This is a genomic window from Halorubrum rarum (genome assembly GCF_048380895.1).
Lineage (GTDB): Archaea > Halobacteriota > Halobacteria > Halobacteriales > Haloferacaceae > Halorubrum.
Genome location: NZ_JBLWMN010000027.1, coordinates 1 through 44,754, shown reverse-complemented (window position 1 = coordinate 44,754; position 44,754 = coordinate 1). Strand labels below are relative to the sequence as shown.

The window sequence follows — 44,754 nt, the reverse complement described above, 5'->3', positions numbered from 1 at the left end:
CAGGGACGGTCGCCGGAACCGCTCGGCGACCGTCCCTGACGAGGCTGGGGAGGCGTGAGGCGCGGGTGCGGTGCTGTGCGGGTGGGACTCAAAGGGGCAGCCGCGAGGACGAAGCCCGCCGCAGTAAGCAGCGTGGCGCTACGCGCCACGGGCAGCCGGCGGCAGAGCCGCCGGCGACACCGCACCGGGCTGTGTGGAGAGGGGCGGCGCGCAGCAAGGCGCGCGAGTCGTCGCGGCTGGGGCTTTGCAGGTGTTCACCGCCGATCCGAGGAAGACCGCTTATAAGCGAGCGGCTGGGGCTTTGCAGGTGTTCACCGCCGATCCGAGGAAGACCGCTTATAAGCGAGCGGCTGGGGCTTTGCAGGCGTTCATCGTCGATACGACCGAGGTTGCTTATAAACACCCGCCAGCAACTCCCCAGTTCCACGTATAAACACCCGCGCCACCGATCTGGTACACCCACTCCCGCTCTCGATCACGAAGTACCCCATTCATCGACGGCTGTTTCATGCCGTGTCGTGTCTGAAGGGTGGGATCTCGACGGAACCCTATCTTAATAGTTCAACGTTGATATTCCGTAATCGGCATGAGCGGAGAACGGACTTACGGCTAGCAACGAGTCCGGGAAGAGAGAGGAGTGCATGCCAGTGAACACGACATCGTATAACAAACCCTAAAACCCGGGTCGTCGACCGATCCGGTATGCACCTGCGGGTGATCGGTCGACTCGGGCTCGCCGATGCGGTGACGGTGGCGAACGCGGCTGTCGGCTTTCTCGCGGTCGTCGCCGCGACCGTCGACGTCGCGCTCGCTGCTCGCCTGATCCTGTTTGCGGCCATCGCGGACGGGCTCGACGGCGTCGTCGCTCGCCATCGGGGCTCGACGCCGGCCGGACCGTACCTCGACTCGCTGGCCGACGTCGCCTCGTTCGGCGTCGCGCCCGCGATGCTCGTCTCCGTCGTCCTGCTCGATGCGCACGCCTTCGAGAGCGATCCCCTGTTCGTTGCCGTCGGTCTCGGCGTGGCGGCGCTGTTCGTTGCGATGGCCGTCGCCCGCCTCGGTCTGTACACGGCCTACGACAGCGACAGCCGCGAGACGGTCGGCGTCCCGACGACGCTCGCGGCGACGATCCTCGCAGCGGCCGTGTTGGCCGGATACACCGCACCCACCCTGTTGGTTGTGGCCGGCGCGGTCTTCGCGGTACTGATGGGGTCCACGATCACGTATCCGGACCTCCACGCGCAGGACGCGCTCGTGATGGGCGTCGTCCAGGCGGCGGTGATCCTCTCGCCCATCGCGACCGCGCTCGCGCCCGTGGTCCCGGAGTGGATCGGCGAGGGGTTCGCGTTCGCACTCCTGTTTCTGTCCTGTGGCTACCTGCTGTTTGGCCCCTGGTTCTACTGGGGAGACGGGATCCCGGCCGGTGCGAACGGCGATGTCGGGGACCATCGATCCGGGGAGTGAGTCCGCCGGTCCGTCACTCGAACTCCGCGAGCGACTGCTGGCCCGCCTCGCCTCGCTCGTCCGGCGGGACCGTCGTCGCGATCACCTCGTTCACCTCGCCGCGGGCGTCGGCGTCGCTGTTGATCGCTCGGGTCGCTCCGACGCGGTCGACGAACAGTCCGGCGTCGTCGTACACGTCGTACATCACGCCGGAGTTCGAGAGCACGACGTGGACGTCGCGTGCCGCGAGATCGGTGACGACCTCGAGCAACGCGATCTGGTCCTCGCGGTCGAAGCCGCCCGCGCTGTACTCCGCGAAATCGGCGGTCGGACTCATCGGCTCGTACGGCGGGTCGACGTACACGAGGTCGCCCGCCTCCGCGGCGTCAACGACGTACTCGTAGCTCCCCTGCCGAAGTCCGTTCTCGGCGAGACGTCCGAGGACGCGACTCGCTTCGCGGACCTGCTCCGCGCGGACCCAGTCGGGATCGGCGTACCGGCCGATCGGGACGTTGAACGATCCGTCGCTGTTCTCGCGGTACAGTCCGTTGAACCCGGTTCGGTTCAAATACAGGAGCCGGGCCGCCTCGTCGAGCGGGTCGAACGACTCGCCGTTCGGCCGCCGGTTGAACAGGGCCCGCTGTTGGTAGTAGTAGGCGTCAATGTCGCGTCCCTTGCGATCCGTCTCGGCGAACGCTTCGTCGGGGTTCGGGTCGCCGTCGGGGTCGTCGAACTCGCGACAGCGCGCGATCAGCTCCTCGGGCCGATCGCGAACCTGCTCGTAGAAGTTGTGGAGCCGGACGTTGCGGTCGTTGACCGTCCCGCGCCGTGGCTCGTGGTCGAAAAAGAGCGCGCCGCTCCCGAGGAAGGGCTCGTGGTACGCGTTCGTATCCGGGTCGTACGCGACCGGGAACCGGGCGTACAGCTCGTCGAGCAGCTGTCGTTTCCCGCCCGCCCACTTGAGGATCGGCGTCGCCATCGGTCGTTCGACACCAGCGGCCGCGGGTTTAAAAGGATCGTCGATCGAAGCGATCGGTGGCGGAGCGTCGGTCCGCGGTCGGGAGCTTACAGGAGCTCGTCGAACTCCTTGTGACGGGAGATGTCGACGCCCTCGTCGGTGACGACGGCGACGTTGATCCCGTTGCCGGACGCCAGGTCGCGCTCGACGGCGGATTTGATCGCCTTCGCGGCGACCGTCTTCGCCTCGTCGACGGAGAGTTCGTCGTCGTACTCCTGTTCGAGGACGCCGAGCGCGTACTGGGAGCCGGAGCCGGTGACGGTGTACTCCTCCTCGATGACGGAGCCGAGCGGGTCGATGGAGTAGATGTGCGGTCCCTCCTCGTCGACGCCGCCGAGGATCGGCTGGACGATGTAGAACGCGCCGGTCCGCAGGAGGTTCCCGGTCAGCGTCGACAGCGCCTGCATGGACATGTCCTTGCCGCGTCGGGCCTCGTACAGGTTCGTCTCCGCGCGGAGCGTGGAGATGAGGTTCTGTGCCGCCGAGACGCCGCCGGCGATGGTGAGTGCACCCGTCGGGTGGACCTGTTCGACCTTCTGGACGTCCTTGGAGGAAACCATCCCGCCGAGCGACGCGCGCATGTCGGTCGCGAGCACGACGCCGTCGGCGGTCTTGATGCCGACCGTCGTCGTCCCCGTCTTCACGCCCTCGTCGTCGTTCGCGGCCGCACCGCGGCGGTCGGCCCCTTCGAACTCGCCGAGCTCCGGTCCGAAGACCGGCTGGTCACGGCCCAAGCTGCCGGACGGCTCGCCCGAGAGATCGCCTGTCGGTGTTCGCATTAGACACTCGTTGGCCCGGCGCGCTGATAAAGGCAACCCTTCGAGTACCGACCGCCGGTGTCGATAGACTCGTCAGTCTTCCGTCGACGGGCTCGTCGCACCGCCGGCGAGACGGTCGTGTTCCGCCGGCGAGAAGGGCCGTGGCTCCGCGGTGATGAACGTCGACGGAACGGGACGTTGAACTACTCGTCGGTGTCCTGGTACGCCTCGGCGGTGGTCTCGACGAGTCGGTGGACGGGGAGGTTGATACCGAGCTGGTTGCGTGCGAACATCGCCACGGGGAAAAGCGATATCCCGATGGCGACGGTCGCTTGATGGAGCCCGAAGAGGGCTGCCGTACGGATGCGGTCGAGCATGGGTCTTCGCTAGTCCCCAGCAGCAGATGGTATATAAGCCTTCTGCTGCGAGCGTCGGTGTGGCCCCGCCGCAGTCTATCGGTTTTCGAAAAAGATTATCGATCATGAAATTACGTAAGCAGAGGTATCGACACGCGTGTATCACAAGCGGATCGGACCCGACTCGTTCCTATAACTTATGAGAATTCAGTCGAACTCGTGCGCTTACAGTAGCGCGTCGATCACGCCCTACAGTAGCGCGTCGATCGCGTGCTCGATCGCGTGCGCAGCGACCTCGACCTCGCGAACGCGGACGTACTCCCGCTGGGCGTGTGCGACTGCGCCCGCGTCGTCCGCGAGGTCGCCCGGACCGAACACGACGGTCGGGGCCGGCGCGAAGTACGACGCCTCCGTCGCCGCCGCGAACGGCCGCACCGTTCCGCCCCGCCCGTCCGGAAGCCCGGCGTCGACGCCGCCCGCCCGGGCGGCCGTCGCCAGCGCGTCGACGAGCTCGTGGGTCGGTTCCGTCGAGAACGCTTCGAGGAACGGAGAGTCGCGATCGGTCAGATCGAACGTCACATCGACGTCCGACGGGGTCTCCGCCCGAACCGACGAGGCGAGCGCCGACCGGAACCCCTCGGCGGTCTCCGGCGGGATCGACCGACGGTCGACGGTGATAGCGCAGTCGGCCGGAACCTGATTGGTCGCGGATCCGCCGTCGATCACCGTCGGTGTGAGCTTCGGCGGCCCGAGTTGCGGGTGGGCTGCCGCGCCGTCGTCGAACGTCCGAATCGCCCGCAACGCCTCCTCCGCCGCGGCGACGGCGTTGACGCCCTCGAACTCCGCGGCGTGAGCCGCGACGCCGGACAGTTCGACGGTGCCCTGAAACCGCCCTTTCGCCGCGGGACAGACGTCCAACCCCGTCGGTTCGCCGACGATGAACAGGTCCCCGTCGAGGCGGTCGTCGCTTCCGGGAAGGAGACCGACCAGCTCCGCCGCACCCAGCGAGAGCGCCTCCTCGTCCGGCGTCACCGCGAGAGTGACCCGACCGCGCTCCGGTTCCGACGCAAGGAACCCGGACAGCAGCGCTGCGAGCGGTCCCTTGGCGTCACAGGACCCCCGGCCGCGGATCACGTCGACGCGGTCGACGGACGCTCTTTCCTCCGCCTTCGTCTCCTCCGATCCTCCCGCGTCCGATCCTCCCGTGTCCGCACCTCCCGCGTCCGATCCCCCAGTTTTTGCACCTCCCGCGTCCGGTCCCGTCGCCTCGCGGTCACGTTCGAAGGACACGTGCGGGGTGACGGTGTCGATGTGAGTGTTCAACACGAGGTGCGGTCCCTCGGCGGGGGCGGGCGACGCCTTCGTCGCGACGACGCAGCCGCCGGCGACGACGTCCGCGTCGACGCCGGACGACGAGAGCGTCTCGACGAGAAGCGTCCGCATCGCCGAGACGTCCTCGTGGGAGGGTGTCGCGACCGCCCTCTCGAGAAAGCCGATCGGGTCGAACGCCGTGTCCGATCCTGAGCGCTCCCGGCGGTTCCCGCTCATCGTGGGTCCGCGGAGAGCGTCCCGGCGACCTCGTGTGCCACCGGGCCCGCTAGCGTCGCGGGGCCGCCGGCCGGGACCGTAATGGAGAGTTCTCCGCCCGGCGGTCGGGTTCGAACCGTCTCACCATCGACGAGGCCGAGGCGACGTGCGACCGCCGCGATCGCGACCGCGCCGGTCCCACACGACTGCGTCTCTCCCTCGACGCCGCGCTCGTACGTCCGCTGGTCGATCACGGGCGATCCCTCGCCGCCCGCACCGTCGTCGACGACCGCCGCGAGGTTCACGTTCGCGCCGACGGGGAACACGTCGGCGTTGCGCACGGGCGGGGCAACCGCCGCGAGGTTCACGTCGTCGACGTCGTCGACGAACGCGACCGCGTGCGGGACTCCCGTGTTGACGGCAGTGACGGTCAGTCCGGCCACCGATTGCTCGATCAGCGGTTCGTCGCGGTCGATCGGCACGTCTCGCGGCACGAACGTCGGCGTGCCCATCTCGATGGTCGCCGCCGTCCCGTCCTCGCTCACGCTCGCACGGCGCGTGCCGGCCTGCGTGTCGATCATGAACTCGCGCTCGCCGGTCCGATCGTGTGCCCATCTGGCGACGACTCGCGCACCGTTACCGCACATCGCCGCGGTCGACCCGTCCGGCTGCACGAGGGTCATCACCACGCGAGTCGGCCGGTAGTGATCCTCGATGCTCAAAAACAGGACGCCGTCCGCACCCCGACGGTCGGGGGTGTCGCCGCCGTCCGATCCGAACGCCGCCCAGTCGACGCCGGTCTCGCGGTCGCAGTGTGTCATCGCGAACGCGCTTCGGTCGGCGACCGCCTCCGATGCGTCGACGACGATGAAGTCGTTCCCGGTGCCGTGATACTTCTCGATCGGAACCGCGTGCGTGCTCATAGCTCCGCCTCGCGTTCGACCGTCGTGAGGTCAGCGAGCGTTTCGCGCCGTCGAGCGAGTCGTGTGCCGTCGTCTGAGAGCGCGACCTCCGCAGGCCGCGGCCGTGAGTTGTACTGGGTTGCCATCTCGTATCCGTACGCGCCCGCGATGCCGACCGCGAGGAGGTCCCCCCGGGCCGGCCGTGCGAGCGGTCGTCCGTTACAGAACGTATCCCCGGTCTCACAGATAGGTCCTGCGACCGTCACAGGGGTTGCCGGCCGGTCGCCCGGTGCCGGCTCCCCGTCCGCACCGCCGAGGTTCCGGATCGGGTGGTACGCGTCGTACATCGCCGGTCGGAGCAGGTCCGTCATGCCGGCGTCGACGCCGACGACCGTCTCGTCGGGCGTCGACTTCACCGTGTTCACGCGGGTCAACAGGACGCCGGCGTCCGCGACGACGTACCGACCCGGCTCGATCGCGAGAGCGACGGAACCGTCGTCACCGCCGCCGTTCCCGGTCGGAACCCCCCCGAGCGCCTCGCGGGTCGCGGACGCGACCGCGGAGAGATCGAGGGCCGGGTCGTCCTCGCGGTACGGGACGCCGAACCCCCCGCCGACGTCGACGTACTCCAGGTCGATCGGTGCCGAGTCGGCGTCCCGGTCAGCGGCCGAGCCGTCCGCCCCGACCAGCGACCGGGCGAGGTCTCCCATCCGGGAGACGAGCTCGCGGTGGCTGTCCAGTTGCTCCGGGTCGATCCCGGAGCCGGCGTGCGCGTGGATACCGACCACGTCGAAGCGCTCCGCGGCCTCGCGAACGACGCGCTCGGCGCGGTCGTACGGAACGCCGAACTTCGCGGCCGCACCCGTCCTGACCTTCTCGTGGTGGCCCGCGCCGACGCCGGGGTTCACGCGGACGCACACGCGCCCGTCGTATCCGCGGTCGGCCAGCCGGTCGAGCGTGTCGACCGCACCCGCCGTAACCGTCAGCTCAGGTTCCGTCCGCGCCACGTCGACGACGTACTCGAGGTCGCGGGCGGGCGGGTTGACTGCGGTGTAGTGGAGCCGGTCACCGCCGAACCCGGCCGCGAGCGCGCGGTCGAGCTCGCCCGCGGAGGCGCACTCCGCGCCGAGTCCCGCCTCGCGAACCGTCTCCAGCACCGCGCGCCCGGTGTGGGCCTTCACCGCGTATCGAACGTCGGCGTCGGGAAACGCGTCGGTGAGCCGCTCGCAGTTCTCCCGGACGCGGTCGCGGTCGACGACGTACAGCGGTGTGTCGAACTCGGCGGCGAGTCCGTGAAGCGAGTCGGCGTCCCAGTCGCTTACGCGGCGGACGAGCGGGTTCGACCCCGACCCTCCGGCGTCCGTGGTCGCCGGTGGACCGTCCGCGTCCGTGTCCGATACTCCGTTGGAGTCGTTCATTCCCGGAGCGCGTCCTCCCGCTGCGTGGCCTCGAGCGTCTCCGCTTCGACGTGCGTCGCGACGACCGCCGGTTTGTACGCACCGCCCTCGAACAGTTCGTGGTCGCCGACCGACGACTCGACCATCCGCGTGAACGCCCGGCGCTCCGCCGGGAGGTGCCCGTAGATTATCTCCTCCTCGACGAGGTCGTAGACGGGGATACGTGGGGTCAAGAGGGTGTTCTCGCCGACGATCGAGTTCTCGCCGATCCGGAATCCGCTCGTGACGCGACAGCCCGCGCCGAGCGAGACGCCGTCCTCAATCACGACGGGCGCGTCCTCGACGGGTTCGAGCACGCCGCCGATCAGCGTGTTCGCGCCGAGTTTCACGTTCTCGCCCAGCTGTGCGCAGGAGCCGACCGTGTCACAGGAGTCGACGAGGGTACCGTCGCCGACGTACGCGCCCATGTTGACGAACGACGGGCTCATCATGATGCAGTCGCTGCCGAGGTACGCGCCGCGCCGGATCGCGGTCCCGTCGGGGGTGTTGCGCGTGCCGCGCGCCCCCAGGTCATCGGTGTTCCGCAGGGGGAGCACGTCGTAGTAGGTGACGCCGCCGTACTCGCGAGCCTCCGTCTCCCGGAGCCCGAAGTTGAGCAGGATGCCCCGCTTGACCCATTCGTTGGCCTCCCACGACGTGACGTCGTCGCCGGTCTTCTCGGCGGCGCGGACCTCGCCGGCTTCGAGCGCCGCCAGGAACGCTTCGAGCACGGCGTCGTCGTCGCTCGTGGTGTCGGACGCGGTCAGTCCCTCGTCCTGATAGCGATGCCAGAGGTCGGATACGTCGGATTCGAGCGTCATTGATGAGTGTAGTGAACCAGCATCGGTATTTACCCGTCGATCCCCGCTATGCGTCGAGCACGTCGTCGAAGTCGTACCAGCCGGGATCGCGACCGGCGAGCCAGTTCGCTGCGTCGAGCGCGCCCTCCGCGAACACCCCCCGGTCGCCCGCGCGGTGAGTGAGTTCGATCGTCTCGCGGTTGCCCGCGAGCAGCACCTCGTGTTCGCCGGTGACGTCGCCCGCACGTCGGGCGTGCACGCCGATCTCGCCGGGGCGGCGAGGTGCCACGCCCTCGCGGCCGTGAACGCGTTCGTCGAGGTCGTCGCGGACGTCCTCGACGTCGCCGAGGATCGTCTTCGCGGTCCCCGAGGGCGCGTCGCGTTTCCCGTTGTGGTGTGTCTCCGTGAGCTCCACGTCGTAGCCCGGGACGGCGGCGACCGCCTCGCGGACGGCCCGCCGGAGCGCGGCGACGCCGCGGGCGAAGTTCGACGCCTTGAGCAGAGCGATCTCGTGGCTCGCCTCGCGGAGCCCGCTCGTGCCCGACGAGTCGAAGCCGGTCGTCCCGGTGACGATCGACACGCCGGCGGCGGCGCACGCCTCGGCGTACGCGACCGCCGACTCCGGCCCCGTGAAGTCGACGAGAACGTCCGGTTCGCGCTCGGCGAGCAGCTCCGGAAGCCGCTCCGCGCTCGCGACGTCGACGCCCGCGACGGGGTCGGTCGCCGTGCGATTGACCGCGACCGCGACCGCGACGCCCTCGCGGCTCGTCGCGGCCTCGATCACCTCGCGGCCCATCCGCCCGCCCGCTCCCGTGACGGCGATTCGGAGGGTGTCGTCGCGTCCGGTGTCACTGGTCGACCCGCCCGATCCGCCGGCTCCGTCCGATCCGCCGCCTCCGTCCGAATCTCCCGATCCGCTCATTCGGCCGCCTCCGCGGGGTCCGGGGCACCCTCCTCGTACTCGGCGAGCAGCGCCCGGAGGGCGTCACGGCGCTCCGCCGAGAGTCGCGTCAGCGGCGATCGAACGTGCGGGCCGCCGCGTCCGCGAACGTACATCGCCTCCTTCACCGGGATAGGGTTGGTCTCGACGAACAGCTCGCGGACGAGCGGTGACAGCTCGTGATGGAGGTCGCGAGCGCGGTCGTAATCGCCCGACAGCGCGGATCCGACCATCGCACAGGAGCGTTCGGGCTCGACGTTCGCGACGACGCTGATCGTTCCCGTGCCACCGACCGAGAGGATCGGAAGCGTGAGTCCGTCGTCACCCGACACGACCGAGAACTCCTCGTCGCGGGTGCGCTCTATCACCTCGCTTATCAGGTTCAGATCGCCGGAGGCCGCCTTGTACCCCCGTACGTTCGGATGGGCCGCGAGTTCGACGGTGACGTCGACGGGGATCGACTGACCCGTCCGCGAGGGGACGTTGTACACGATCTGGGGGAGGTCGACCGCGTCGGCGATCGCCCGGTAGTGATCGAGGAATCCCTGCGGTTCGGGCTTGTTGTAGTACGGCGAAATGAGGAGGAGTCCGTCCGCACCCGCGTCCGCGGCGCGCTCCGACAGCGAGAGCGCCTCCGCGGTGTTGTTCGACCCGGTGCCGGCGATGACGGGGACGTCCTCGACGGCCGCCGTCACCGTCTCGATGACGTCGACGTGCTCGTCGTGGCTCATCGTCGCCGACTCGCCCGTCGAGCCGACGGGGACGAGGCCGTCGACGCCCGCGCGTTCGAGATACCGCGCGTTGTCGGCCAGTTGGTCGTGGTCGACCTCGTTGTCGTCCGTAAAGGGCGTCGTCATCGCGGGATACACTCCCTCGAACGGTTCGTCGGTCGCGTCGTGTTCGGTCGCGTACGGCGTCGTGGTTCGTGTGTTCGTCATTGTCGGTGTGTCGTGAGTGGTCGTGGTTCCTGTCTGGTCGGTCGTCGGAAGCGGTGCGGTTCGTGGTCCGTCGTCGGCCTCGTCGGTCCCGTCGAGATCGATGTGGTCCGACTCGGTCGTCTCCGCCGTGTCGACGGTGTACACGCGGTCGGGGGTCGTCCGGGACGGGGTCGCCACTCCCGCCGGTGGACGTTTCACGCGCGCTTTTTCGAGAAGAGCCGCGCCGCTGGTGGCGCCTGCGGGCCGCGTTCGGGCGCGGTCGTCGTCACGGTCGTGTGTGCGTCCGTGAGGAATATATACGTTTTGCCTCACCTGGCGTCGGCAACGGTTTCGATCGCCTCGCAGCCGAGTTCGACGACGTCGGAGTCGAACTCGCTCGCGTGCAGGTCGTCGGGCGTATACCAGTTCCAGTCGTCAGCGGCGGCCTCGTCGTCGCCTGCGGGATCGATCCGCCGGTGTGGCACGTGTGCGTAGTAGAGGTGATCGATATGTTGGTGACCGACCGATCCGTCCGGATGGACGTCGATGTCGTGTAGCATGAGGTGGGCGGGTTCCGGGAGCGGTCGGCCGTTCGGCGTCTCCACGTCCGCACGGTCGGCGACGAGGTCGGCCTCGAGGCCAGTCTCCTCGCGTATCTCGCGGATGGCCGCCTCGTGTGGGAGTTCGTCGCGGTCGACGTGACCACCCGGTGGGAGATGAATCCCGAGACGATCGTGCTCGTGAAGGGCGGTTGCACCGTCGTTCACGATGTACGTCGTCGCCGTGAAGTGACGAGTCGTCTCCATGCGCCCGGATGGACGTCGACGGGCTTTTCAGTTGCGTCTCCTCCGCTCGTCCGGTACTCTTCGTCACGTCTCCTCCGCCCGTCCGGTGCTCTTCATCACGTCTCCTCCGTGTCCGTTTTCCTCCGTGTCTGCTCTCCCCGTCCACCGTTCTCGCGTTCGTCCCATCGATTCGATCCGTTCCACGAAACCGATTTGGGGCTGGTGGCCGAGCTGTTCGTCGTGACACTGATCAACACAGATGATCTCGACTGGGAGCGCCCGGAGGACGAACGGGCATCGTGGAAGCGCAAGCGACTCGCGGCCGCCGCGGGCGGCGAGCAGATCGGCTGCAGCCTGTATCTGCTCCCGTCCGGCGAACGCTCGTGGCCGTACCACTACCACGCGAACAACGAGGAGGCGATGTACGTGCTTTCGGGGGTGGGGACGCTTCGGCTCGACGGCGAGACGTGCTCGGTGTCGGCCGACGACTACGTCCCCTTTCCCGCCGACGAGTCCGGCGCTCACCGGGTCATCAACGACGGTGACGAGCCGCTGCGCTACCTCCTGATCTCGACGATGTCGGAGCCGGACGTGACGGTGTATCCGGACTCCGAGAAGTTCGGCGTGTACGCGGGTGCCCCGCCCGGAAGCGACGCGGAACGGACGTTGGACGGGTACTATCGGATCGACGACGATGTCGACTACTGGGACGGGGAGTAGCCGGTCAGTCCATCGCGATGCCGTCCTCAGCCTCGAGCAGCTCGTGGTACCGGTTCCGGATGGTGACCTCGCTGATGTTGGCGACGTCGCTCACCTCGCTTTGGGTCACTTTCTCGTTGGACAGCAGTGAGGCCGCGTAGATGGCGGCGGCCGCGAGACCGACCGGCGATTTCCCCGAGTGGATCCCCTGTCGCTTCGCGGTGTCGAGGAGCTCGCGTGCGCGACGTTCAACCTCATCGGAGAGACCGAGATCGCTCGCGAACCGGGGGACGTAGCTCTCCGGGTCGGCGGGCCGGATCTCCAGTTTGAGTTCACGGACGACGTAGCGGTAGGTGCGGGCGATCTCCGCCTTCTCGACCCGTGAAACGGTCGCGATCTCGTCGAGGCTACGCGGGGTGCCCGCCTGTCGGGCCGCGGCGTACAGCGACGACGTCGAGACGCCCTCGATCGAGCGGCCGGGGAGGAGGTCCTCATCGAGCGCCCGGCGATAGATGACGGAGGCCGTCTCGCGGACGTTGTCCGGAAGCCCCAGCGCCGAGGCCATGCGGTCGATCTCGCCGAGCGCCTGCTTGAGGTTGCGCTCCTTGGAGTCGCGCGTGCGGAACCGCTCGTTCCACGTTCGCAGCCGCTGCATCTTCTCGCGCTGGCGACTCGACAGGGACTTGCCGTACGCGTCCTTGTCCTGCCAGCCGATGTTCGTCGAGAGGCCCTTATCGTGCATCATGTTCGTCGTCGGCGCGCCCACGCGGGACTTGCTGTCGCGCTCGGCGGAGTCGAACGCGCGCCACTCGGGCCCGCGATCGATCTCGTCTTCCTCGACGACGAGTCCGCAGTCCGCACACACCGTCTCGCCGTGTTCGGTGTCCGTCGCGAGCTGGCCGCCGCACTCGGGACAGGTTAGCTCCTCCTCTGACGACTTCTCTCGCTCGTCGTCGACGTGCTCCGACGTATACGTTCGGACGTTTTCGCTCATTGTGTTGGGTTCTGGGGGACGGGAATGGGGTACCGAGAGATGGGTCTCGGTTTCGATTTCCTCACCTACTGAAAGGGTTTGAAACCACTTAAAACCACGTACTATAATCGCGCTCGAAAACAGGGTTATGAGCGGGTTAAACCATTACATATGGTAGATACGTCGGTGTCGGTTCCGGTACGACACCGGTCCCGGGATCGGAGCCGAACTCCGTCGATCGCGAGTATATATCCGTTTCGTACGAGTGGACTCCCGGCACGACCGCTTCGGCGACCGACACACCTACACTCGGCCGACGCTCCGCGGCGACCGCTTCGGCGACCGCTTCGACGACAACCCTTTGGTGGTCGGCCGAGGACGCTCGACATGGATCGAACGGGTCTCGACGACGCCCTCTCGGCCGCCGAGTCTGACGGGTACCTGATCGACGCCGCACAGGACGACGCGAACCAGCTGTACCTCTCGGGGTTCACCGGACCGGACCCGTTCGTCAGCTTGTACGCCGACGGTCGTGTCCACGTCCTCGTCTCCGGACTGGAGTACGGTCGCGCGAGAACCGAATCCGACGCCGACACGGTCGAGCGTCACGCCGACTACGACTACGCGTACGGCGGTCCGGAGGCCAAGTACGACATGTACGCCGAGTTCGTCCGCGAGAAGGGCGTCGACGCGGTGCTCATGCCGCCACGGGGGCCGGTCGGCACCGCGGACGCGCTCCGCGCTCGGGGGATCGACGTCACCGTCGACGACGGCGACGCGCTCACCGAGGTCCGCGCGGTGAAAACCGACGCGGAGATCGAGGCGATCCGGGACGCCCAGCGAGCGAACGAGGTCGCGATGCGGGCCGCCGAGGAGCTGTTCGCGACCGCCGACGTCGCGGGCGACTCCGTCCCGCTCGACGACGTTACCGTCGAGGGCAGTTCGGTTGAGACGGTCGAACCCGGAACCCTCGTCCATGGGAGCGAGGTCCTGACCAGCGAGCGGGTCACGGAGACGATCGAGATCACGCTCCTTCGTCACGGCTGCGCACTCGACGAGACGATCGTCGCCGGGGGGTCACAGGCGGCGGACCCGCACGACCGCGGGTCGGGACCGCTCCGTGCGAACGAGGCGATCATCGTCGATATCTTCCCGCGATCGAAGGCGACGAAGTACAACGCCGACATGACGCGGACGTTCTGCGTCGGCGAGCCGAGCGCGGAGCTCCGCGAGCGGTACGATCTCACCGAGGACGCACTCGATGCCGCACTCGACGCGGTGAAGCCAGGGAACACGGGCGGGGACGTTCACGCTGCTGCGTGCGAAGTGTTCGAGGAGGCGGGCCACCCCACCTTCAGGACCGCTCCGGACACCGAGACCGGATTCATCCACTCGACCGGCCACGGGATCGGCCTCGACGTCCACGAGCTCCCGCGACTGTCGAACGGCGGGGCCGAACTGGAGCCCGGGCACGTCGTCACCGTCGAGCCCGGGCTCTATGACCCCGCGATCGGCGGCGTTCGCATCGAGGACCTCGTCGTCGTCACCGAGGACGGCCACGAGAACCTCACCGACTACCCGATCGAGTTCGTCGTCGGCGAGAACGCCGGGACGGATCGATCCGATTCCAGTTAACACGGCCGCGATCGGAACCGCCTTTCCCGCTCCCCGTGAACCGCCGCCGTGAACTGGCGGTACGCCCACACTGCGCTCGCGCTCTGTACGCTCGCGTTCACCGCGACGATGGTCGCGCGACTGGTCATCAGCCCGCTCGTCCCGGCGATCACGGAGGCGTTCGCGGTGACGAACGCGACCGTCGGGCTCGCGCTGTCCGGGATGTGGGCCGCCTACGCGCTCGCGCAGTTCCCCTCCGGCGTCCTCGGCGACCGATACGGCGAGCGAACCGTGATCTTGACCGCGGTCGGCGCGACCGCTCTCGCCGCGCTCCTCATCGCCGTGTCACCGTCGATCCTCGCGTTCATGGCCTTCACGGTCGTGCTCGGCGTTGGTGCGGGGCTCCACTACTCGGTGGCGACGACGTTCCTCACGAAGCAGTTCGACGACATCGGCCGCGCGATCGGGGTCCACGTCGCCGGCGGACCGATCGCCGGGCTCGCCGCCCCGCCCGCCGCCGCAGTCGTCGGAGCGCAGTACGGCTGGCGGGCGGGGATTCTCCTCGGAACGCTCGTCGCCGTCCCCGTCTTCGTCCTGTTCGCGTGGCGGATCGACCCGACGGAGCCCGTCCGACCGGACCAGCCGATGCGCGACCGGTTCGCCGTCGGTCCGCTCGTCGAACTGCTCTCGCGCCCGCCGATCCTCTACACCACCGTACTGGCGACGCTCGGCGCGTTCTCCTGGCAGGCGACCGCCTCGTTCCTCCCGACGTTCCTCTCCGTCGGCGGCGGGCTCTCGACGGGGCTGTCGGCGGTCCTCTTCTCGCTGTACTTCCTCGTCCACGGCGGAACCCAGCCCGTGACGGGATCGCTGTCCGACCGGTTCGACCGCGACACGGCGGCGATGCTGACGATGTCGGCCGGCGTCGTCGGGTACGGAACGCTCGTGTTCGTTGCGGCCACGGACGGCGCGGGGCTCGCCCCGACGGTCATCGGCGTCGTTCTCGTCGGACTCGCGATGTCGTGGGGCGCGCCCGTCCAGTCGCGGTTCATGGATCTGCTCGCGGCCGACGAGCGCGGGGCCGGGTTCGGGCTCGTCCGTACCGTCTACATGGTGATCGGCGCGTCGGGCAGCGTCGTCGTCGGCGCGGTGTCCGACGTCGCGGGCTGGACCGTCGCGTTCGGGCTGCTCGCCGTCGTCATGGGACTCGGTCTGACGACGCTCACGGCGAATCGGGTGCTCGGTCTGGGGTACTGAGCCGACGAAAAGCACCGCTCACAACCGTACAACGAGGCGACCAGCACCGCTCTCGGCCTTATAAGCGGTCGTCCTCGATGCTGCCGGGGTCTTGTGCGGTGTCGAACATGTTGTTCTCCGCGCCATCCAACATCTCGTCGCGGGGGTCATCGTCGACGACGGTGACGTTGTACGCCTCGATCCCCGAGGAGATGAGCTCCTCGGCCGCCTGCTCCTCGGAGACGAACTCCTGGTCGGCGAGCTGCTGGAACTCGGCGTACACGTCGTCGGACAGATTCAGCTCGAAGGTGGGCATACCCCCCGTTTCGTCCGGAGACTTTTAAACCCGATGGGCGGCGTACCGACCGATCACAGGTCGGCCCACGCGCCTCGGAACCGCTGGAGTGCGGTGAGATGACCGACGACCGCGAGCAGGACCAAGAGGAGCTCGACGACGGTCAGGCCGGCGACGATCGGGGCCGCGTGGATCGCGGCGATCCCGCCGACGATCCCCATCAGCGCGAGTCGGTCGGCACGACCCAACAGGCCGCCGTACTCGCGACCGATTCCGACCGCCTGTATCTGCGTGCCGAGGTACGACGTCATCAGGACGCCGGTCACGGCGAGGAAGCCGAGCGCGTACGCCCCGACGCCGGCGGTGAAGCCGGCGATGATCGCGATGTCGGCGTAGCGGTCCAGCACGTGGTCGAGGAAGTCGCCGCCGTCGGAGGCGACCCCCGTGCGCCTCGCGAGCGCGCCGTCGACGAGGTCGAGCCAGCCGTTGAACAACACGAACAGCGCACCCGCGAGGTAAAACAGCGGTTCCGCGACCGCGAACGCCCCGGCCGCCGCGACCGCTGCTCCGAACGCGATCACGCTCACGCCGTCGGGAGAGAGTCCGAGTCGCTGCGCCGCGCGTACCCACGGACCGAGCAGTCGCTCGGCCACCGGTCGGAGTCGGTCGAGCGTCATCCGCGGCTCACTTCCTCGTGCATCGTTCGTCCGAACGGTCGGCCGGCGGGGTTAAAACTCGTCGGTAAACTGGGCGCGGCTCTCGCTTGAGTGAGTCTCCACCCGGGTCGACACCTCATTCAGTGCGGTCGACACCTCATTCAGTGCGGTCGACACCTCACTCGCGCGGTCGACTCCTCATTCAGTGCGGTCGAGTCGTTCGGGAGCCAGCTCCGCGATCAGGTCGCGTGCTCCGGTCCGGACCGACTCGTGGCTCGACAGCGTCGGCTCCCAACCGAGCGCCGAGAGCTTCTCGATCGACAGGCGCATCTTCGGTACGTCACCGGTCCAGCCGCGGTCACCGCCGGTGTACTCGTAGGCGGGATCGACGCCGAGCTCCTCGCTCACGACGTCGGCGATCGTCGTCACCGACGTCGTCGTCCGGGTCCCGAGGTTGTAGGTGTTCACGTCGGAGTCGGCGTGCTCGACGACGTGACGGAGCGCGTCGACGCAGTCGGATACGTGCATGTACGACTTCTCCTGTCGGCCGTCACCGAGGATCGTGAGCCTCGTCTCGTCGTCGAGGAGCTTCTCGATGAAGTCGGGAACGACGTTGCCGCGCTGGTACGGTCCGACGATGTTCGCGAAGCGCACGATCCAAACGGTGAATCCGTAGGAGTGGCCGAACGTCGACAGCAACGCCTCGTCGGCGAGCTTCGACGACCCGTAGATCGAGATCGGTTCGAGCGGAGCGTAGTCCTCGGGCGTCGGCCGGGGAGCCTCGCCGTAGACGGCCGACGAGGAGGTGAACGCGAGGTTCGTCACGTCGACCTCGCGCATCCGCTCCGCGACGTTGTACGTCATCGCCGTGTTCTCCTCGAAGAGGGTCCGATCGTCGTCGAAGTTCGTGTCGGTGTAGGCGGCCAGATGGAAGACGACGTCCAGGTCCTCGGTGACGACGTCCGCCACCTCGTCCGGCTCGGTGAGGTCCGCGCGGACGAACTCCGCCGCGTCGGGCACGCGATCCCGTTCGCCCTTCGAGAGGTCGTCAGTGACCCGGACGTGAGCCGCGTCGTCGACGAGGTCGCCCGCGAGGTGACTACCGATCAGCCCCGCGCCGCCCGTGATCAGCACGCGCGCTCCGGTGAGGTCCATGTCTCAGCAAGCGCGGCCGCCTGAAAAAGGGGTTGCGGTCGAAGACGGGGCGTCTCAGCCACGTCGACGGGTGTCTCAACCGATCAACGGCCCGTCCTCGAACGCGTCGGCGTCGAAGTACACGCCGCCGCGGAGGTAGTCGATTCCCATGGCCCCGAGTAGCAGTCCGCTTCCCCCGAGCGTGACCGCCACGACGATTTCGGCCGTGCCGGGCGGGCCATCGAGCAGCGTCACGACGGCGTTCGTCAGTACCATCGCGGCGACGCAGAGATCGCCGATACCGACGACCCTGATCGGGGCGAGCCCGAACGGCGACCCGCCGAATCCGGCGACGACGAACGCCACGCCGCCCACGACGAGCAGCGCCCCCTGCACCGCGAAGGCGGGATCCAGCCAGAACGCGCCACCGAACGCCGCGGTCAGGACCCCGACACCGAGGAGGAGTGCCGTCCCCATGACGGCGAACCAACGCCGCTTCATCGGCACGACTCCTCAGCGCCCAGCGGCTCGTCGTGAACCGCCCGCTCGACGGCGTCACGAAGCCGGTCTCGGGTCCGATGGCTCTGCTCGGCGTCGACTCGAACCTCGATCAGGTGTGAACCGTCCGCGTCGCGCGCCGTCCGGTACGCCTCCGCGACCGCGTCGATCGACTCCGCACGGCGCTCGGTTTCGGCTCCTTCGCTTCCGTCCCCTTCGTCTCCGCCCTCCTCGTTTCGGGCGTCGATACGAACGTACTCCAGCCCGTGGAGGTCGGCCATCGGCTCGAAGTCGAGCCCGTGGGGAGTTTTGAACTGTTCGGTGAACTCCGGCTCGAACGACTCGATCGGGAGCTGGTGGAAGATCCCGCCGCCGTCGTTGTTGATCAGGACCACGGTTGCGTCGACGTCGCACCGATCGATCGCGAGCAGCCCGTTCGTGTCGTGATACAGCGCGAGATCGCCGACGACGAGCGTGAGGTCGTCCGTCGTCGCCGATCCCGCGCCGAGCGCCGTGGAGACGATCCCGTCGATGCCGGAGACGCCGCGGTTACCGAGCGCCGTGACGCTCGTCGCCCTCGGGGGAACGAACCGATCGAGGTCGCGGACGGGCATCGAGTTGGAGACGAACAGCGTCGACGGCTCCGGGAGCTCGTCGACGACCGCACGGAGGACGTCGCCCTCGTGGAACCCGCACGGCGAGACCGCGTCCGGGGCGTCCGAAGCCGTGCCCGGAGGGGCTTGCGTCCCTTCTTCGATCCCATCGTCCGGTCTCTCCCGGCGATGAACCGCTCGCGCGGCTCGATCCGCGTCCGTCCACTGCGCCGTCCACTCCGTATCGCGTCCACCTCGAACGATCCGGGACAGGCGGGCACAGAGCCGGTTCGGCTCCGCGACGACCAGATCCGTCGCCGCGAACTCCGCCTCCCGCCAGCGGCCGGCCGGATCCACGACGTACTGATCGGCTCCCGTTCCCGCGAGGTACTTCCGAAGGCGTTTGGAGGTTGGCGAGGCACCGAGGCGAACGACGACGTCCGGATCAGTCCAGTCCGAACCGGGATTCTCGTCGGCTCCAGTTGCGTCGGCGGCATCACCGGTTGCGTCACTCCCCCCGCCAGCGAGCGCACCTGAGAGGTACGCGTCGTACGCGCCGATCACGGGCGCAACGCGCGTGTGGCCGCCGTATCGGACGCCCGAGAGCGGGTCCGCGATCACCGGATAGCCCGTTGCGTGTGACAGCGCCGTGACCGCTTCGGGATCGAGTCCCGGCGGATCCGCCGGCCCCGCCACGATCAGTCCTCGGTCGGCCGAGAGCGCCTCCGCGAGCGCGCGGAGGTCCTCCTCACCCGGTTCGGTCGATCCGCCGGTGACGTCCACGTACGGTCCGTCGCGGCCGCGTTCGGCCGTCGGATCGAGACCGTCGGGAACGTCGCCGGGGACCGAGACCGGTTCGAGCGGCTTCGCAAACGGCACGTTGAGGTGAACGGGCCCGGGATCTGCACCCTCGGCGACCGCGACCGCGCGAGCGACGGTCGTTCGCAGCGACCGGAGCGCGCGGTCGTTCGCGGCCGGCTCCGGGAGATCCTTATAAAACCGGACGGCGTCGCCGTACAGCTTCTCCTGATCGGCGGTCTGATTGGCCCCCGAATCCCGGAGCTCCGGGGGGCGGTCGGCCGTGAGCGCGAGCAGGGGAACGCGGGCGTTCTCCGCCTCCATCACCGCCGGGTGGTAGTTGGCGGCGGCGGTGCCGGACGTACAGACGAGCGGGGTCACGCGACCCGTCCGTCGGGCGCGGCCGAGCGCGAAGTAGGCGGCCGAGCGCTCGTCGAGCCCGGAGAACAGGCGGAGATCGTCGTTTCGCGCGGCGGCCATCGTCAGCGGCGTCGATCGGCTCCCGGGGGAGACGACGACGCTCTCGACGCCCGCGGCGACGAGTTCGTCGATGAGCGCGGTCGCCCACAGCGTGTTCCGGTTCGGCGCGGTCATACGCCCGGATACGGGATCCCCGTTTATATACTCCCGAGAGTCGCGTCGCCGACGCGGGGCGTCGACACGAGCGCGTTCTGCAACGCTTATGCACGCCGACCGACTTCGATCCCGTATGAGCGAGGACGAAGCCGTCGAGATCGATCCCACGACGGACGACGATGGTACGGACGCCCCCGCTGACGGAACCGCTGGCGACGATTCGGAGCCCGCCCGCAACGACGCGGACGGCCCGGACGTCGACGCTGATACCGCGGACGCCGACCCGGAGACGACGGGCACCGACGCCGAGAGCCTCGACGGGCTGGCGGCGCGAGTCGCCGAACACGACGATGCGCTCGCCGCCGACGTCGCCGCGGAGATTGCGGGGCTCGAGGCGGATCTCGCGGCCCGCGAGGAGGAGGTCGACGAGCTCACGAGCAAGCTCGCTCGCGTTCGGGCGGACTTCAGCAACTACAAGGAGCGTGCGAAGCGCAAGCAGGCCGAGATCCGCGAGCGCGCCTCCGAGTCGCTCGTCGAGCGGATCGTCCCGGTCCGAAACGACCTCCTGCGAGCGCTCGATCAGGAGGACGGCAGCGACATCCGCCCCGGAGTGAGATCGACCGTCGAGAAGTTCGACGAGGTGCTCGCCGACGAGGGCGTCGACCCGATCGATCCCGACCCCGGCGAGTCGGTCGACCCCGCCCGCCATCAGGTGATGCTCCGCGTCGACAGCGATCAGCCCGAGGGCACCGTTCACGAGGTGTACGAGCCCGGCTACGAGATGGGCGACCGCGTCATCACCGAGGCGCAGGTCACGGTCAGTCGGAGCGAGGAGTAGCGCTCGGGCGGAGACGCGCGGTCGATCAGGTCGCTTCTCGGACGAGTGGATCGAGCGGGCCGGTTCTCAGACCGGGTTTTCGGTCCCGTACACGTCTACCAGCCCACCGAGCGCCGCGTCGGACGCCACGGAGTGTGGGGCCGTCAGGGCGGACACCGAGACCTCGCCGTCGACGACGGCTCGTCGGTCGGTTCCGACCGGGTCGGGCACGTCCTCCGGGGTCATCCGGTCCCAGATCGGGTCGTGGAACACGACTTCACCGTCGCCGTTCCGTTCGGCACCCATTCCGTACCACGTCGACGGACGGGTCGCTCGCATCGACGCCTGCTCGCCGTCGGCCGGCGGAGCGTTGACGTTGAGGTACTCGGCCCGGTCGAACACGCCGGCGTCGATCCCGTGATCGACGAGGAAACGGGTCGCGCTCGTGGCGTGATCGAACCGGCCGGGGTCGAGTTCGCGTGCCCACCAGTCGTCACCGCCCGGCACGTACAGCGACGTCGCGATCGCGGGGACGTCGAAGAACGTGGCCTCGACGGCGGCGGAGACGGTACCCGACCGACCGAGGACGTACTCTCCGAGGTTCGCCCCCTTGTTGCAGCCGGCGACGACCGCGTCGGCGTCGGGGACAAGGGTTCCGAGACCCGCGATGACGCAGTCGACGGGCGTTCCCTCCACGGCGTAGCCGAGTTCGTGTTCTGCGACGTCGACCTCGTGTGAGAGCGCGCGGCCGATCGAGGAACGGTCCGCCGTCGGGGCGACGACCGTGACCTCGTACTCGTCGGAGAGGGCCTCGTACATCGCTCGGAGCCCGACGGCGTCGACGCCGTCGTCGTTCGTCAACAGGATCCGGTCGACGTTCATACCCGCCACTCGACCGGTCGAGTGAAAAGGCCACCGCCGTGCTCGTCGATCACGCGGATGACGCTGCAAACGGAGGCGTCGAACGGAAAGGCACACGTAGTCGGGGCGGAAACGGGAACCCATGGGATTCGGAGACACGGCGAAACGTATCCAGACGCTCGCGGACAAGGCCGAACAGACGTATCAGAAGCTCAACGAGCTCCGCGACGAGGTCGAGACGACCCAGACGACCGTAAAGGACACCTCCGAACGCGTCCAGGCGCTCGAAAACGAGATGGCCGAACAGCGCGCGGTGCTCGACGCCGTCGCCCGCGAGGTCGGCGTCGATCTCGACGCAGTAAGCACGGAAGCACACATCACTGAGGCCGAATCGTCCGACGACGATGCTGCAGCTGACGAAGACGACGAGACGGTCGTCGACGGCGACGACTCCGAACCGGACGAATCGGCCTGACGGGACAACTCCTCGGGATCACGTCGACAACTCCTCGGGATCACGTCGGATCGGCACGCGGAGCAAGCGAAGTCGAGACGGACACGCGATCGAACAGCGTCGAAGCCGGACGACGTCGCCATGTTTTAGGGGTCCCATCGCGGTTGACTGGATATGGCGTCCGATCCCCGTCGCGACGAGGACCTCGATCCGGAGACGGTTTTCGGCGCGCTCGACGACTCGGCGTGCCGGGAGATCGTTCGGGTGCTCGACGAGCCGATGACCGCGAAAGAGGTGTCCGACCGGGCCGATATGGCGCTTTCCACGGCGTACAAGAAGCTCGACCGGCTCGAATCGGCCGCGATGCTCGAAGAGCGGACGGAAGTCGACCTCGACGGCCACCACCGCTCGCAGTACGTCATCGCGTTCGACGGCGTGGACGTCGATCTCGACGAGGAACGCCGATTCGTCGTTGACGTCGAGCCGACGGTTATCCAGCCCGACGACCGACTCGCCGAGATGTGGTCGCAGGTCCGGAAGGAAACGTAGCTTCCCCCGCCCCCCTCACCGCTTCGTCCACGCCGGTGGTCACAGCGATGGAAACACACAAACCCTGACGAGACGATCGCTCGGGTATGACGACCCATCGGGAGCCCCTCCAGTCGGTGCTTGGGACGATCGGGGAGACGCCGCTCGTCCGAGTCCACGACTCGCCGGACGCGGTGCCGGTGTACGCGAAACTGGAGTCGTTCAATCCCGGCGCGAGCATCAAGGACCGCATCGGGAAGCACATGCTCGAACGGATGCTCGAACGGGGCGACGTGTCTCCCGGGGGGACGGTGATCGAGCCGACCGCGGGGAACACGGGGATCGGGATCGCAGTCGCGGCCGGCCAGCTCGATCTGGAGGCGGTTTTCGTCGTTCCCGAGCGCTTCTCGGTGGAGAAACAGCAGCTCATGCGCGCACTCGGTGCGGAGGTGATCAACACGCCGACCGAGGACGGGATGGGCTACGCCATCGACCGCGCCCACGAGCTCGCCGACGAACTCGACAACGCCGCGGTCCCCCAACAGTTCTCGAACCACCTCAACGCCGAGGCCCACTACGAGACGACCGCTCCCGAGGTCGACGATGCGCTCGACGGCGCGGTCGGTGCCCTCGTCGCCGGCTGCGGCACCGGCGGCACGCTGATGGGGATGTCGGAGTACTTCCGCGAACGCGAGCCCGGCACCCACGTCGTCGCCGTCGAGCCGGCGGGCTCAGCGTACCGCGAGTTCCTCGGTGAGGAGGTCACCCACGAGGAGTACAAGACGGAGGGGATCGGCACCCACGACATCGAGACGAACGAACTGTTCGACCCCGACCTCGTCGACGACATCCGCTCGATCCCCGACCGTGCCGTTCACGAGGAGATGGCCCGCCTCGCCGACGAGGAGGGACACCTCGTCGCCTCCTCGTCGGCCGCGAACAGTATCGCCGCGAAGGCGGTCGCACGAGCGATCGACGACGGGACGATCGACGCGCCGTACGACGCCGTCGTCACCGTCTTCCCGGATTCCTCCGAACGATATCTCTCGAAGGGCGTGTATCGTCCGTTCGAGGAGTGGGAGGGGTAGTCCCGAACGCTCAGTCGCGTAGGCGTCGGTGCTCGACCTTGAGACACCGGTCCTGTACCACGGCTATCCCTGCCGCCTCCGTCTCTGCGGCCGCGTCGTCGTCGCGGATCCCCAACTGGAGCCACAGCGTTCCGGCGTCGCCGCGGTCAGCGTGTCGATTTCGGACCGCGGACGCGATCTCCGAGACCTCCTCGCTCGGACGGAACACGTCGACGAGGTCGACCTCGTCCGGAACGTCCGCGAGCGCGTCGTACGCCGGCTCCCCGAGCACCTCGTCCGCGAACGGGTTCACGGGGATCACGCGGTATCCCTGTCGCTGGAGGTACGCCGGCACGTCGTGTGCGGCCTTTCCGGGGGTCGTCGAACAGCCGATCACCGCGATCGTGTCGACGGACAGTAACTCGCGGAGCCGATCGTCGTCGGTAACGGGCATGCTCGTACTACGAGCGACGACGACGTTAATACTGCGGCGGGTTCCGAAACGAGCTCACGGAGCGTGCGACCCACCGAACGGGTGGCTCAACCAACTCATTGGGCGAGCCGGACGTCGGGCTCACCGTCCTCCGAGAGCGTAACGATCCCGTCGAACAGCTGTTTGAGCGTGTTCATCGTCTGGTCGTCGTGAGCCGTCGAATCGATACAGAACAGTCCGAGTCCACCCACGCTTTGGACTCGTCCGGTGAACACGTGGAGAAACCTGAACACCGTCTGGAGATCCGAGTACATCAATAGCGTCGACAGCGAGTGCACCATGATCCGGTTGCGCTCGATGTCGCGGTCGCGGTAGAACGCTTGGAGGAACTCCGAGAGCTTGATCCCGATCCCGGTCATGTCGACGGGCGAGGACGCGTACTTGACCCGGTCGTCGTCGCGAACGTCCCCGACGCCCTGTTGGCGGGTCACGCAATCGACCACCGCGACGGGTCTGCCATCGTACGGCGTCCGCTTCGCGTAGTCTTTCAGGATGCGATCCGCGCCGTCCTTCGTGGTGACGGCGATCGCACCGTCGCCGGCGTCGGTTCCCGCCGCCAGTAGGTCCAGCGCGAGTTTCCGTTTCCCGGTCAGTGGTGGCCCCGCGAGAAGCAGGTTCGTCCCCGGTTCGACCTCGGCATCGAGGTGCGGGGCGAGGTCATACATATGTGTGCCTCATCGGGGAGACGTCCGCATGCGAGCACTCGTTCGACGGGGGTACCGTCAGACCGGGAGACATCGACTGTGGAATACGTATCCGCTCCGGATAATATTCTTTTTGATCAACGTTCCATGATACGACGAGCGTTGCCGATCCGTGTCAGTCAACGTCGATCGGCCGAGATCATCCCGCCGTCGACGCCCGCTGAATCGAGGAGTCGGGACCCACCGATCCGGATCGCGGGACTTAAACGGGCGAACGGAATACTGGCGGGTACGGGCGCTTAGCTCAGTCTGGATAGAGTGCTTGGCTTCGGACCAAGCTGTCGCGGGTTCAAATCCTGCAGCGCCCATAGCTTTGAAGCAACATAATCGCCCAACAGCGCGGCGATTAGTGGTCGAACGAGCATGATTTTGCTTTCGTTCGATGGCCGATGAGACGAGTGGTTCTCACGGGGATTCACGTACATCCAAACTGGTAGCAACAGAGAAAATCAATCGCCGATTGAGTGGGTCTTGGTCAGGCGACGCCACTCGAACGGCTATCGTTCCAGTATTCACCGGTCGATCGACAACTCACACTGGATGTAATATATCCACCCGATTGTTAGGAGTGCGATGAACACGAGGAACAAGTCCCAAGTCCACCTAGCGCCGACCGCAATTCCAGATTTCCTCTTTTGAACCCGCAAGACTTCCGGGGTGAAATCAGAGACGTGAACTGCCAGGCTGCGTCTCCAAAATCCAGCTCCTCAGGTGTCAGTACTATCATCCTGTTCCGTTTTGTGACTTGTGCTCAGCCACACACCCAGCGCAACTGCGCCACCAGTTAAGCCGCCGATGGTCACCGCGTCGATCCCATCTCGTTCGTCATCGAGCACGATCACTGTCGCTGTAGCGACGACGAATGCGATAAATCCACTCACGAGCGCTCTCGCTCCACGGTCCATACGTTATTACTACCCAAGTGATGTATTTATTGATCAGTGTCGGTTCGTCTCGATGCTATCCGACTCCAAAATCCTCGCAAAGTCGAGAGAAGCTGATCTTGGAGGAAGTGATTAATGGATGTGGTATACGATAGATTCAGTATGGTAGAACCGGGAACGCGTATCGCTGACCACCCAACAGTCCGCTTCGGAGAGGGCAACCACCCGCTCGTCATCGTTCCCGGACTGAGCGATGCGCTCCAGGGTGACGAAACGCCACGATTCGTGCAATTGCTATTGGAACGGTACTACATGCGAGCGCTTGCAGACGACTTCGACGTCTACATCGTCAGTCGGCCACGAGAACTTGCCGACGGCGTAACGACGCGGGAGCTCGCAGCCGGCTATGCGTCGGTACTTTCCGAGATCGGTCCTGCAGACGTCCTCGGCATGTCGATGGGTGGCCTGATCGCGCAATACCTCGCCATCGACCACCCGGAGAACGTACAGAATCTGGTTATCGCACTCGCAGGACCGCACCTAAGCGCCTCGGGACGGGAGGCCGTTACGGAATGGCGTGACGCCGCGCGCGATGGCCGCTGGGGCGAGGTTCATCTCAGCACTGTGGACGCGACGTACTCCTCGGCGGGAAAGCGTGCCGCCTACGGTGTACTACTCAAACTACCAGGGGTCATCAAGGAACCACCGTATCCTGACGACTTCATCAACTCCGCACAAGCCTGCCTCGACCACGATTCCGGTGATGAACTAGCCGATATCGATTCACAAACCCTGACTTTGGGCGGGGAACAGGACGTACTCTTCGATGCTTCAGATCTCCGATGGATGGCAGAGACGATCCCGAACGCCGAAACACACATCCTCAAAGACACCGGACACGGTGCATTCGAAGAACAGAGACGGGCGTTCAGCGGCGCGATCACTTCGTTCCTCTTGGCTTCTGATAGTGAGTGAGTCGTGCTGCTCTCTGATTCCCGACTGTGAAGGCTATTCACCTTTATCGGATCAGCCACCGTACTCGATCCCATGTTTCGGAAAATCCTGTTCACGATCGGTCTCGTTGAAGCGCTTGCGCCCGAGCGATTCGTCGAAACCGTCGAAGGAATCGCCCTTGAGAACCCTGACGAGTGTGAGTTAAAGTCATGGGTCGTTCCCGTTGCACGTGCTGAAGGACTTTTCTTCCTCGGACTTGCATGGCGAGGAGGTTCCTCGTATTCCGTATTGAAAAAACTACTCGGAGGAATCGGTCTGTTGGCAGTACTGTATCCCCGACTCTTCGTTGACTCGGCAGCCAAGATGGCCTATACCGATGCCGAGCGATGTACGTGGAAAGCGTGGTGTTATCCGCTAACTCGTTTCGTCGGAGTCCTCTATGTAGCCATCGCCCTCAACGAACGGAGAAAACGCTGATCTTCGAGCCCCAGTATTGCTGCGATATTCAACCATTGGAATTCGGGATCGCTTCACTCTCGCTGAGAGAGTCCAGTAACAGGTTGTGGGCGTGTGTTCTTTCTGCGCAGGTGTCGTGGCCCCCATATCAGTAGTACGACTCCTGCAGCGATAATGAACAACATAGCCTGAATCAGTCGTGTCTCGGGTGCTGGTCCGAAGACCTGTCCCACAAAGTTCTGCATGAAGTGAAACATGATCGCGGCGAGAACACTTCGCCCAGCGTTGTTGTGAATCCAGGTATACAGGACGGACGTAACGACAATACCAGTCACAAACAGGAAGAGATCCGGCGTGCCGCCGACAGCAGCGTAGTACCCCGCCATCACGAATAGCGGTGCATGCCACGTCAACCACGCGATCCCGACCAACAGGCTCGCAGTCAGCGCACTCCAGCGGAGCTGGAGCCGATCGAGGAGGAATCCGCGCCAGCCAATCTCCTCCGGCACTGGCCCGAGTATCAGGATGAATCCGGCTGTGACGAAAAGCGCCGTCGGACTTGCGAATACTACCCTCGCTTCACTGAAATCGAGAGCCTGGGCAGTCAGCTCCAGCTGACCCGCCACCAACGCTGCCAGTGCCGTAACTGCGGGAAAGAACCCGAACACGACGAGCCACCAGCGGATCGGAACGAGCCGTGGATCGAATATCCGTTGCCTCAGATCCCGGAGTTCACGTCGGCCACCGACGATGCCGCTCATAATCGACCCACCGAGCATGGGCCCGATTCCTCCAAGAACCAAGAAGACGACTCCTGGAGTAGCGAAGGGGTCCCACCCCGCCACGACGATAACGCTCCAGAACACCCACGTCCAGCCGTGTGAAAAAAGGAAGAATCCCCAGAGATCGGGGTACCGCGACGAAGAGATGCCCATACTACTAACTAACCCTCTTACAGCAATACGTCACGGATGTCATTCAGCACTTGTTCGATCAGACCCACGATATAAATCCACGAACTACCGTACGCTACTTTACGCTTTCCGGTGTACCCACTAGAAAATGAGCCCGATCACTTCGATTATCACGATGGATACCCAATCGATTCGAGCCTCCGTTTTCGTCTACCCGCTTGGACTGTGGATAGTAATGGCCGTCGTTGCGATCGTCAACGGGATATTCAGGGAAACGACGCTCATCCCACGAGTCGGTGACTACACCGGACACGTCATCAGTACGGTCCTTCTGATCGCTGCAATTCTCGTGTTGTCGTATCTCTACTTCACGCGATCGGCTATCGACTATACGCGAGCAGAACTGCTTATTGTCGGGGTAATCTGGGTTGTACTAACCGTTGGCTTCGAATTTTTCGTTGGATATTTCGAAGGAATCCCAGTAAGCGAAACCCTCGCGCAGTATGATGTCTTGGCGGGACAAGTGTGGATATTCGTGCCGATGGCGTTACTCGTCGCACCACTCCTCTTTGGCTCATATCTCACTAACTGATGTCAAAGAGGGGTACATCACTCCGATCAACGAATTGTAGTCTGACCCCCCACATTTGGATGAATATTGCCTTATAAATCAGCTGTACTGCACGGTAGTTACGTTCCCCTACGATATCCGACTGTCGTCTTCACTCCTTTCCGAACGGGAATCCTCGTGGACCGAATCGTCTTCTCGGTGTGCGTGTTCTGTATCCTCCTGAATCTCCCGTTCTCGCACCTCGTACGGAAGCAGTAAAAGCTGGGTGAGGATCCAGTACCAAAAGCAGTGCTGATACCGTAGTCCAGGCAATACTCAGTTCGGCTATATAGAGACCGTCCAGTACGGAGGGAATCGAACCGACATTGTGAAAGATCCCAACGGGAATGACAAACACGACAATGAAAGCCACCCAGTTCGATACCTGAGACCATCTAAGTACGAAGGAGTCCCAGGAACCGGACTATGGTGAATTCTCGAAAGAATGGAGAACTCTGTTGACGGAATGGGTTATGACGATCACTCAAGCTGCGAGACCGATCATGGTCGCCGAAATCGTGACGAGCAGCCGCCAGAAGTCGGGATCGATCACGTAGTATTCCTCTTGATATATCTGACATACCACTGTGCGGTGAAATAGACGAGTGGAGGCAGAGTAGTGAAATGTAGTATTCAACCTCTTTCTACTACGTAATCGGCGGTCGTATGACCGCTGTGGTCCAATCACTCGCACGAGATCTCTGGATCTACAAAGAACCGATTTGATTTTTCGACTTCGAGATCGGGCGGATCATGACCATCGTCCGTCTTTCGGACGGCGGGCTCTTTATCCAATCGTCCGAAACGCGAATGTGGGCGCTACGATATTGTATGAGGCGGTTCAACGACTGCATAGAATGGTCGTTTCGCTCTACATGGAGTGGCGTCACGTGCTCTTCGCAAACTGGCCGGTCGATCCGGATTTCATCGAGCCACACCTCCCAGAACAACTGGCTCTCGATACCTACGACGGACAAGCATGGCTGTCGGTTGTCCCGTTTACGAACATCGACGTCCGACCGCGAGTCCTCCCTACTGGAACGGGATTTCCGCTGCCTGAACTGAACCTCCGAACGTACGTCACGCAGGGCGGAACCCCGGGTGTGTACTTCTTCAGCCTCGATGCCGATGGGATCGTGGCCGTCATCGGTGCTCGACTCTTCCACCACCTTCCGTACTACTACGCGAGTATCGATCTGTCCGTAGATCGAGATCAGGTTCGATTCACGAGTCGTCGCCGACATCCTGGCGCAAGGCCGGTGCTCTTCGAAGCAACGTACGGCGCGAGTGGCGTGCGAGAGAACGCAGCCCCTGGCACCCTCGCTCACTTCCTCACGGAACGATACCGCTATTACACGGAAGCGCCGGACGGATCGATCCGCTACGCCAACGTCCAGCACGACCCGTGGCCGTTGTACGACGCTGTCGTCGATATCGAGAAGAACACACTATTCGCTGCGAACGGATTTTCGACTCCTGATACCGAGCCGGTACATCTCTACAGCCCTGTCGTCGAGACAATCGCCTCCAAGAGCAGACGGGTACCAACGACCAGTTCCCCTTGAAGGTATTCACCGAAGAGTGTTTCTGCTGTAATACTTAACTGAGCACGCCCATTATTAGAACGTATTTCATGTTGCCAATACACCCGAAAAGCGAGGAATCAGAAACGCCGGCGATAACAACCAATAAAATCAATCCCGAACACGATCTCGTGCAGTTGCTCACAAAAGAAGCGGTGAAAGCCGAATTGGAATCATCGTTACGCGACCCAATTCTCGAAGCCGTCAAAGAACAGACCAGCGAATCCATCGAAGCGGCCAGCGAAGACGACACAGCAGAGGCTAGCAGTGGAAACGACGTGCCGCAAGCGAAGCAGAAAAGCCGCCTCAGTAAAGTGATTCAAGGAGGGACCGTTTTCATCGTGATGTTCGTTGTCCTGTACGTGACGCTTCGGCGATTGACTGCCGACGAAGCGGAATAATGAACCGAGAGATCACCGAGGTAGATCCTGTAAAGAACTGTGGCAGGTGCGAAGTTGGGAAGAGATAGTTGGCGGGATTTTATAGGTGAATGAAACTCTTCGAATTCGTTCGTGAACGCCAGTGGATCCCGATCACTGGCTATCTCATCTACATAGCCGCGCTCACTGCGGGGTACTACTACAATCTCACCTTCGTTCAGCTTGGATTGACCGATCTCGGGATACGGGGGATCGGAATGCCACCTGAAGACGTGTCGGTTGTGATGGCCGTGCTCGCGCTGCTAACGCTGATCGTCGCTGTCACGAGCGGCGTCTTGATGGATCGACGTGGGTGGAGTACCGATCTCTACGTCAAGTTCCGCCTGCTCTTTCTGATCATTCTCGTCCAACTCGTCCTCACGATAGCGGCTCCGTTCGTGAGTACGGTTGAGGCGTTCGTCGGGTGGGTCGTCGTCTGTTCGTTGACGCTTGGACTCGGTATTCCAGTGACGTTCAGCTTCATGCTCGATTTTATCCCCATCAGGGATCGAGGATACGTCGCCGCGATCGTAGCGGGTCTCTCGTTTTTCGTTGCAGCGCTGTATCCGATCGAGTGGCGGATCGACGAGTTCAGCCTCGTCATGAGCGCGATGATGGTACCGGCAGTCCTGATTCTCGGCGTACTTTCAGCCAGGCGGTTCACATTCGTGGACGCCCTCGCCGCCCAGCACGAACGAAGCACGTTCGGGACCGGACGGTTCTGCCGACCGACCCCTGTCCGGACACTGAGCGTCGCGTTCTGGGGACCGGTCGTCTTGATGTTCGGCGTCTTCTTCATCGATAGCCTGGGGTTCCTCCGAATTATCGAGGAGCCGCTCTACATCTACACATCCTGGCAATCTCCCGATATGGACGTCCGGTTGTTCATAGCCGTGTTACACGTTATCGGTGCGCTCGCCGCTGGCGTCCTATATACAAACTTCGATCGAAACTGGGTCTTCTTCTGGGTGTTCGGTCTGTTCGCGTTTACCCACCTGCTGTACGTCTTCGACATCCGGTTTGGGGTCGGTGACACGCCGGCGCTGATCTTACCGATGTTTTACGTGCTCGCGGTGAGTTTCTACACGACGCTCAACTTCGCGCTCTGGCCGGACCTCTCGACGTCGGAGACTATTGGAACACACACGGCGCTCGGTGTCGGAATCGCAGGGTGGCTGGCGACGTTCCTGAGTACCGCACTGGCGCTGTACTCTGAAGGGATCGGTCTTCCGCTTGGTACTCACCTGACGTACGTCAACGCACTCTCGCTACTGTTCATCGTTGCGTTGCCCGTACTGCTATACGTCCATCAAATGTTCCTGTTAGCACGAGGAGGTGCGTCTACATGAACCTGGAACTCATTCCGCTTTTGATCGTCGTACTGCTCATGATCTCAGCAGGCGGGGTGGAGGTCGAAACCGCCGAACTCGTCATCGAGGGCGACCACGAGATCACTGAGCATCGCGGCGCGTTGATCGTCGGCGACGCGACAGTCACAGTCCCCGCTGATGAAACGATATCCGGTCCGGTCTACGTCATCGGTGGCGAGTTCCTGATCCAGGGGGCTGTCGAAGGCGACGTGACGCAGCTGTCAGGATCTCTCCTGATCGAAGATGGCGGAACGATCGAGAGCGAACTCCAGCATATCGGAGGGAGAGAAGAGTTTGCTGACGGTGCGGTCATCACAGAACGGTCCACCGTCGAATTCGCCCCTGCCGAACCCGACCCCATCGCCGCGTACACTCCTACCATTTTGACGACGATTGCACTGGCCATTGTGGGAGCGTGGCTCTCCCGAACCCGTCGAAGCCTCCTCGATACCGTCGGTTCAGCCGCACGGGATCACACGGTAATCAGTCTCACCGTTGGTGCGCTCCTTGCAGTCACGTTCTTGGCTGTTTTCGTGTTTATGGCGTTCACACTCGTTCTGCTTCCGGTGAGCATTCTCGGACTCCTAGTCGGAATGCTGACGATCGCCTATGGAGTCCTCGCACTGGGGTACCTCGTTGGCCAGCAGATGAAGACGCCACGCGTTGAATTAGCGACGGCATTCGGCGTCGTAGTTGTCGTGGCGCTCTTTCAGGTAATCGGCGTAATTCCGATCCTCGGCGACCTGATAGTGGCTGGTCTTCTCCTGACCGGACTGGGAGCGGTGGTCTTGACGTACTTCGGATTGCAAGAATTCGAGCCGGTTACGCTACCGGGGTAATGGGGCAAGTCAGCTGAGCTCTAACTCACTAGATCGGCCTCGATCAGCCTGATTAGCGGGAAGCATGCTGCTGCTCGTGTCCAAGAAGATTTTATTCAGGGATAATTCGAGGATATCCTGTTCCGCTCTGACTCATCTATGAATGGCTACTCTGTAAAATTCCCCCCATGCGAGATACGAGCGTTTATTTCTCATCCGGAAAACAGAGCCAATAAGAATGACTGACACTTCTGCGTGGAAATCCGCCGCCCGTGGAGCCGTTGCATTGTTCGGGCTGGGGATGATCGGTGTTCTCGCACTTGCTGTCTATTCCGTCCCGATGCTGCGGGAGATACCCGAACTGTCGGCGCTCTCGTATCCGACGCTGGTGTTGCTCGCGTCGGCGAATTCGATGATCCTGTTGGTGGTGGTCGTCCTGCTTGGTACGGTCACGGCCCCGCGTATCGACCTCAACTCTCACGTGTTTGCGTGGGCATCGGGCGGGACACCAAACTGGAGTGAGATCCGTGATTCATTTCCGCTCGCGGTAGTGCTTGGTTCGGGATTGTTCGTCGTCGTTGCTGTCATTGACGCCGCGTTCGCACAGTTCACGCAGTTTCCCGTCAACGAGCCTACAACAGATACAGATGCCCTGAGAGATCTCTTCGTGTCGGTTCCGATGCGACTGTTCTACGGCGGCATCACGGAGGAACTCCTTCTACGCTGGGGTTTCATGGCACCGCTCGCGTACGTCCTCTGGTGGGGGCGAAACAAGGTCGGTGATGCGACGGAGACGCCATCGGCGACGATCATGTGGGTCGCTATCGTGGTGAGCGCTGTCGCGTTCGGCGTCGGTCACCTACCCGCGCTTGCCTCGATGTTCGAGCTCACGACCCCGATAATCGTTCGTACCATCGCGCTGAACGCCCTCGTCGGAATCGCCCTCGGCTGGCTCTTTTGGCGACGGTCACTCGAAACCGCGATGATCGCACACGCCATGTTCCACGTCGCTCTCGTGGCCGTATCGAGCGTAATCATCGTCGTTGCTTAAGAGCCCCAACAACCATAATGCGAATCCGATTAGAAGGTGAATGTATCGTACGAAACATCAAGACACTTCGGAGAAAACGGGAATAAATCGACACGAGATACTCGACGTTGCGACGGTTTCGGCTAGTGCACTTTTCGCGCGAAACAATGGCTTCTTTTCGCGGTCTCTGGAGAGTTCCCCGATCGATGAAGCAGTTCGTAACACCGAATGTACTGTCGGTGATCTTCAGCCAGATACTGTCGAGGAGATAACTGCCACGGGTCCAGCTGGCGAGTTCCAGGCAGGGTATCTCGTTCACCACTGGGAAGGAAGCGATGTACCGACACTACTCTACCACCACGGGAGCGGTGAAAACCCGTTCAATTTCGGCCGAATCAGTTCGAATTCCTTTCGTCGGATTTTCTCGTCCAAGTCGGGCTTCGATGCTAATCTGATCGCGCTCCGGGCACCGTTTCACGATCGGTCGAACCGAGAATACATTCGGGCGATGGGTGAGCTGGAAAACTTCGTCGGGATGCTCGCTACTTCGACAGCACTCATCCAAGCACTCACCGAACGACTTCGTGATGAGGGCTGTCCGGTGATTCTGGCGTCTGGCATCAGCCACGGTGGTTGGGCCGTCAATTTGCACCGAGCGTACTATGGAGGTTTGAACCGATACGTCCCGATCTTTGCTGGTGCAAGACTCGATGACCTGTTCGTCTCTTCAATTTACCGAAAGCTCGCTTCCGATTCGGTGCAGAAAAACCAAGACAAAGTGGCTGCTACGCTCGATTTCGAATCGGACTTCACCGCCGTTGAAGGCGACGGCTGTGATCCGTTGCTCGCCCGATACGATCGGATCGTTGAATTCGAATCTCAGCGCCCATGTTACGCTGGCCTTGGTCTCGACGTCTTGGAGAAAGGCCACGTCACCGGATCGCTGGCGACAGATGCGCTTCGTAATCACGTCCAGCAGTCGCTTCTCGCTGTTTGAGGTTCGATGTCACCTTCACGCACAACACTGTATTCGTGGACGTGACGTGGCGGTTAGAGGGTCATTTCGCTTCACAGAACTTTCGATCGCAGAATCACGTTCTTGCGTGTCGTTCCCGTACTTTGCGTAGTCAGAAATCTGTGATTTCATTCGGAGCCGCAGTTCGTGGTCACGAGTCATCCAGTCGAGCCCGTGTACTCGACCCAGCCGTCAGCACCACGATCATACTCGTCAAGCCGACTTCCCACTTGGTCGGGGACACTGACTTACCCTGATATTCAGGAGTAGCAGTATTCAATCTACGGCCACGAAGGAGGGTAACGTTGTGTGAGGACGTAATGGACGCCACGGGATCAGTTGAAAACACTCACTAGCTCACCACTTCTGTCAGAAAATCTTCTCAAAAAGAATAACGTGTATTAGTTGACAAAATGTAAGCTAACCGATAGTTATATTCTGATGGGCCGGAATATACCCCCATATGTCAAATATCCGTCTCCCCTGGATCGACAATCATCCTGTTGCGGCCTTCTTTGTAGGCGCATACGCATTCACGTGGCTCGTCTCGGCCCCGGCTGCGTTCATGGAAGAGGGGTGGACTCCGTGGATCATCATCTATATCGGGAGTTTTGGACCACTAGTAAGCGCAGCGGCAGTCACGTGGTTGCGAGGCGATGACGTCAGGGTATGGGCACGCCAGATTCTCCGATGGCGGGTCGGCTGGCCCTGGTGGGTCGCCGCGTTCGGCGTCCCGATCGCTATCGTGGCGTTCACTACGGTTATTCTCCTGATTATCGGTGGCCCGGTCGATCTCAATCAACCGTTCCAGTCACCAGTTCTGATCGCTATCGTCTTTCTGTTCGGACTCACCGTTAGCGGCGGATTGAACGAAGAACCCGGATGGCGCGGATTCGCGCAACCCTACCTGAACGACCGATATGATGCACTCACGGCGAGTCTCATTATCGGCGTTGTCTGGGCTGTCTGGCACCTCCCGTACTTTCTCATATCTTTCGCCCCACATTCCGGATTTACCGTCGTCAACCAAGTCGGTTGGTTCCTTGGTATTGTCCTGTTGTCAGTCATCCTCGCGTGGGCTTACAACAGCACCGGAAGCGTGCTAATCGTGATGGTTCTCCACGCAATGGTGAATAGCGCCGATATCCTCATCCCGCTGGCTCCGGACCAGATCGTCGTCGATGATGTCATTGTTGAAACCGCCGTCGCAACGGTCACCGTCACACAGCTCGCGGTCACACTCTTCGTCGTCTTCGCTATCGTAGCGTACTTCGGCCGGGATTCACTCTCTCGCGGGGAGATACCGCGGGCAGCTTACATCAGAGGGGAAACCCAATGAGCGTGAACAATTTGTCATGGTCGAGAGAGGCAACTGTTCTTATCCAGTGGGCGTATAGATTGGAAGTAGGACTCTGGCTATGGAAGTAGATCAGGACGATAATATCGATCCGGAGGTGGTTGACGCTATCAGTTCGCTTGGAAATTCCCAGCGCCTACAAATTTTACTGGCGTTGGGTGAGGAGGAGCGAGAACATCACGAACGGCGGCATACAAAGACGTTTACAGAATTATATGATGCAGTTGATATCGAGAGTTCGTCGCAATTTTCGTATCACCTGAATCAACTCGTCGGACAGTTCGTCAGTGAAACACCCACCGGATACCGCCTGACGTATAGTGGGACCAAGATCGTTCGAGTTATCCGCTCTGGTGTGTACGAGACTACGTCATCATTTGAGGACCGAGAGGTTTCTGGAGCCTGCTTGTTTTGTGATGGGACGACACTTCTAGCAACGCTCGACATTGATCAGTTCCGTATTCGATGCACATCATGTGACGCGATTCTTATTACTGATTTCTGTCCACAGAGTCAAACGCGTGATCGCACCACCTCAGAGATTATTGAAAGTTATTGCTACCGTATCTGGAGTATATACATTCAGCTCCGAGGTGGTATCTGCCCTGAGTGTTTCGGCCCTGTCGATACAGTTGTCAGCCAGTACGAACACGGTGGAAACGTACACCACATTCACAATAGCTCGTGTCGTGAGTGCCAATTCTTGGTCAGCATGCCAGTCGAAGTCCCGGTTGCATTTCACCCGGCCGTCCTCTCCCTGTTTTGGAACCACGGTATTTCGATACTCGATGTTCCTCTCTGGGTATTTTATGAGTATATTACATCTGAAGTGATTGAAATGGAGATCGTCTCTGACGAGCCGTTTGAAGCACATTCCACTGTTACAATGGACGACGAGTCGCTATCTCTCAGGATGGACGATTCCGTCACTGTCACACTCGAACCGTGTGACCGCGACTGATTCCATCCTCTCAAGTGCTACCTCCTTCATCCGGCTGATCGATGAGAACTCGCAGAAACTAACAGACTATCTCAAATATGTTTGAGTTGAAAAGTTGTCAAAATGTCGGTTAGACAACAATACTTATGCCAAAGCGATGATTGAGAGCATCTATGAGCGATAAAAGCCCGACAACAAACGTCTATTTAAGGTGTCACGATGGCCGCAATTGAGATCGACGGTCTAACCAAACGGTTCAACGATATCGTTGCCGTCGATAATCTTACACTTCAAATTGAAGAAGGAGAGATTTTCGGCTTTCTCGGTCCGAACGGCGCGGGGAAATCAACGACAATCGACATCTTGCTCGATTTTATCCGACCAACCGATGGGACCGTGACGGTACTTGGCCACAATGCCCAGACGGAGGGAGAGGCGGTCCGGCGACGAACAGGCGTTCTTCCTGACGCATACCACGTTTACGATCGGCTCACTGGTCTCCAGCATCTCCAGTTCGTCCTAGAAATGAAAGGAGTGGACGAAAATCCGATGGCACTCCTCGAACGGGTACGAATCGCCGATGCTGCGGATCGAAAAGCAGGCGGGTACTCGAAAGGGATGCGTCAACGACTCGTCCTTGCGATGGCGCTCGTCGGTGATCCCGATCTACTCGTTCTCGATGAGCCATCGACAGGATTAGATCCGAATGGTGCCCGCGAGATGCGCGAAATAATTCGAGAGGAGAACAACCGAGGAACGACCGTGTTCTTTTCCAGTCACGTCATGGAGCAGGTCGAAGCAGTTTGTGATCGCGTGGCGATCATCAATAGAGGACAGCTCGTCGCCGTTGACACGATCGATGGACTCCGCGATGCGACTGAAACAGGAGAAACCCTGTACATCTACGTATCTGAGATCGAGAATGGGATTGTAGAGCAAGTGTCCGAACTTGACGGAGTTGGAAGTGCCACAATAGACGATGGTCGGCTTCGCGTCACCGTCGATGGTGTCTCGAAGTTCGCCGTGTTACATGCAATAGACGCCAATGTAGTCCCTATCCAAGATTTCTCGGTTGCCAAATCCTCACTCGAAGATTTGTTCGTTCGATATACCAATGACGAACAGGGGGTAACGATATGACGTGGATGGTCGTAGCGAAGAAAGATTTCCGAGATGCTGTCCAGTCTAGGGCATTATGGGCACTCGTTACGGTATTTGTATTACTCTCGGTGATCTCCGCTTACGCGTACATAGAAGTGCCAGAGCTGTTCGGTGAGCCAGCGGGAGCAACGTTCGGTGGACTGATTTTTTTCATTGTCGGCCTCACTGGGCTATTCGTTCCCCTTGCAGCCATCGTCGTGTGTTACAAATCGCTTGCTGGGGAGCGCGAGTTGGGAAGCATCAAACTGCTGCTATCACTACCGACTACTCGGTTGAACGTCTATGCAGGGAAAGTCGTTGGGCGAGCAGCGGTACTTGCATTTGGATTGGGTGTTGGACTCATAATTGGACTTGGATTCGGCTCCTTGCTACTTGGCGAGGTCCATGCGTTGTCGGTACTGGTATTCGTTCTCGTCACGTTAGCATTTGCAGCGATCTACGCTGGGATTATGGTTGGGCTTTCAGCCATGACGGGATCCACATCACGAGCCACAACATATGCACTCGGCTTCTTTGTCGTGTTCGAACTGTTCTGGGACGTCGTCCCGATGGGGATTCTATATATCACACAGGGCTTTTCGCTACCGACCGAAATCCCTGACTGGGTCTTTCTTATCACTCAGGTCTCACCGTCATCTGCCTATTTCACGTCGATCGTCGCGTTGTTACCCGATCTTGCAGACGTAGCTGATGCTGATCCGGCACAGGCTGGTGGAGGCGTCGGAGTAACGCCTGCCGAAGCCGACCCCTTCTACGTAACTCCTGAGGTCGGCATTATCGCCCTCGTCCTCTGGCTCACCGTCCCGTTCGCCGTTGGATACTACCGGTTCAACTCTGCAGATTTGTAACAACAGTATCGTTGGCCGTCCATAAGATATTGTAGCCGCTGTCGAAGTTTTTAACGGACCAACTGATGATCGTACTCCCACCCTCTCCTGTCGCCATTCAATCGCTCTCTACGGTTTCAAGACCGAGCTCTGTCTTCGCCTCGTCGTTGTTATCATAAACTTCGACCGTGGAGACAATCTGGGAAACACATCATCGCGCTCTCAAACCGATCGTGTTGTCTCGGCCTCATCGTCTACAGCAACGTTATGTCTCTTAGCGAGCAGTCCTGTCCCGACGGCTCCGACAACGACGAACGCGAATGCCCAGGTGAGTGCCGCGTTGAGACGTTGATCGTCACGAGTGCGCTCCAGTCCACGACGGAGTCAACGACGACGAGATCTACATCTAGGGGAACGAGTGCCCCCGGGAGCGCGTTGATGCTCCCGTGCATGACCATCGCCAGCAGGATGCTGCCTCCCGTGCCGTTGTAGACCCAGGACAGCAGGATCGAAAACCCGAGGAGCCCGACGAACCAGGCCACTTGCGTGACGAGCGGCCACTACGCGTGGGGTGCGAACGGATCGAAAAACCGAACGACAGGTCCCGATCGACTGGCTCCGTATCCGATTCGGAGTGCGATCAGACTCCCTGCTGCCTTTCCCGTTGCCGCGATCACGATGACGAGCGGGAACGAGACATACCATGGATACGCGAGCACGAGCGGCACGACCAGCACCGTTTCGGTGGGGAACGGCAGAAACGCCGCAACGACAACAGCGTACAGAAACACGACCCCAAGGAGGAACAGAGGTGACGTGATTACGGAGCCGAATATCGCAGAGAGCACGAACAGAGGAAACGGCGGTAAGGACATTAATCCTATTGCCGTTAAGGAGTTCATCTGCTGAGACACTGATACAGATCGTGCTGAGGTGTCCAGTCTACAACATCAAGTGATTCGAGACACAGTGAAGTCAAGTACGGTCACGGGAACGTTTAAAACACGTCTCCGAGAAATGAGAGGTTATGACACGAAATCTCTCGGGACGGCTCACGACCGGGACGGTAATCGTCCTCATCGGTATCATCCTCTTGCTTTCGACGACCGGCTTCGTTGAGATGTGGTCGGTCTGGGGGTGGATCGCCGCGCTATTCGTCCTCGTGGGCGTGTGGGCGCTGATCCGCAGCGAGTTCCGCAACCTCGTCGGCCCGATCATGATCATTGCGATCGCGGGGGCATTCTTCCTCCGGAACGTAGGGCTTCTCCCCGATGGCGTGATCGGTACCTGGTGGCCGCTGTTCGTCGTCCTCTTCGGTCTCCTGATCATGATCAATCGCTCGCGGCGTCGGCAGCGAATCAGACTCGAAGGACACGGAGCAGGCGAGGTGACGTCTGTCGCGGTCTTCGGTAGCGACGAACGTCGGCCCGTCACTGAACGATTCACTGGAGGTGAACTCGTCGCCGTCTTCGGAGACGCACGGCTCGATCTAAGTGACGCCGGCGTCAAGGGAGGCCCGGCGATCGTCGAGACAATCGCGGTGTTCGGAAGCGCCGAAATCCGGGTTCCAGAGGGGTGGGACGTGCGTCTGGAGACACTGAGCGTCTTCGGCGAGACGTCCGATCGGCGGCGAGGCGGAGACAAGCGGGATTCGACCGACGATCCCGAACTGATCGTGACTGGTATCGCGCTGTTCGGAGATATCGAGATCCGGGATTGATCACGGATTGTATAAAAGCGAGCCTCACGCGACTTCCGTCACGTGAAATAGATGCCCATCAGGATGACGAAGACCACGAGTGGGTACAGCAGGCCGACTATCAGTCCATAGATGGTCAATAGCACACCCCACTGTCGTCTGATACTACCGACATCGCGGTCGAGATCATCACCATTGGCCGGAAGCCACCGATACGCGAGGAGTGCCCACGCGCCGCCGAACACGACGAGCGCTGTGAGTATCCCGTTGACCGGGAACAGTCCGAACGTGAGCGCTGAGACGAGGCCGACAGCAAGCGTCCCGAGCACACTCGCCAACAGGAAGCCACCGAACTCCGTTCGTCGAGTCACTTCAGGGGCAGGTATGCGGAAGATGCGAGCAGCAAGCAATTGCAGTGGCGTCCGTGAGAGACGGAGCCCGGCGATGAGTCCGAACATCGCAATCGCTGTGACGATACCGAACAGCGTTCCGACCCCGAGATAGACGAGTGCGACGGTGGCGAAGAAGCCAACGAGATCACCCAGAATGGGAAGGAATCGACTGATGAAGCCGATGACGGCTGGATCCCGTGCATCACCGCCTTCGACAAGCGCGTACACGCGATTATCGACCGGCCCGACGTAGAGCGTCTCGCCGACGACGGCTGGCTCGTTGTTGATGTCGTAGTTGCGATTCACCTGGTAACTCCAGCGTTCCTCGCCGTCCTCGCGGTCAAGGGCGTACATCACGCCGTCGTTGCCGCCAGCGAAGACCATTTCCTCGGAGACGACGGGGCGTGTGGAGAACTCCCCAGGACCGTCAACGGACCATTCAACCTCACCGGTCGGCCGATCGACGGCGTACAGTTGTGTGGGTCTCCACTCACGTGTCGGTCCACCGAGGACGAACAGTTGTTCATCGGTAACCGCAATCGGTTCTGCCGACCGTCCAACGGCATCGTACTCTGTGGACACTTCACCGGTTTCGACGTCGAGTTCTAGCGGCGTTCTGGCGTTGACGTACACCGATCCGTCGGCGATCACAGGTGGGGCGAAATCGTGATCCTCGGGATGTGTCGTTCGCCACTGTTCGCTCCCGTCGGCGACGTTCAACGCGAGGACTTCATGTTCACTGCCGAATCGGTTCACCGCGGTTACGAGGGTTCCATTCTCGACTGCGGGTCGTGAGATTTCGTGAGGTTCGAGATCGGTTCGCCAGCGCTCCTCTCCGTCCTCGTCGATCGACAGCATGAATCCCGCTTCGTCGTAGACCCACTGGTCCTCGTAGTTCTCGCCGGCGATGTAAAGCGCCCCGTCCGAGACGGTGAGCGTCTTCCATCTGAAGATCGTGAACTCATAGCGGTCGTCGTCGGCCTCGAACCGCCACTCGACATCACCGGTTCCGGCGTCCAGTGCGACCACCTCGTGGTGGTCCTCCATAATGTCCCGTCCCCGCTGTTCGTAGACGTGCACGTAGACCGTGTCACCGTCCACGATCGGTTTCGAGGAGATGGCATCGCCGAGCTCGGTTCGCCACGCACGCGTCCCGTCGTCAGGATCGTAGGCGGTGACTGCTCCGCGACGTTCGCCACCGGCGACGAATACCTGGTCATTAGCGACAGTCATACCAGGCCCGTAGCCAGTCACAGAGATCCAGCCAGGACCGACGTCACCGTCCGGCCCGACGGCATCTGGGTTGAATGCGGTCTGGCCGGGATCGTGGCCCTCCATCGGCCACGAATCCCCACCGTCAACCGACTGTATCGCAGTCCCACCGACTGACGAGAATGCGATCCCACCAAGGGCTACAATAGCGACGAGTACAACCACGAGCGGCACAATTCGACGGAAATTCCCCGTGGTTCTCTGCATTAGCATCAAATAACGGCCTATTGGTAAAAAGTGCGTTTGAGTATCACATCTCTCGGTGGATGTAGGCACCGAGGTAACCTCCAGCAGCACTCAAGCCGACGAACCAGAGTAACATCATCGGCAGCATGAAAAATAGTATGATCATCAGTTCTATCCCTCCAGGCATTCCGGGTCCCCCGGCAGGGACCGTCGCAAATAGGCCAAAGCCAACGGCCACGATAAAGAGAAGTGGAACGGTTGCGATCGCTCCGGAAATCGCACCTACGTTGGCCCCCCGTGTTGGAGATTCCGCTTGCAGATAGCCTGCCACGCCACCTCCAAGTAGCGGTGAAAATCCAGTGAACGAGAGTCCGAGCTCATCGGAACCGTATACCTGGAACTTTCGACGCCGTTACCTGAACGGAGTGAGATGAACGGACACATTATCGTGGACGGTCCCCACACACGTCCTCAGCTACGCGAACACGTGGTACGTCTGGATCGCCCTGTTCCTGTTTTTCGGTATCGTGGAATTTGGTATCAGACGCGGCTACAATATCGGTACCCACCGGCTTCGACACTTACCCGACCTTCCGCTGTCACGGTATACAATCATCTGGATCGTCGCTGGCTTCGCCGGACTTGTCGGCGTGGCAACAATGGTGCTCGTCATCCGGTCCGGCATACGTCCACCATCTGCCGCCCTCGTTGTTTTCGTTATTGCGGCGGCGGTCGCCGCAGTACCGCTAGCCGCGTTGCTCATGCATGGCATCGTGCTCCCGACCCTGCTGTTTGCTTTCTTCGTCCCATATATGCTGAGTGTTGAGGTATTCACGGCGACGGACAGCTCGATACATACCTTCCTATTTGGTCCGTACGCATTCATACTCGCTATCGTTTGGGGGCGTCGAGAATATGGGTAGAACAAAGGTCACGGGATGGGATGGCGAGCGATTCACCGCGTCCGATTCTTAACTGCCAGGGATTAACTAATGGGGCGGTATAGACTGCTGGCGCGCATCTCTAACAAGGGCGTGCTCGAAACACGCCATGGCGCTTGGGAGACAGGTCAGTCGCGTTGGTTTCGACCGAACCGTTCGTGCATAGGTTTTTATTTCGATCCGTTCTCGTTCGTTCATGGTAATTTTTGAGGAAGTAGATCCGAAACAGCGGATTGGGGCCGGTCTCCTCTTTTTGATTATTGCGTTGGGTATACTCGTCGTTCAGCCCGCTGAACCGACAGTAACTGCAATTCTCGCTGGCGTCAATCTTCTATTGAGTGCCCTCTTTCTCGTGACTGTCGGGCGGGATACGACGACGGAACCGGCCTACGACATCGGGTTCTGGCTGTTGGCAATGGTCGTCGCACTGGCGATGTATCTCGGGACTTCGCTGTTGTTCACGGGAGACGTGGATACCTTCCAGTTGCTCGTGTTCATTATCGGATTCGGCCTTGGGCTCGGATTTCTCGCGGAACTTCGGGAAAAATTCATACGATGAGGCAGTTCAGTCATCCGATCCGTATCGTTCTCGCGGTTCTGTATGCAGTCGGTGCACTGATCCATCTGTAGAAGCGAGTGGTGTTCACGGGCATTCGCGTACAGTCAACTGGTCGCCATCAAGAAAATCAATCACACATTGTGTTAGCGCGTTTCGAACGAGTTGATGACATCACTCGTTGAGTACACCTCAACTAACTCCTGTTCGTCGAAGTCGGAATCGTCACTCCAGATGGCTGCATCGCAGGCTATCGCACACGCCAAATAAAGTACATCGTCGGGGTCGGTATCACCGATTGCTTCGTCCGCGCTCTCGATAGCCGGATAGAATTCGCTGGCAGGGACAACGTCAATGTAGCGGAACAAAAGATCGTTGACATCCTCCCCGCCCTGAAGGGCGAGGATTCCCGAGCGTTGGGATATTACGGTTCGCAACCCACCTGTTCCCTCGGATGGAACGACCCAGAGGTTTGGTTGAACAGGTAGGCTA

The 44,754-nt window shown here is 62.3% G+C and carries 48 protein-coding genes, 1 tRNA gene and 1 pseudogene; 25 read left to right on the top strand and 25 right to left on the bottom strand.

Features of this window, described 5'->3' with window-relative positions; all coding sequences use genetic code 11:
- Positions 1-702 precede the first annotated feature (702 nt).
- On the top strand, positions 703-1,464 hold the full coding sequence (locus ACNSN7_RS14900; protein WP_418283091.1) for a protein sorting system archaetidylserine synthase: 762 nt from the start codon (positions 703-705) through the stop codon (positions 1,462-1,464).
- A 13-nt stretch (positions 1,465-1,477) separates the two neighbouring features.
- On the opposite strand, the gene ACNSN7_RS14895 is transcribed toward ACNSN7_RS14900, so the two are convergent.
- From ACNSN7_RS14895 to ACNSN7_RS14850, 10 genes are all read right to left on the bottom strand, one after another.
- A complete protein-coding gene (locus ACNSN7_RS14895; RefSeq protein ID WP_418283090.1) occupies positions 1,478-2,422 on the bottom strand; it encodes a DNA adenine methylase in 945 nt (314 codons plus the stop codon).
- 86 nt (positions 2,423-2,508) lie between these two features.
- Positions 2,509-3,240, bottom strand: a complete 732-nt coding sequence (psmB, locus tag ACNSN7_RS14890; RefSeq protein ID WP_418283089.1) for an archaeal proteasome endopeptidase complex subunit beta — start codon at positions 3,238-3,240, stop codon at positions 2,509-2,511.
- Between the two features lie 182 nt (positions 3,241-3,422).
- The gene (locus tag ACNSN7_RS14885; protein ID WP_418283088.1) at positions 3,423-3,596 is read right to left on the bottom strand and encodes a hypothetical protein; all 174 of its coding nucleotides are present in this window, start codon (positions 3,594-3,596) and stop codon (positions 3,423-3,425) included.
- A 228-nt stretch (positions 3,597-3,824) separates the two neighbouring features.
- Positions 3,825-5,123, bottom strand: coding sequence for a M20/M25/M40 family metallo-hydrolase (locus ACNSN7_RS14880; protein WP_418283087.1), 1,299 nt, complete (start codon positions 5,121-5,123; stop codon positions 3,825-3,827).
- Entirely contained in the window at positions 5,120-6,025 is a 906-nt protein-coding gene (dapF, locus tag ACNSN7_RS14875; protein ID WP_418283086.1) for a diaminopimelate epimerase, read from the bottom strand. The genes ACNSN7_RS14880 and dapF overlap by 4 nt, the downstream gene beginning before the upstream one ends.
- Entirely contained in the window at positions 6,022-7,422 is a 1,401-nt protein-coding gene (gene lysA / locus ACNSN7_RS14870) for a diaminopimelate decarboxylase (protein WP_418283085.1), read from the bottom strand. Before lysA ends, dapF begins: the two co-directional genes overlap by 4 nt.
- Positions 7,419-8,261 carry a 2,3,4,5-tetrahydropyridine-2,6-dicarboxylate N-succinyltransferase gene (locus ACNSN7_RS14865; RefSeq protein WP_418283084.1) on the bottom strand — a complete coding sequence of 281 codons (843 nt, stop codon included), beginning with the start codon at positions 8,259-8,261 and terminating at the stop codon, positions 7,419-7,421. The genes lysA and ACNSN7_RS14865 overlap by 4 nt, the downstream gene beginning before the upstream one ends.
- A 46-nt stretch (positions 8,262-8,307) precedes the next feature.
- Positions 8,308-9,162 (bottom strand): 4-hydroxy-tetrahydrodipicolinate reductase, encoded by an 855-nt coding sequence (gene dapB, locus ACNSN7_RS14860; RefSeq protein ID WP_418283083.1) that lies wholly within the window; start codon positions 9,160-9,162, stop codon positions 8,308-8,310.
- Positions 9,159-10,118, bottom strand: a complete 960-nt coding sequence (gene dapA / locus ACNSN7_RS14855; RefSeq protein ID WP_418283093.1) for a 4-hydroxy-tetrahydrodipicolinate synthase — start codon at positions 10,116-10,118, stop codon at positions 9,159-9,161. Before dapA ends, dapB begins: the two co-directional genes overlap by 4 nt.
- Before the next feature lie 308 nt (positions 10,119-10,426).
- Positions 10,427-10,903 (bottom strand): NUDIX domain-containing protein, encoded by a 477-nt coding sequence (locus ACNSN7_RS14850; protein ID WP_418283082.1) that lies wholly within the window; start codon positions 10,901-10,903, stop codon positions 10,427-10,429.
- A 219-nt stretch (positions 10,904-11,122) separates the two neighbouring features.
- Here ACNSN7_RS14850 and ACNSN7_RS14845 point away from each other — a divergent pair, with 219 nt between their 5' ends.
- Positions 11,123-11,602, top strand: a complete 480-nt coding sequence (locus ACNSN7_RS14845; protein ID WP_418283081.1) for a cupin domain-containing protein — start codon at positions 11,123-11,125, stop codon at positions 11,600-11,602.
- 4 nt (positions 11,603-11,606) lie between these two features.
- Here the strand turns inward: ACNSN7_RS14845 and ACNSN7_RS14840 are convergent, their stop codons facing one another.
- Positions 11,607-12,575 carry a transcription initiation factor IIB gene (locus ACNSN7_RS14840; RefSeq protein ID WP_418283080.1) on the bottom strand — a complete coding sequence of 323 codons (969 nt, stop codon included), beginning with the start codon at positions 12,573-12,575 and terminating at the stop codon, positions 11,607-11,609.
- 366 nt (positions 12,576-12,941) lie between these two features.
- On the opposite strand from ACNSN7_RS14840, the gene ACNSN7_RS14835 reads away from it, so the two are divergent.
- Both ACNSN7_RS14835 and ACNSN7_RS14830 read left to right on the top strand, forming a co-directional pair.
- A complete protein-coding gene (locus tag ACNSN7_RS14835) occupies positions 12,942-14,189 on the top strand; it encodes a M24 family metallopeptidase (RefSeq protein WP_418283079.1) in 1,248 nt (415 codons plus the stop codon).
- Between the two features lie 48 nt (positions 14,190-14,237).
- Positions 14,238-15,425: an MFS transporter gene (locus tag ACNSN7_RS14830; RefSeq protein ID WP_418283078.1), complete on the top strand. Its 1,188-nt coding sequence runs from the start codon at positions 14,238-14,240 to the stop codon at positions 15,423-15,425.
- Positions 15,426-15,483: 58 nt separating this feature from the next.
- On the opposite strand, the gene ACNSN7_RS14825 is transcribed toward ACNSN7_RS14830, so the two are convergent.
- The 5 genes from ACNSN7_RS14825 to menD all read right to left on the bottom strand — a co-directional run bounded on the left by ACNSN7_RS14825 (position 15,484) and on the right by menD (position 19,972).
- Positions 15,484-15,720, bottom strand: coding sequence for a DUF7120 family protein (locus ACNSN7_RS14825; RefSeq protein ID WP_418283077.1), 237 nt, complete (start codon positions 15,718-15,720; stop codon positions 15,484-15,486).
- 53 nt (positions 15,721-15,773) lie between these two features.
- A complete protein-coding gene (locus ACNSN7_RS14820; protein ID WP_418283076.1) occupies positions 15,774-16,376 on the bottom strand; it encodes a CDP-alcohol phosphatidyltransferase family protein in 603 nt (200 codons plus the stop codon).
- 177 nt (positions 16,377-16,553) lie between these two features.
- Positions 16,554-17,510, bottom strand: coding sequence for an NAD-dependent epimerase/dehydratase family protein (locus ACNSN7_RS14815; RefSeq protein ID WP_418283075.1), 957 nt, complete (start codon positions 17,508-17,510; stop codon positions 16,554-16,556).
- 75 nt (positions 17,511-17,585) lie between these two features.
- Complete coding sequence (locus ACNSN7_RS14810; RefSeq protein WP_418283074.1) at positions 17,586-17,990, bottom strand: DUF7994 family protein; 405 nt, start codon at positions 17,988-17,990, stop codon at positions 17,586-17,588.
- A complete protein-coding gene (menD, locus tag ACNSN7_RS14805; RefSeq protein WP_418283073.1) occupies positions 17,987-19,972 on the bottom strand; it encodes a 2-succinyl-5-enolpyruvyl-6-hydroxy-3-cyclohexene-1-carboxylic-acid synthase in 1,986 nt (661 codons plus the stop codon). The genes ACNSN7_RS14810 and menD overlap by 4 nt, the downstream gene beginning before the upstream one ends.
- Positions 19,973-20,087: 115 nt before the next feature.
- Between menD and ACNSN7_RS14800 the strand changes: the two genes are divergently transcribed.
- Positions 20,088-20,792, top strand: a complete 705-nt coding sequence (locus tag ACNSN7_RS14800) for a nucleotide exchange factor GrpE (protein ID WP_418283072.1) — start codon at positions 20,088-20,090, stop codon at positions 20,790-20,792.
- 66 nt (positions 20,793-20,858) lie between these two features.
- On the opposite strand, the gene surE is transcribed toward ACNSN7_RS14800, so the two are convergent.
- On the bottom strand, positions 20,859-21,653 hold the full coding sequence (surE, locus tag ACNSN7_RS14795; RefSeq protein WP_418283071.1) for a 5'/3'-nucleotidase SurE: 795 nt from the start codon (positions 21,651-21,653) through the stop codon (positions 20,859-20,861).
- A 121-nt stretch (positions 21,654-21,774) separates the two neighbouring features.
- Here surE and ACNSN7_RS14790 point away from each other — a divergent pair, with 121 nt between their 5' ends.
- From ACNSN7_RS14790 to ACNSN7_RS14780, 3 genes are all read left to right on the top strand, one after another.
- On the top strand, positions 21,775-22,107 hold the full coding sequence (locus ACNSN7_RS14790; RefSeq protein WP_418283070.1) for a DUF5798 family protein: 333 nt from the start codon (positions 21,775-21,777) through the stop codon (positions 22,105-22,107).
- Positions 22,108-22,260: 153 nt separating this feature from the next.
- Complete coding sequence (locus ACNSN7_RS14785; protein ID WP_418283069.1) at positions 22,261-22,635, top strand: helix-turn-helix domain-containing protein; 375 nt, start codon at positions 22,261-22,263, stop codon at positions 22,633-22,635.
- Between the two features lie 86 nt (positions 22,636-22,721).
- The gene (locus ACNSN7_RS14780) at positions 22,722-23,702 is read left to right on the top strand and encodes a PLP-dependent cysteine synthase family protein (RefSeq protein WP_418283068.1); all 981 of its coding nucleotides are present in this window, start codon (positions 22,722-22,724) and stop codon (positions 23,700-23,702) included.
- Positions 23,703-23,712: 10 nt separating this feature from the next.
- On the opposite strand, the gene ACNSN7_RS14775 is transcribed toward ACNSN7_RS14780, so the two are convergent.
- Together ACNSN7_RS14775 and ACNSN7_RS14770 are read right to left on the bottom strand one after the other, a co-directional pair.
- On the bottom strand, positions 23,713-24,135 hold the full coding sequence (locus ACNSN7_RS14775; RefSeq protein ID WP_418283067.1) for a CoA-binding protein: 423 nt from the start codon (positions 24,133-24,135) through the stop codon (positions 23,713-23,715).
- Between the two features lie 95 nt (positions 24,136-24,230).
- Positions 24,231-24,839, bottom strand: a complete 609-nt coding sequence (locus ACNSN7_RS14770) for an RAD55 family ATPase (protein WP_418283066.1) — start codon at positions 24,837-24,839, stop codon at positions 24,231-24,233.
- Between the two features lie 272 nt (positions 24,840-25,111).
- Between ACNSN7_RS14770 and ACNSN7_RS14765 the strand changes: the two genes are divergently transcribed.
- From ACNSN7_RS14765 to ACNSN7_RS14755, 3 genes are all read left to right on the top strand, one after another.
- Positions 25,112-25,186, top strand: a tRNA-Arg gene (locus ACNSN7_RS14765).
- 738 nt (positions 25,187-25,924) lie between these two features.
- The gene (locus ACNSN7_RS14760; RefSeq protein WP_418283065.1) at positions 25,925-26,737 is read left to right on the top strand and encodes an alpha/beta fold hydrolase; all 813 of its coding nucleotides are present in this window, start codon (positions 25,925-25,927) and stop codon (positions 26,735-26,737) included.
- Between the two features lie 72 nt (positions 26,738-26,809).
- Entirely contained in the window at positions 26,810-27,193 is a 384-nt protein-coding gene (locus ACNSN7_RS14755; protein WP_418283064.1) for a hypothetical protein, read from the top strand.
- Positions 27,194-27,246: 53 nt separating this feature from the next.
- Here the strand turns inward: ACNSN7_RS14755 and ACNSN7_RS14750 are convergent, their stop codons facing one another.
- Positions 27,247-28,107 (bottom strand): CPBP family intramembrane glutamic endopeptidase, encoded by an 861-nt coding sequence (locus ACNSN7_RS14750; protein WP_418283063.1) that lies wholly within the window; start codon positions 28,105-28,107, stop codon positions 27,247-27,249.
- Between the two features lie 214 nt (positions 28,108-28,321).
- On the opposite strand from ACNSN7_RS14750, the gene ACNSN7_RS14745 reads away from it, so the two are divergent.
- The 11 genes from ACNSN7_RS14745 to ACNSN7_RS14695 all read left to right on the top strand — a co-directional run bounded on the left by ACNSN7_RS14745 (position 28,322) and on the right by ACNSN7_RS14695 (position 39,237).
- The gene (locus ACNSN7_RS14745; RefSeq protein ID WP_418283062.1) at positions 28,322-28,678 is read left to right on the top strand and encodes a hypothetical protein; all 357 of its coding nucleotides are present in this window, start codon (positions 28,322-28,324) and stop codon (positions 28,676-28,678) included.
- Between the two features lie 875 nt (positions 28,679-29,553).
- On the top strand, positions 29,554-30,261 hold the full coding sequence (locus tag ACNSN7_RS14740; protein WP_418283061.1) for a YqjF family protein: 708 nt from the start codon (positions 29,554-29,556) through the stop codon (positions 30,259-30,261).
- Between the two features lie 68 nt (positions 30,262-30,329).
- Positions 30,330-30,680 carry a hypothetical protein gene (locus ACNSN7_RS14735; RefSeq protein WP_418283060.1) on the top strand — a complete coding sequence of 117 codons (351 nt, stop codon included), beginning with the start codon at positions 30,330-30,332 and terminating at the stop codon, positions 30,678-30,680.
- An 89-nt stretch (positions 30,681-30,769) separates the two neighbouring features.
- A complete protein-coding gene (locus ACNSN7_RS14730) occupies positions 30,770-32,047 on the top strand; it encodes an MFS transporter (protein WP_418283059.1) in 1,278 nt (425 codons plus the stop codon).
- A complete protein-coding gene (locus tag ACNSN7_RS14725; protein ID WP_418283058.1) occupies positions 32,044-32,907 on the top strand; it encodes a polymer-forming cytoskeletal protein in 864 nt (287 codons plus the stop codon). Before ACNSN7_RS14730 ends, ACNSN7_RS14725 begins: the two co-directional genes overlap by 4 nt.
- 217 nt (positions 32,908-33,124) lie before the next feature.
- Positions 33,125-33,937 carry a CPBP family intramembrane glutamic endopeptidase gene (locus ACNSN7_RS14720; protein WP_418283057.1) on the top strand — a complete coding sequence of 271 codons (813 nt, stop codon included), beginning with the start codon at positions 33,125-33,127 and terminating at the stop codon, positions 33,935-33,937.
- Positions 33,938-34,019: 82 nt separating this feature from the next.
- Complete coding sequence (locus ACNSN7_RS14715) at positions 34,020-34,913, top strand: hypothetical protein (protein ID WP_418283092.1); 894 nt, start codon at positions 34,020-34,022, stop codon at positions 34,911-34,913.
- A gap of 481 nt (positions 34,914-35,394) precedes the next feature.
- Positions 35,395-36,270, top strand: coding sequence for a CPBP family intramembrane glutamic endopeptidase (locus ACNSN7_RS14710; protein ID WP_418283056.1), 876 nt, complete (start codon positions 35,395-35,397; stop codon positions 36,268-36,270).
- 79 nt (positions 36,271-36,349) lie between these two features.
- Entirely contained in the window at positions 36,350-37,249 is a 900-nt protein-coding gene (locus ACNSN7_RS14705) for a DUF7351 domain-containing protein (RefSeq protein WP_418283055.1), read from the top strand.
- A gap of 198 nt (positions 37,250-37,447) precedes the next feature.
- Positions 37,448-38,368, top strand: a complete 921-nt coding sequence (locus ACNSN7_RS14700) for an ABC transporter ATP-binding protein (protein WP_418283054.1) — start codon at positions 37,448-37,450, stop codon at positions 38,366-38,368.
- On the top strand, positions 38,365-39,237 hold the full coding sequence (locus ACNSN7_RS14695) for an ABC transporter permease subunit (protein ID WP_418283053.1): 873 nt from the start codon (positions 38,365-38,367) through the stop codon (positions 39,235-39,237). Before ACNSN7_RS14700 ends, ACNSN7_RS14695 begins: the two co-directional genes overlap by 4 nt.
- Positions 39,238-39,470: 233 nt before the next feature.
- Here ACNSN7_RS14695 and ACNSN7_RS14690 read toward each other — a convergent pair whose 3' ends face one another.
- Together ACNSN7_RS14690 and ACNSN7_RS14685 are read right to left on the bottom strand one after the other, a co-directional pair.
- On the bottom strand, positions 39,471-39,758 hold the full coding sequence (locus tag ACNSN7_RS14690) for a hypothetical protein (RefSeq protein WP_418283052.1): 288 nt from the start codon (positions 39,756-39,758) through the stop codon (positions 39,471-39,473).
- Positions 39,759-39,776: 18 nt separating this feature from the next.
- Positions 39,777-40,064, bottom strand: a complete 288-nt coding sequence (locus tag ACNSN7_RS14685) for a hypothetical protein (protein ID WP_418283051.1) — start codon at positions 40,062-40,064, stop codon at positions 39,777-39,779.
- A gap of 179 nt (positions 40,065-40,243) precedes the next feature.
- Between ACNSN7_RS14685 and ACNSN7_RS14680 the strand changes: the two genes are divergently transcribed.
- The gene (locus ACNSN7_RS14680) at positions 40,244-40,936 is read left to right on the top strand and encodes a LiaF transmembrane domain-containing protein (RefSeq protein ID WP_418283050.1); all 693 of its coding nucleotides are present in this window, start codon (positions 40,244-40,246) and stop codon (positions 40,934-40,936) included.
- Positions 40,937-40,974: 38 nt separating this feature from the next.
- Here ACNSN7_RS14680 and ACNSN7_RS14675 read toward each other — a convergent pair whose 3' ends face one another.
- Positions 40,975-42,786, bottom strand: coding sequence for an outer membrane protein assembly factor BamB family protein (locus ACNSN7_RS14675; RefSeq protein WP_418283049.1), 1,812 nt, complete (start codon positions 42,784-42,786; stop codon positions 40,975-40,977).
- Positions 42,787-42,829: 43 nt separating this feature from the next.
- A pseudogene (locus ACNSN7_RS14670) lies at positions 42,830-43,126 on the bottom strand (DUF5518 domain-containing protein); the annotation flags it as partial.
- Positions 43,127-43,424: 298 nt separating this feature from the next.
- On the opposite strand from ACNSN7_RS14670, the gene ACNSN7_RS14665 reads away from it, so the two are divergent.
- Positions 43,425-43,688, top strand: coding sequence for a hypothetical protein (locus ACNSN7_RS14665; protein ID WP_418283048.1), 264 nt, complete (start codon positions 43,425-43,427; stop codon positions 43,686-43,688).
- A gap of 214 nt (positions 43,689-43,902) precedes the next feature.
- On the top strand, positions 43,903-44,265 hold the full coding sequence (locus ACNSN7_RS14660) for a hypothetical protein (RefSeq protein WP_418283047.1): 363 nt from the start codon (positions 43,903-43,905) through the stop codon (positions 44,263-44,265).
- A 143-nt stretch (positions 44,266-44,408) separates the two neighbouring features.
- Here the strand turns inward: ACNSN7_RS14660 and ACNSN7_RS14655 are convergent.
- Positions 44,409-44,754, bottom strand: a 346-nt coding sequence (locus ACNSN7_RS14655; protein ID WP_418283046.1) for a PIN domain-containing protein, incomplete at its 5' end; no start/stop codon positions are given.

Coding starts and splice junctions, on each gene's coding strand:
- ACNSN7_RS14895 (WP_418283090.1), bottom strand. CDS start 2,422: ATGGCGACGCCGATCCTCAAGTGGGCGGGCGGGAAACGACAGCTGCTC.
- ACNSN7_RS14820 (WP_418283076.1), bottom strand. CDS start 16,376: ATGACGCTCGACCGACTCCGACCGGTGGCCGAGCGACTGCTCGGTCCG.
- ACNSN7_RS14880 (WP_418283087.1), bottom strand. CDS start 5,123: ATGAGCGGGAACCGCCGGGAGCGCTCAGGATCGGACACGGCGTTCGAC.
- ACNSN7_RS14725 (WP_418283058.1), top strand. CDS start 32,044: ATGAACCTGGAACTCATTCCGCTTTTGATCGTCGTACTGCTCATGATC.
- ACNSN7_RS14700 (WP_418283054.1), top strand. CDS start 37,448: ATGGCCGCAATTGAGATCGACGGTCTAACCAAACGGTTCAACGATATC.
- dapB (WP_418283083.1), bottom strand. CDS start 9,162: ATGAGCGGATCGGGAGATTCGGACGGAGGCGGCGGATCGGACGGAGCC.
- ACNSN7_RS14790 (WP_418283070.1), top strand. CDS start 21,775: ATGGGATTCGGAGACACGGCGAAACGTATCCAGACGCTCGCGGACAAG.
- ACNSN7_RS14785 (WP_418283069.1), top strand. CDS start 22,261: ATGGCGTCCGATCCCCGTCGCGACGAGGACCTCGATCCGGAGACGGTT.
- ACNSN7_RS14730 (WP_418283059.1), top strand. CDS start 30,770: ATGAAACTCTTCGAATTCGTTCGTGAACGCCAGTGGATCCCGATCACT.
- ACNSN7_RS14770 (WP_418283066.1), bottom strand. CDS start 24,839: ATGTATGACCTCGCCCCGCACCTCGATGCCGAGGTCGAACCGGGGACG.
- ACNSN7_RS14750 (WP_418283063.1), bottom strand. CDS start 28,107: ATGGGCATCTCTTCGTCGCGGTACCCCGATCTCTGGGGATTCTTCCTT.
- ACNSN7_RS14865 (WP_418283084.1), bottom strand. CDS start 8,261: ATGACGCTCGAATCCGACGTATCCGACCTCTGGCATCGCTATCAGGAC.
- ACNSN7_RS14780 (WP_418283068.1), top strand. CDS start 22,722: ATGACGACCCATCGGGAGCCCCTCCAGTCGGTGCTTGGGACGATCGGG.
- lysA (WP_418283085.1), bottom strand. CDS start 7,422: ATGAACGACTCCAACGGAGTATCGGACACGGACGCGGACGGTCCACCG.
- menD (WP_418283073.1), bottom strand. CDS start 19,972: ATGACCGCGCCGAACCGGAACACGCTGTGGGCGACCGCGCTCATCGAC.
- ACNSN7_RS14760 (WP_418283065.1), top strand. CDS start 25,925: ATGGTAGAACCGGGAACGCGTATCGCTGACCACCCAACAGTCCGCTTC.
- dapF (WP_418283086.1), bottom strand. CDS start 6,025: ATGAGCACGCACGCGGTTCCGATCGAGAAGTATCACGGCACCGGGAAC.
- ACNSN7_RS14740 (WP_418283061.1), top strand. CDS start 29,554: ATGGTCGTTTCGCTCTACATGGAGTGGCGTCACGTGCTCTTCGCAAAC.
- ACNSN7_RS14720 (WP_418283057.1), top strand. CDS start 33,125: ATGACTGACACTTCTGCGTGGAAATCCGCCGCCCGTGGAGCCGTTGCA.
- ACNSN7_RS14775 (WP_418283067.1), bottom strand. CDS start 24,135: ATGCCCGTTACCGACGACGATCGGCTCCGCGAGTTACTGTCCGTCGAC.
- ACNSN7_RS14680 (WP_418283050.1), top strand. CDS start 40,244: ATGACACGAAATCTCTCGGGACGGCTCACGACCGGGACGGTAATCGTC.
- surE (WP_418283071.1), bottom strand. CDS start 21,653: ATGAACGTCGACCGGATCCTGTTGACGAACGACGACGGCGTCGACGCC.
- ACNSN7_RS14710 (WP_418283056.1), top strand. CDS start 35,395: ATGTCAAATATCCGTCTCCCCTGGATCGACAATCATCCTGTTGCGGCC.
- psmB (WP_418283089.1), bottom strand. CDS start 3,240: ATGCGAACACCGACAGGCGATCTCTCGGGCGAGCCGTCCGGCAGCTTG.
- ACNSN7_RS14695 (WP_418283053.1), top strand. CDS start 38,365: ATGACGTGGATGGTCGTAGCGAAGAAAGATTTCCGAGATGCTGTCCAG.
- ACNSN7_RS14900 (WP_418283091.1), top strand. CDS start 703: ATGCACCTGCGGGTGATCGGTCGACTCGGGCTCGCCGATGCGGTGACG.
- ACNSN7_RS14800 (WP_418283072.1), top strand. CDS start 20,088: ATGAGCGAGGACGAAGCCGTCGAGATCGATCCCACGACGGACGACGAT.
- ACNSN7_RS14745 (WP_418283062.1), top strand. CDS start 28,322: ATGGCCGTCGTTGCGATCGTCAACGGGATATTCAGGGAAACGACGCTC.
- ACNSN7_RS14835 (WP_418283079.1), top strand. CDS start 12,942: ATGGATCGAACGGGTCTCGACGACGCCCTCTCGGCCGCCGAGTCTGAC.
- ACNSN7_RS14840 (WP_418283080.1), bottom strand. CDS start 12,575: ATGAGCGAAAACGTCCGAACGTATACGTCGGAGCACGTCGACGACGAG.
- ACNSN7_RS14885 (WP_418283088.1), bottom strand. CDS start 3,596: ATGCTCGACCGCATCCGTACGGCAGCCCTCTTCGGGCTCCATCAAGCG.
- ACNSN7_RS14815 (WP_418283075.1), bottom strand. CDS start 17,510: ATGGACCTCACCGGAGCGCGCGTGCTGATCACGGGCGGCGCGGGGCTG.
- dapA (WP_418283093.1), bottom strand. CDS start 10,118: ATGACGAACACACGAACCACGACGCCGTACGCGACCGAACACGACGCG.
- ACNSN7_RS14665 (WP_418283048.1), top strand. CDS start 43,425: ATGGTGCTCGTCATCCGGTCCGGCATACGTCCACCATCTGCCGCCCTC.
- ACNSN7_RS14755 (WP_418283064.1), top strand. CDS start 26,810: ATGTTTCGGAAAATCCTGTTCACGATCGGTCTCGTTGAAGCGCTTGCG.
- ACNSN7_RS14825 (WP_418283077.1), bottom strand. CDS start 15,720: ATGCCCACCTTCGAGCTGAATCTGTCCGACGACGTGTACGCCGAGTTC.
- ACNSN7_RS14735 (WP_418283060.1), top strand. CDS start 30,330: ATGTTGCCAATACACCCGAAAAGCGAGGAATCAGAAACGCCGGCGATA.
- ACNSN7_RS14660 (WP_418283047.1), top strand. CDS start 43,903: ATGGTAATTTTTGAGGAAGTAGATCCGAAACAGCGGATTGGGGCCGGT.
- ACNSN7_RS14850 (WP_418283082.1), bottom strand. CDS start 10,903: ATGGAGACGACTCGTCACTTCACGGCGACGACGTACATCGTGAACGAC.
- ACNSN7_RS14810 (WP_418283074.1), bottom strand. CDS start 17,990: ATGAAGCGGCGTTGGTTCGCCGTCATGGGGACGGCACTCCTCCTCGGT.
- ACNSN7_RS14705 (WP_418283055.1), top strand. CDS start 36,350: ATGGAAGTAGATCAGGACGATAATATCGATCCGGAGGTGGTTGACGCT.
- ACNSN7_RS14675 (WP_418283049.1), bottom strand. CDS start 42,786: ATGCAGAGAACCACGGGGAATTTCCGTCGAATTGTGCCGCTCGTGGTT.